The organism is Mesorhizobium sp. M0626, from assembly GCF_040320665.1.
Taxonomy (GTDB): domain Bacteria; phylum Pseudomonadota; class Alphaproteobacteria; order Rhizobiales; family Rhizobiaceae; genus Mesorhizobium.
In genome coordinates this window covers 330,669-387,720 of sequence record NZ_JAMYQD010000001.1, presented here as the reverse complement: position 1 = coordinate 387,720, position 57,052 = coordinate 330,669, and the positions used below count along the sequence as shown (strand labels likewise).

Below are 57,052 nucleotides of genomic sequence, written 5' to 3'. Positions count from 1 at the left end.
GCTTGCGTGCGCCAACAGGTTGACCTTGAACGGCCACCGCTCGGCGCGTCTCAGCAGCAGTCCACCGCTGTGCTCGCCCATGATCTTTCCAAATGGACCGAATGCGGTGACCGTCAGCCCTTTTGGCGCCATTGGCGCTATGATGTCGAGCGCGTCGCAAAGCAGCGTCAGGCCATCGCGGAAGCGCCATCCGGCCAAGACGGCAAGTTCTCCGCCCGTCGACGATCGCGCACCGGCTGGAGCGAGACGATCCTGCAACGGCAACATCGGCGTCACGATCGCCTTCTTCACCTTCCAACCCTTCGACAACATCCAGTGTCGCAAGGCTGCGGACACACAGATCGTCCGGTTCGCCATCTCGGCGCAGTATTTCTCCATAAAGGCGACGGCAATCACCTCGGTGCTGTCGAAGAACGCCTTGTCGGCTTCATGTTCCCATTCTTCCGGAGCGTGAGCGACGACCACGATCGGCGGCGCGGCAAAAGCCGCAGTCTCGACAGCCAGCAGCGTGTAGTAAAGCAGCCCGCCCTCAAGGGGCGCGTAGACCAAATCGTGGCCGGACCGTTCGAGATAATGCAGCACAGCGGCGGACCGGCTCTCGGGTGTCGTCAGCGAAGGAAGCAGCTGATCGGACTTGTCGAGAATCACCAGCCGCACCGATGCCGCCTCCAGCTCGCGGTGGCGCGCGGCCTCCTCCGTTGGAGCATCCCTGCCTGGAACCCATAGCAGGGTGACGTCGTCCCCCTCTTCGGCAAAAAGCCTGGCCAACTCGACCATGGCGCCATCTTCGCCGCCATGGTCGATTGCATTCGTCACGACGCAGACCCGGCGAGGCTTGCCTTCCTTTGACCTCCTCTGCTCCTTGCCACCAACGGCCATCCGACTTCCTCTGATCCAAATCCGCCGATTGCGCTACGCAGCACAGTCATCTGCAATGATGCCTGCGACAGGTTTACTTTTCAGTGATCATGCTTGTGCGTCATTGGTAAACCAAATCGTCAATCAGGTTCTAAAACGACTGCATAATCGATCGACTGATTCAAATTTAGCGACACAGAATATTCAATTTTTACGCCTCCCAGCTAGTCATTGACGGAATAGCAGGAGGCGCAAATGAAAACGACAATGAAGTTTCTCGGTGCGCTCGGTTTGATCGGCGCACTGGTCTCGGCAAGCTCCGCAGGAGAATTGCTGCGTCCGCGCATCAGCCTTGGTACGGCCAACGTCAAGACCATCAGTGGCGATCGCGGCGGCTATGTGATCGACTATGCCATTCGTGCGCTAAAAATGCGTCGCAGTGGCACTTTTGTGCGGTTCAACGGTTCGTGCGACTCGGCCTGCACGCTTTATCTGTCGATGCCCAAGAGCAAGGTGTGCATTACGCAGAGCGCGTCGTTCGGCTTTCACCTGCCGTATGGCGTTTCTGCGCGCGGCAATCAGGTGGCCGCGAATTTCATGATGAAAAACTACCCTGGCTGGGTTCGCGGCTGGATCGCCAAGCGTGGGGGGCTAAAGAGCTCCATCGCGACCATGACATACGCGGATGCGAGCCGCTTTCTGCCGACGTGTCCTTCCCAACAGCAGGGCATGACCGTCGCGAGCCTGAGCCCAACGCGTCTGCGCGGCGGCTGATTGCCTGCGCAGTACTGAAACGTCATGACGGCGGGTGGTCGACGGCACCCGCCGTTCGTCAATTCATATGGCGGGTGCCCAGTTGATGGAACAGCTCACCTGGGAACAACGCCTCGCCGATTATCGCGTGGATTAACCAGTTCTCAAGAGGCGTGGTTAACGCAAGCTCCATTTCATTGACTCTTTTTTAGCGCAAGCCGATTCTGCGGGTGGGGGTTTGAAGGCTGTCGGCCATTATTTGGGGCCGAAGCGCAAACTGGCGGCGGGTAGTTTGTATGAGCATCGGCGGCAGTAGGGGGTCGGCGAGCCGACCTGAGAGCGGCCTTACGCAGTCGACGGCGGGGACCGCTTCGGCGAAGAATGTGCGCTTCCGGAGCAGGAGCCTGCGGGTCATCTGCACGGGCCTGTTGTCGTGGCTGCTTTTGGGTGTCTACCGCGGCGCAATCATTGATCCGCAAACCACGGTATCAGGCCTTTTGGCGGCCGTCCCCAAGGGATTGGCATCGAGCTACTATGACCTGATTGTCGTTACGTCCCTGACTGTGACGACTTTGGTCCTGCTGTTCCTGGCAAAGGCGAGCCGTCTCGGCTCAGCAATCGTCGTCTTGCTCTTCTATGTTGCTATCGTGGTCTCTCTGGGCTGGGGATTTGCCAACATCAATCTCGTCAAAATGCTGGGCGAACCGTTCACGTTCCAGTGGCTGGTCTATGGCGACTTCCTGCAGAATGCCGATGCCAGGAACGCGATGGGCGACGCGCTCAACATCAAGGACTTCGCTACCCTTTCCGGGTCCGTCATCCTGGTGCTCATTCTTGGCTATGCCGCGGCCAGTTTGTGCCAGCGGCTGAGCGCCGCTGGCTACGGGGCCTTCCTGGGCGTGCTCGTTGTGTGTGTCGGCGCTGCCATCGCCGGTAGTGGACACCACGTACGTGCGGAAGCGCTGCCGGCGGCCGAGATCGACAATCCGATCCTGTATTTTGTTAAATCGGCCCTGCTCAATCCAACGCCGGTCGTGCTGACGATGAATGCCAGCACCAATGACCCGGATGTCGCCAGCGTCGGCGAGCGACCGCCGGAAACGTCGACCTTCAAGGCGCCGACGCCGAACCCGATCAAGAACGTGCTGATTTTCATGATGGAGTCGGTGCCATCCAAATACATCGAGACGTTTGGCGGCAAGTATCCGGTCACGCCGAATATGAAGAGGTATGCAAAGGACTCGATACGATTCGACAACATATATGCGCACGCACCGTCCACGCATTACTCGATATTTTCTCTGCTCACCTCGATGTACAACGACATTTCATATTACGGCATGACGGCAAGGTACCCCTATCTGCCGCTGGACTCGATCTCCAACACCTTGTCCAAGAACAATTTCCGCACAGGGTTTTTCTGGAGCGCGGATTCCCGATTCCAACGGGTCGATGAGTTTTTCCTCAACAAGGGACTGGATGTGATCCAGGACTACCGGGGGCAGAAATGCGGCACCCCGACCTTCAAGCTCAGCTCCGAGCAGTGGAAAAACATGGACTACAACAGTGACCTTTGCACGGCGCAGTCGATCATCGACTGGATGAACAAGGACGAGGCAAAACCTTTCTTCGGCATCATGTTCACGGCGATGACCCATTATCCCTACATCACCGACAGCCCGATGTTTTCGAAGATGGCGCCTTCCTCCGATGGCAACACGCTGGTCCACTACTCGGACGACCAGAAATTCAATGCCTATCTCAACGCCCTGAAGGTCGGCGATACGGCCCTTGGCGAGATCCTTGAATCGCTCAAGCAGTCTGGCAAGCTCGATTCGACGCTGGTGGTCATATTGGGCGATCACGGCGAAGCGTTCGGGGAGCATGGCGACTACATTCATGCCAGCGCCATCTACGAGGAAAACATCCACATCCCGCTCATCATGATCAACAAGCATCTCTTTCATGATGAAGTTGCTCACCCGGTCGGCGGCATCGTCGATATCGCCCCGACGATCTTCGACATACTCGGACTTGCGCTGCCCAAGCAGTGGCAGGGGCGCACTTTGTTCAGCGAGCAACGGCCAAACAAGACCTTCTTCTTCAATCCCTGGGCCGGTTTCCTGTTCGGCTATCGCGAAAACGATCGAAAGGTCATCTTCAACGCGACCACCGGCAAGGTGGAGGAATACGACCTCAAGGCCGATTCCGATGAGCGAACCAACCTCTTCACTGATACCGGGGATCGAAACGCGCTGCTGCAGCCCATCGCCGGATGGGTGCAATCGCAGAGAGAGCGCGTGGCCGACCTGGTGGCCGCCGCGGCGAAAGAGACAGGACGTTGCGCCATCACCAGTCTGGAGGTCGACGCTGCCGGCATTAATCTCCGGGGCGCGCCTCGGTTCGATGTCGTGGTCGACGGAAAGACCACAGCCGAGATCGACGTCCCGGGCAAGGAAAGCGTCGCATCGACGCCGGAAGCCGCCATGGCGGAGCTGATGCAGGCGTCAACCCTGGCCAAGCCGTTCCACATCGATCTCAGCAGCGTGCCTAACCCGAAGACGATCGAGCTTCGCTACACCAACGACCTGTGGGGCGGAGACGGCAAGGCAGGTGATCGCAATCTGTTCATCAAGAGCGTCAAGGTGAACGGTCAGTTGGTGCCAAACACCAGACTGCGTGTCGACGAGCAATCGCACGGCTACACCGACGACAACGGGACCGCCATGTACAGCAACGGCTCGCTATGGGTTAGCGGCCCGTTCGTCGAGGGATGTCTATAGCGTGCCGCGTGGCAGACCGTCGTCCTCGATTTGCAGCCCGTGCGCGCCGCGGCAGACACTGACCGTCCTACCGGTTGACATCTTCGAGGGGTACTCACTAGCATGCGAAACACTGACGGTTGCAGCGTGGAGCCACTTGTCAGCGCAGGACGGACCGGGCCCGTTCTTGCGGTATGCTCGGCTGGTCGACGCCCGCTTGGGAAGCGAACATTGAATGCGACCGCTCAGCATGACGAACAGGACCGGATTGCCATTTGAGTCAGCGAGCCGGGCGAGGCGACATCGACTTGCCATCTCGTTTGCGCGCGTCCTGGCCATTTGGTGCCAGATGGCGCTTTGCGGAGCCGCGCACGCAGCTGGTCCCAAAGACAGCGGCCCTGCAGATGCCGTTGCCGTTCCCACGGCTTTCCAACTTCAGCTTGTTTATGCTGACCGCACGTGGATATGGGATAACGGAGCGGCCTATTTCGGACAGAAGGATCGACCGGTCCGGGCCTGGACCTCCGAGCAAGACACGGCTTCTGTCGGCGAAGGCAGATGGCATCTGAGCAACGATGGCAAGATGTGCATGGATCTCGTCTGGCGGTCCAAGACCTACGCCGCAGCGCCGATCCGCACGTGTTTCAGCCACCGCTTCCGGAGTGGGACCCTCGAACAGCGCAAGGATCCGGACGGTGTCTGGTACAGTTTCCGGCACTCTCCGGGAGACCCTTCCGACGAGCAACGAAAGTTCGAGGAAGGCGATACAAAGGGCGCGCAGTTCGACAAGATCCGTACCTCGATCGATTCCAAAAGTTGAGGCTCGCCGAGAAGCTCACCCACCTCAATGAGCCCACGTCCCCGACAACGACAAACAGGGACGACTACAAGCTTTGCGAGCTGGTGATGTCCTCCGATGCATTTGGTATTCCTGGCGAAGTTGACCGGCGGCGCCTCGCTGTCGGCATCGGAATTGTGAACGCGGTGGCCTCCAGCCCGAAGAACGGGGCGGCTGTCCTGACGATGGTATCGATGTCGGAAAGTTCCGGCACGAAGCCCAGGTGTTCGCGCGCTTTGATCGGGTCCGCATAGAGCTCCGCCGGGTCTCCCGGGCGCCCGGGCCGGAAGACAACCGGAACCGATTTGGACGTCATCCGGGTGACCGCCTGGAGAATCTCCTTGATCGAAACCCCGCGCCCGGTGCCGAGATTGACCGACAGGTTTTCGCCACCCGCCTCCAGATGCATGAGAGCCCTCAGATGCGCGCGGGCCAGATCGCTGACATGGATGTAATCGCGCACGCAGGTGCCATCCGACGTGTCGTAGTCTGTGCCGAAAACCTCGATCTCGTCGATTGTGCCTGATGCGGCCATGAGCACGCGCGGGATCAGGTGCGTTTCAGGCGAGTGCCACTCACCGAGCTCGCCGTCGGGATCGGCGCCGCAGGCGTTGAAATAACGCAGGATCGCATATTTCATTCCGTAGGCGCTGGCATAGTCGCTGATGATCTGCTCGCCCATCAGCTTGGTTCGCCCATAGGGGCTGATTGGATTTTGCGCCAAGGTCTCTCGAATGGGCAGTGTTTCGGGAACGCCGTATGTCGCGCAGCTGCTTGAAAAGATAATGTTTTCGATAGAACTCGAGCGTGCCGCGTCAAGCACCGCGATGGTACCCGACACATTGGTCGAATAATACTCTGCGGGCTCGTGAACAGACTCGCCCACATAGGCCAGCGCAGCAAAGTGGATGATCGCTTGCGGCTGGTAGGTGCTGATCGCCTGCTGTAGCGCCTCCCGGTCCCGGATATCGCCGACAACAAGCGGCCCCCAGGCAACGGATCTCTCGTTGCCACGGCTCAGATTGTCAAAAACGACGGGCAGGTAGCCGGCAGCTGACAACAGCTTGCAGGTGTGGCTGCCGATGTAACCGGCCCCACCCGTCACCAGGATTGCCGGGCGGCTCATTACATCGCAGCTTCTTTGACGCGCCGGTTCGGGTAGAGAAGGGCGTCAAAATACGCCGTGGTATGCGCGAGCCCCTGGCTCAGGCTGATCTTTGGCTCCCAGCCAAGATTTTCCCGGGCAAATGAGATGTCCGGCCGACGCTGCTTGGGATCGTCGACTGGCAGCGGCCGATGCACGATCTTCGAACGTGAGTTGGTGTATTCGAGCACCTGTGTCGCCAGTTCCAGAATGGTGAATTCGGCAGGGTTGCCGAGATTGACCGGGTGCTGCGGTGCGCTCGGTGCGTTCATCAACTGGATAAAACCTTCGATGAGGTCGTCCGCGTAGCAGAATGAACGGGTCTGCCGGCCGCTGCCGTAGACGGTCAGGTCGTCACCGTGCAATGCCTGGACGATGAAGTTCGAGACGACGCGGCCATCGTCTGGTTGCATGCGGCGGCCATAGGTGTTGAAGATCCGTGCGACGCGGACATCGAGGCTATACGTTCTCGAATAGTCGAAGAACAGCGTCTCGGCCGAACGCTTGCCCTCATCATAGCAGGATCGCGGACCGTGCGGGTTGACGTTGCCGAAGTAGCCTTCCGGCTGCGGATGTACCAGGGGGTCGCCGTAGACTTCGGACGTCGAAGCCTGAAATATCTTCGCATTGTTCCGCCGCGCGAGTTCGAGCAGGTTCAGCGAACCAAGCACGCTTGTCTTGAACGTATGGATCGGATTCGCCTGGTAATGCGGCGGGGACGCCGGACAGGCGAGATTGTAGATTTCATCGACCTGGAGATCCACGGGCAGAGGGTCGACAATGTCGTGCTCGATGCACGTAAATCGCGGATCGCGCACGAGGGGATTGAGATTGTATCTTTTGCCGGTGTGGAAATTGTCCAGCGCGAGAACGTCGTATCCATCCCGCAAAAGACGCTCGCACAGATGCGAACCCAGAAATCCTGCCCCACCGGCAACCAGCGCGCGACCCTGATTGGAATTCGCGCCCCTTCGGCTGTTCCCGGCCCCGAGTTTCAGAACATTGACAGTTCTACCCATACTCCACCCCTTCGCCCTTACGCTCTGCGCACACTACTGCCGGCCATAGCGTTGCCGGGCGACGTTCCTGAGAACGTCACAAACCTTCCGCTCCCGCGGAATCGTCCACTCCTGATGTCTGTCGATTGCTTTTTGAGTTGCTGGGCGGTGCTACTCGGCTATTAGCTGCCGTTCAGCATCCGATACGCCCCGAAACCGCGGTCACGCGCCTGATGCCACCATCGCCCATTGCTCGCCCAAATTGCACATCCCAACGTTTCGAAAATATACCTGTGCAAAACATAGTCAACTAAATTAGCGAATCGTTAACCGTGTTCATTCGGGAGTGGTTAATCGCAGGGCGGCAGCGCAGCCACATAAATCTGGGGATTGGGCTATAAACTTGAAAGTACCACAGTAATATAAAGACCATTTTTCTGATCTTTCGAGGGGCGATCGCCGGAAAGTTGATCATCAAGACACTCTCACCTCTGCAAAAAATAGGCAGATGTAAGACTAATACTTACGTTAGCAAACTTTATACTAAGAGAGGTGTAGCATTTGAAAATATCGAAAATATTCGTAGATGCGACCTTGTCAATAAAATCTTACAAGCCAATGCGGTTGGTTCCCGAAGCGTGCCGAAATCCCCGCCAGTTCAGCCCTCAACTGCCCGACGAGATCTTGCGCGACGAGCGGGGGTGATCGCGACCGATAGCCCCGGACGCCTACCTCTTTCACCGTCGGCCCGGGATTGACGCACACAACCGCTCTCCGCAGTCGTAGCCTTCGTTGGCAGATGCAGCATACCCCAATAACCCGGTCCATTCTGAAGCGATCCGCGTATGGTTTGCGGATGTCGGAAGCAGAGATCCAGTCGAAGCCGCGCGAAAACGGTCGTCGTCCCTTCTGTCGAACGGCTGTCTCAGGATGACTGTGGCCGGCAGCGAGCGTGGAGATGCCAGGATATGTGCTCTGCCGAGCTTACCGCGGCTGATCCCTATTGATCGCGGCAGCTTGCGGCCCCAAAAGCTGCCTGGCGGGAATGCGCCTCATATCGGCCGATAGGGCGTTCCTATCCGTGCCGATAAGCGGACGTCGATAAACAACCCGCCATGAACGGCTTTCGTCATCAGGGGTCGCCCGAGGCGTTTGTAGCGTTCGGATCGGGCGGGCGGGTTGATATGAGACCCGGCGTCTTGGCGATTTAGAATGGAATCGGCCGCTATGAGCGCCGCAACCGTCTCCCTGTCCTGTTGCCGGCGCTCGCGGGAGTGTAACCCTGTGCCGGGTGTCCTTGCCCGGCGCAGGGTAGGTTTCCACGCCCGCTCAACTGCTTGACGCCGGATTGTTTCAGAGGCCGGCTGGAAACGTGCCGTGCCCACTTTCGATCGTTGCCAATTGACCACTAAGGACTGCACCATTCTTAAGGTCGTGCAGGAGCGCCACCACGCCCGCAGTGACACATTCTCGGATTTACTTGACCGGAAGATTACGAGCGCGATTGTGATGTTTTCGGGAAGACATCCCCGAACGTGGTGACCCTCAGCACCCGCGTCGCCTCTCGGGTAAATGACGGCCCTGCTGAAACCCGTATCGTGGCACATGACGAGATGCGCGGTCTTGTTGGCATGCTTTTCTCGAAGCGCCGCGACAGCAAATACCGCAGCGGCCGGTCGACCGCCTGGCTGAAGATCAAGAGCTATATGGTTGAAGAATACGATTTGCTCGGCGTCGAGCGTGAAGCTGGCAGGCCGGCTTTCGCTCTGATGGCTGAGCGCCGCACCGGCGTTATGTCGGAAGCGCATTCGTCACCTTGAACCGGGAAATGCGCGAGAGGCTATGGAAACGCGTCCAGGAGCACTCAGGCGGCGCCCAAGGGCATCATGAAGCGGCCGGCGACGCAATGGGTAAAGCCGGGCCTCATTGGACGCGTGAAGCACCTGCGCGGCGAGGATGGCCTGCGTCATGCCTCACTGCAGGATTTCGCGAGGAAGATTGAACGCTATATCGGAGCCATGCCAGCAGCAGATCGCCCTACCGTCCGCTTCGCCTATCAACGCGGCTTTCAGGTCCTCGACGGAAGCGCGATCCTCCAGACGTTCGAGAAACAGGACGAGGCGTTCAAGTTCGTGCTCGGCCGAGGTGCTCGCGTTTGGCTGGCATGGTCGCGGACCATCATAGGAGGGCAGACGGCGCCCTTCGATTTCGCCGCAGCGTTCCAGCAGGAAAAGGTCGGCCGCATCATGAAGACGATGCACGGCCCAGCCGCAGGCACTTGGTTCTGGACCTGCCATGACGGCGGCGCGCACGGAACAGTCGAAACGAAAGATGAGGCTGTTGTTGGAGTCGAGCGGCATTCACGCGGCGCATCGCCGGGGCGCAGATCTACGCTAACCGGCCAGCGCGATCCAAAGCCAAAGCCTAGGCCGCTGGTGAGGCCTAGGAACAGCTTGCCGGCCCCAGCATGGTCCCAATTTGGGACGAATATGTTTGGCACCCATATTGCATCCACATCTTTCGCCGGCTGATCCCCGGTCCTGATCGCGTACTCTGATCAGGTGTAGGCTCGCCGGGCTCGAGGTAGTTGGGGTCTTCGCCCGGCGAGTTGTCTAGCAATGTTCAGTCATGTGATGCCATACTCCGAAATGGCGCAGGCACTCCGCAGGTTGTGCATCGCCCGACCAAGGTCCGATCGGTATAGGACTTCAGTCGCGAGAGGGCCGATACGCTGTACGATTCCGAATAGTTGTTACATTTCACACTGTTACAAAGAGCCTCGCGGTCGTTAGTCGCCCATTGCAATGAGCATTTATCTAAAGTTCATTCATTCGAATTAGGAAACACTTATAAGCCGCTCTATAACGAATCGGCGAGGTGGCTATTCGCCGAGGAGGTACCATGACGTCCCGAAAAACGCTGTTGGCAGCGCTTGCCGCGCTTGCGCTAGTGACCGCTCCTGCTTTCGCTGGCGCGGGTGGAAACGGTGGTGGTCACGGCAATGGTGGTGGTCACGGCAATGGTGGTGGTCACGGCAATGGCGGCAAGTCCGGCAACAGCGCTTCGCACGGCAAGTCGGCATCGGCTCACGCCGGAAAGAAGACCTCGGGCGACGACCAGGTCGCCGTCGACGACATTGAGGTCGCCGCGACGCCTAAGGACAAGAACATTCACGCCAAGCTTGGCCGGCTGAACTCGCTGCAGCGCAACATCAACGCCTATATGAACTCCAAGAGCAAAAAATTCGCCGGCATTCAGGCTTATGTGACAGGGTCGGCGGCCGCCAAGGGCGCCCAAGCCGCGGTAGATGCCGCCCAAGCCGAAGTCGACGCGTTGAACGCCAAATTGAACGACCCGAATACTCCGGCCGACCAAGTCCCGACCCAGGAGCAGATCGATGCAGCGCAGGCGGCGCTCGATGCCGCCAATATAGCGGCTACCGATGCTGCTGCCGCCGTCCCATCGCTGGATGACGCGCTCGCCGATATGGCCAACAAGCCGGTAGACGCCGAGGTCACCGAATGGGCCAACGGCGTGCTTGCCGAGAAGATCGACGAGATGGCTGCCAAACAGGCTCCTGAGCCAACACCGTAAGCCGAACGTTCAAGCCGCCGGGTCACACCCCCCCGGCGGCTTTTGGTGGCTCTACGGAACCCCTCAGGGAAAGCGTTACGCAGCGATGAGCCAAGCTCCGTTCACCGGCTTTTTTGTACATAAGCGGAACCTGAAATTTGGGGGCTTGTTGATAGAACGGCAGCGAGTGGGTGTTCGCTGCTGGTCGAGGTCCCGCAAGACTCGGCCGGGCTCGCATCACACCTGCCCCGGTACGGTGCGAGCCCATCGTCGCGCGACCAAGCGAGATCCCATGTGTCGGTCCATATTTGATACTAGGGGACGGCGGTTCATCATCACGATGGTTTATGGCACGTTGTCCGCCATGCCGAGCGCCAGACTCTGTCTTGGCCGTCTGCAGCAAGCGCTGGTCGATAGCGGCGGCCTTGAACGCCGCAAATGCTACGGCCGGACTGCAGCTTCCATCCTTGGCCTCCGCAATTAATCGGCACGCATTTCTATAGGCCGCCGCTTCCTTATTTGGCCACTGCGGGTTGGGACCCAGCCGTAGGGGAATGGCTTCCAAAAATTGTATGGAACCGTGGCGACGACCACACATTTCTACCTAAGCGATCGATTCCTCGGATGTAGCCGTGACGACGGAAACATGCGGCACCTGGAAGAGAGGCTAAGTCGCATGAAAGACCAGTGGATCCGACCACCAGTTCATCGAAGGCGCCCGCCGTAGCCAGCGCTGGGCGGAGAGAGAACTGGAATCCCTACAATCGACCATCCAAGAGACACGCCGCATCCTAGAGGCCTCACGGAAGCTCTTGGAAAAGATTGCCGAGCGCGAACACCCTACCCAGCCGTAGGAATGGCCGGTGCAGTTGGGCAGCTTGTGGGGGCTTAACCGCACCGGCCACTGCGGGAAGATATGAGGCCCCCCGCGCTGCTTAAGATATAGGCATATTAGCAACCGAGCAAATTATCTCGCATTGCCATCTTGAAGGCTCAACCGCGAAGCCAACTTAGTTCGAGAGAATGGGCGGATTGGTGAACGCGATGTCGCACCCCGGTAGCAGTGAGCATCTTTGGGCTTTGGACCTTGCCGACCTGCGCAAGCAGTTTGGAAAGTTCGTTCAAGAGCGCGGAACAGCGCCTCTTGAGTGGGACGAGCACACCAAGCTGTTCCATGAAGAACGAAGGGAGCGCTGCCAGGAAACGGACCCTACCGGGCAGTAGGGGAATCACTCAGACCGTCAACGACGAGATGGAAGCCGAGGTCGACGAAGCCGCCGTCGAGCGCCCCCACGAATAGCCATTTTGCCGTACGAATCCGTACGGTCGTTTTGATTGAAGAAAGGGTCTCGGCGGGCCTATAAAGATGGTGTTTACCATTGCCTTTTTGGGAGGATGCGATGGTTGCAACGCCCATAGATATCGCTCAAGCGGCCACTGCGAATACGGCCACCTTGCTGAAGTGGCAGAAGTCCATGGAGGAACGCGCCACATTTCGCCAGAACATGGATCAATCGCGCAGGGCGATTCAAGTTTCACGCGAACTGCTAGAGCGCCTTCGTCAACGTCATCGCGACGACAATAGCGTCGCGGATGCGCAAAAGGATTAGCCGCCAGGGCAGACGGTGAGACAGGTCCGGGAACCTTATTGCCGCAAACCGGTTCGGGCTGCTCGCCTACGCTCAGATCGAGGTCCCCGGCTAGAAGGCCGCTCGCTTCGTAGCCCAGCGATTTGACCGGAAAAAGAGTGCTGGTGCTCGAGAGCATCAACCGCGGCGCATAACCACTGACGTTGCCTGCTCCCCCTGAGGGCGTTAGTAGCCCGCAACCGGAACATCACATGTGCTGGTGCATTGCTAGTGAACGCCAATTCGACTGGGGCGCAAAATGCATCGCGCGATCACAAATGCATGGGCAATGGTGCGAGAAGCCATCGTTGGGTTCGTCAACGACAATGCTCTCAGCCATGGCGCGGCAATCGCTTTTTATGCCACAACATCGTTGGCGCCAATTCTGCTCATCGTGGTTGCAATTGCGGGTCTCGCATTCGGTCACGAGGCAGCCCAAGCGGCATTGTCCGCCCAAATCACAGGGATGATGGGTACAGAAAGCGCAAATATCCTGCAAACCGCATTGAAGAGCGCATCCGAAAAGCCATCCGGCGGCACCTGGGCGGCGGTGATTGGCATCATCACCTTGCTTGTGAGCGCTTCCGGGGTCTTCGGCGAAATACAGCAGTCTTTGAACATGATATGGAAGGTCGAAGCGCAGGGCAGTTCGTTGTCGCGCCTGGTGCGCGCACGTGCGGTAAGTCTGGGACTGGTCACCGCACTTGGCTTCATGTTGCTCGTCTCTCTAGTCGCGAGCGCGGCGATTTCGGCCCTAGGCAACCTCATCAACGCACAGTTGCCGTTCGGGACACTTGTACTGGCCGTTATCAACGCGATCGTTTCTTTTGTCCTCCTCGCAGCTATTTTCGCCGCTATCTTCAAGATCTTGCCTGATCGAACCCTGGAATGGCGGGATGTCTGGATTGGCGCTGTTGTAACCGCTGCCCTGTTCACGCTCGGGAAATCGCTTATCGGTTGGTATATAGGCTCCAGAGCGGTCGCGGCCTCATATGGGGCCGCCGGTGGGCTGCTCGTCATCCTGCTGTGGGCTTACTACTCGGCGGAAATTTTTCTTTTTGGTGCGGAAATCACTCGCGCCTATTCCATTCGACACGGCAGCAGGTCCGATCTGGACGCTGTGCTTCACAGTGCTTGACTTGCAACATACGCCACTAACGATGAAATCGACTAGGCGCGCGGCGCGCCGGCTGGCTGCCTTCGCGACGCCACCCGCATCATCACCCGTCGGCGCCGACCGCATCACCGAGCAGGGCACGCGAGCTGGATACGATCGACGCCATATGATGAGTGCACGGGTCGCTGGTGGGTCAAACCATCGCGGTCACAGTTTGAGTTGGTTGGGAAGACGCGGTTCAGCGGCGACGCGGACGGCGCTTGCGTATCGGCTTTGATCTCGCGCGCCTGCCGTCCGGCGCCTTCTTGGCGGCAGCGGAGCGGTATAGGTTCATGAGGTCAATCAGGAGCCGAACAATGGCAATTGCAGTTGCAGCATCGAGCCAGCCCGCAATGCTGTTGAGCATCGGGATTGTTCTCCAAGCTTACGACGTGAAAGCGGTCGAAGGACCTTGGCGGCAGTGCAACTCTTCGCCTAGGCAGGGAGTGCCACCTAATCGTTGTGGCACTCAGTTGCCAGCCACCATGACATGAAAAAGGCCTCCGAAGGAGGCCTTTGGATGGTGTGAGCGAGAATCTCCACCAAACAAATTATCCCACATTTTATGCATGCAGCGCAAGCCATTCGGCTTGGCCAAGGCGCGCTTGGCGACCTTGATGCTTGGCACCGTGACCGTCACCCCCGCTCTTCAGCCGCAGCCGATGGTCGCTGTCGGCACTTTCAGCTGCGGCAATGCGATGTCATTGTTGGCGCCATGAAACCAGCGCTTCACGTCGCTTCCGCGAAATGGGATCCTTGCAAGCACCAAGCGCAAGCTCATCAGCCAGAGGGTGTAATGGACTGAGCGGGCGTTCTCATATTGTGAAACGCCGAACAGATCCCGGGTCCCTGGAAGAGCGGCAGCAAACGTCAGAGAGCCGCACTTCCAGGGAGGCTGGATCAATAGTCGTTGTTGTAATAGCGATCATCGCAAGGCGCCGTGTAGATCCGGCCGCGGCGGTCCTGGTAACGGCAAAGCTGTTCGCCGCGGCGCTGCGGCGTGGTCGACTGGCCGATGACGGCGCCGAGCAAGGCGCCGCCGGCGGCACCCACGACCGTGCTTTCGGTGTTGCCGCCCAGTGCCTGGCCGGCGAGGGCGCCGACACCGCCGCCAATGAGTGCGCCTGTGGTTGCCCTCTGCTGCTGTTCGGTCTGGGTCGCGCAGCCTGCAAGTGCTGCAGTCATGAGCACGGCGGCAATGGTTTGTCTGATGATCATCTTGGAACTCCTTTGGAGCCCCAAACGCGGATCGGGGCGAATGGTTGCCAGTTGCTGGCGCATTGCGGCCAAACGGCGGCACGCCCGCTCACGAAATGAGACGTGGTTTCTCGGGCCTTGAAGACAATGGTTGCCAAAGCGGAAACGGCTTTCGCGAACAGGTCGGTAGCGCCTCGGTTTGAATCGCATACCGATCTATCTGGTCGAGGACATCTTCGGGAATGGTGACGTTGACGCGCACCACCTTTGTGGTTCGGCTTTGAGCGCTACCAGGACGGCGACCCGGCTGAGATTGTCATTGTTCGACATGACATCTTCCAGGGATGATGGCTCGGGAATGGCTTCGCCATCCTCGACAAGGCCTTCGAGATGGAAGGCCAGGGCCTCTTCGGCCATGGCGCGGGCGTCGTCGAGGCTGGTGCCGGCGGTGACCACGCCCGGAAAGTCGGGAAAGGATACGCCGAAGTCGCTGTCCGCTTGCTTGTGGATCAATCCGATATAGTGACGCACGGGTCGGTTCCCCCAAGGAGCGGCTTCGAGGCTCGATCAGACTATCGAGCCATTCGACACAAACTGTCGAGGTATTCCTAATGGGACCGTAGGAAGCTGCCTGGTAGGTTGGGCATGCCCCAGGCAGACATTGCCTGGGCAACGGTCGAGAGTGTGGGGAAAGTGCCAAAGTTAGATGGCGGGCACCAGACTGTGCCTAGAGTTCGCGCCGCGCAGTACGTGCGCATGTCGACGGAACACCAGACCTACTCGATCGACAACCAAGCGGATGCCATTCGCGACTATGCCGATATCATGGCTTACGACATTGTCGCCACTTACGAGGACCTCGGTCGCAGCGGTTTAAACCTTGGAGGGCGCCCCGGTCTTCAGAAGCTGTTGGCCGATGTCGAAAGTGGGCGAGCCGATTTTGAGACGGTTGTGGTCTATGATGTAAGCCGGTGGGGGCGTTTTCAGAACATTGATGAAAGCGCAGCCTACGAATACCGATGCCAGATGGCCGGCGTGCGTATCGAATTTTGCGCCGAGCAATTCGCAAACGACGGCAGCATCGGGTCAGACGTCCTCAAAGCAATCAAACGGAGCATGGCTGCCGAGCAGAGCAGAATGCTCTCGCAAAAAGTCTTCATCGGCCAGGCAAGGTTGATCCGGCTGGGCTTCCGGCAGGGCGGGAAGGCCGGCTTTGGCCTGCGGCGCCTGCTTGTCGATCAACACGGCCGCTCAAAATGCATCCTTTCATCCCACGAATACAAGAGCCAGCAGACGGATCGAATAGTTCTGGTGCTCGGCCCGCCTGACGAGATTGCGACAGTGAAGTGGATCTTCAGTCACTTTGTCAGAACACGCAAGACAGAGCTGGAGATGGCAAGACTGCTCAACAAACGCGGCGTGCTCAGCGATTTGGGGCGACCATGGACGCGGGAATCCGTGCACTCGGTGCTGACCAACGAAAATTACATTGGCAACAGCGTCTGGAACAAGCATTCGGCCCGGCTGAGAAGCCATCAAGTCCGTAATCCCCCCGAACAGTGGGTGCGGGTGGAAAACGTCCTGGAGCCGATCGTCGACCGCAAACTGTTCGACCGGGCGCAGATCGTGCTCAAGACCATCTATCGCCACATGACCAACGACGAGATGCTGGCTGCTCTTAGGGCACTTCTGGCTCGCCGTGGCGCCTTGTCGTTGGCCATGATCGACGCCGATCCGGGGTGCCCGCCGGCCCAACGCTACCAGTGGCGTTTTGGAACCATTGTCAAAGCCTATGAACTGATCGGATACGAGCCATCCAAAAACTACCGCTTCATCGGCGTGAACCGGCACCTGGAATCAATGAGGCTGCAGATTATCCGGGATCTTGTGGGCGCGATTGATAAGCAGGGCGGGGTTGCTGCCCATGACATGGCGATGGACCTCCTGCGGATAAACGAGGAGATCACGGTGGCGATTACAATGGGCCGATGCAGGGTTTCCGGCTTCGGCTATCCACGCTGGTTTTCCAAGGCCGATAAACGGCCACTACCCGACATTTTCGTCCTGATCCGTATGAATCCCGGCGACCTGACCGTCCGGGATTATTTGATTGCGCCTGCGCATGAGATCGCTGGCAAATCGGAACTGCATGCCATCAATGGGATACCGCTGGACAGCTATATTTTTCCCACGCTCAATCCCATTCTCAGGCTGGCAGAGCGAGAGCCTGTGGGGGGCGTGGCTTGGTAGTCAAGCGCTTACCCAAGGACGCCGCCTACCGTGCGTTGGAAAAGGGTGGCGACAGACATGCGAGCAATATTGTTGCTGGCGCATTAGGGTCCAAGAAGAGGCTTCGTTCACACGAATTTTTGGCGACCTACGATACGGAATGCAAACGCATGCGCGATTTCGGCACGCAAGCGGCTAAGTCTGAACAGAGCCTAGACCGGATAGTAGCGGCGCTCCACCTGATGATGCGCGACAAGCAATTCTGCGCCACGCTGGTGTCCGAGGGCTTCAGGACAATGCCAAGCCTACTGGCACATAGGTTGCGTGGCGCGACCCGCGAGCCGCAAATGTTCTGCTCTCCCGGAAAACCCGCTCCCGAGACAGGCGAGAACCGGAAAGCCGTTAACGGAATTTGCCCTGATGTCCTCGACCTGCTTCGGGACGCGCCGGTGAAAACAAAAATCTTCGGGTTGCTCCAGAAGGTGCTGCCAGCCAGGCAATTGGAGATTGCCCGGCTGATGGTGGCGATGGACCGGGTCAGGATCACCTACGCGAGACTACTCGTCGCTCTGACACCGCAAGCCCTGCTGGTCGAGGGTTTTAATCTCTCAACGATCACCACACAGGCGGAAGACCAGCGCGGCGCGATGGTGCTCGATGTCGGCGCGCTAAGCCTTGCGGTTCTCAGCGCCGCGGAACGTCATGGCCAGGTGGGCCTGGAGCTTGTCGCAGCCAACCGCTTTTTCGACCGGTTGATGGATAATTCCAGAGTGGTGCGGTATCTCGCCCGGACCTTTCCGGGGCATTTTGAAGAGTTTCACAGCTTCTCGATGCCATGCCTCGAACAGGGGCGCTAGATGGTCGGACGTCAACTCCTATACAAACCGATCGCCGTCGCCGGGATGCAAACAACAGAACCAATGTGACTTCTGTCCAGGCCTCGAAAACCCAAACCCGCCGAGCTTGCCGCAGCCAGAATGCTCGCAAAGCGATTTTCGATCGGCTCTCGGCCGCGCGGAATCGCTGTCATCCCTTCGGCAAGCCGGCTCGGTTCGTCGCTCATAACGGGTTGATCGGCCCGACCAGGCCGGGATGGTCGTTGGGCAACTTGTTGACGGCGCTCGTGTTCACCTCACGTCCAACGCGGTTGAACTGCAGCTGACCGTCGATGTCGTGGCTGAGAATGTCCTTGAGGCTGTCCTTGGGCGTCGCCGGGTCCAGCCAGGCGTCATAGTAGGCCGGGTCGAGAATGAGAGGCTGCCGATCATGCAACTGCTTCATCGGTTCTGCGGCAGGCTCGGTGATGATGGTGCAGCTGGTTATGTCGAGATTGGAATTGTAAGCCCAAAGCCCGGCGAACGAGAAAGGCGCGTGGCCTGGCTGGTAGATGTGCCAAGGGTCTTTCTTGCCGTCGGCAGGCGATATCGTCCACTCGTAGAAGCCATCGGCAGGGATCAGGCAGCGCTTGGACTTGTAGGCGTCGCGGAAGGCGGGCGCTGTATCGATGCCCTCAATCCTGGCATTGAACATAGCCGCCTTGGGCATTTCCTTTGCCCAGAAAGGGACCAGCCACCAGCGCCCTTCACGCAGCCGGTGGTTGCCATCCTCACCGGCAGTGACGAATGGGACATCCTGAGTCGGCGCGATGTTGTACCGGGGCTCGTCGTTGCGGCCCGTCTCCGCCGGCGCAGTCAGGCGGTAGAGCCGGTGGATTTCCGACCACGACAGATATTTGGTGTAACGTCCGCACATCGCTCTGCCTCAGTTGCGCAGGAGTTCAGGCACGCTGAGCGGGCCAAGGTCGGAATTCTCCTATACTCGTCGCTGCGGCGCCAGACGCTGCGTTTCTCGGCGGCGGTGGCCGATTGATTGCCTTAGTAGCCTTGCGGAAGGCTCTGGGCGACCGCAGAGTTCGCCTTGGTGTGCGCTGTGGAGGCAAAAAGGCAAAGCCGACAACGATCATGCCATGTCCCTCTCACTGCCGACTTAGCAAAGGCTCTCGCAAGGAACGCCGTCCTTGTCGCGGTCGAGCTTGCCGCCCCAAGAGCAGTTGGCCAAGTACCAATTAGCCTCATCGCACGAACTGATCTGGGGACAAGTTCGCCGCGGCTGACAAGAATAGCTCTGCGCCACCTGCCCATTGCTCATCATGCCGAGTGGTTGTTTTGCAGACGGCTTGGTGGTGCCGTTCGCATGCTCTGCGCGCCAATCCCATGGTGCCTGAAACGCCCCAGCCCACAGACCGACCTTCGCTGCCTGGGCCTTCGCCTGCTGTCCTGCGTAGGCTCCGTGGCTGTAGCGCGGCCAATCTAGTGCCAAGCCCCGCTCGACAAGCCAGCTCTGGACGTTGCGACCGTCGGCGCGATCGCAATCCCCAACAAGCCGGCCGTACCGGTCTCGGTTAACAAAGCTGCAGTGCAACGGACGCGATGCAGCCAGGAACTCGTGCAAGGCTTGGGCAGCATGGCGCCCGCAGGCGTATTCGAAGCCCTTACCGTCGTCGCAATATTGCTTACTCTCGGGCGCATCGATGCCGTTCAAGCGGATGCGCTGTCCGTGGATCTCGATCGTGTCGCCGTCGATCACAGACGCGACACCGGCGATCGGCGCCGGCTTCGAGCCGAACCAGTTCGATGCATTGATCTCTGGCAAACTTTCGCTGTGCTGGATGGCGGTTTGCGCGACCAGAGCGCCAGCCGCTACCGCAGTCACCAAAATCAGGCGCCGCGGCACATTCGCCCATCGGTGCGCACGGCTATGCTTGGCACCGGCTCGCTTTCGCCAGCGATCAGATCGATTGTCGTATCGGTATTTGTCCACGCCCTCTTCCCCGCAGGGAGGATGCGACTGTTTCAACAAAGAGTCCAGAAGACGAGACGCGCGGAATGCTAGCGCGGAAGCCGATGCGTGCCGACGCCCTCGACTTCGATCTCGGTTAAGCGGGTTCGATGGCCTGTTGGGGTGCATTCGGCTGTCGGGCCTGACCGGCGCGCTCCCGAAGGTGCATTCACGCGGGAAAACCCGCCTTTCTGAAGCCTGACATAAAAAGCTCGAGGGCAACCTGGTCGGCGAACGGGAAACCTGAAAACAACCGGACAGTCAGGTCGTGTTTCCTCGTCAGTGCTTCCTCGACTTCAACGCGCGCCTTCTGCGTCTCGCCCAAATGTGCGTACGCCGCTGCGAGGAACGCATGAATGAAGAATTGGTCGCCGGCCTTCTGGTACGAACTGATGGCCTCCACGTACCTTCCAAGCAGGAAGAGGGAGCTGCCCTTCACCTCCCAGAACCAAATTGGAGGTAACGGGTCGCGCAGGAGCGCAGTTTCGAGCACGTTCAGCGCCATCTCGGCCCGTCCGCCGTAGTTGAGCCAGCTTGCATAGTCCCCCGCTATGTTCATGTCTAGCGGGTTCAACGAGCGCGCTTGCTCGAAATGCACTCCCGCATCGCTGTGCTGGCGCATGTGCGTAAGCACCAGCCCCATGCTCTGGTGACAGACGCCATCGCTCCTGTCGAGAGCGAGCGCCGTTCGTGCCGACTCCCAGGCCTTCTGTAGCGTCCGCGGATCGTTGTCGTACCAAAATCTGCCGACGAGGGCCTGCGCGAGGAAGCCGTGGCCTTGAGCGAACGTCGAATCGAGCTCGACACACCGGACGAATAGGGGCTCGGCCATGTCCAGTTCATACCGGTAGAACTGCGCGCGCCCCTGCAGGTAATAGTCGTATGCATCCCAATCGGCGGGAGGCTTGCGTCTTGTCCGGCTCGTCGAATCGGCCTCCGCCCGGCCTTCGACCATCGAGGCGATGAGAGCCGCAACCTCGTCTTGCAATGCGAAGATGTCGTCGAGGGCCCTGTCGTACCGTTGGGCCCACAGGTGGGTGCCGGTGGCGGCGTCAATCAATTGTGTGGTGATCCGAATGCGATCACCGAGCTTTCGCATGCTGCCTTCGACGAGGTAGCGAACTCCGAGTTTGCGATGGGCTTCGGCAATGTCCAATGCCGGATGGCGAAACTGAAAAGATGAATTGCGCGCGATGACAAGGAGGGAGCGGAACCTGGCCAGCTCCGTAATTATGTCCTCGGTTATGCCATCGCTGAGATACTGCTGGTCCTGATCGCCGCTCAAATTGGCAAAAGGCAGGACCGCAATCGACGGCTTGCCGGACTCTGGTATCGCTCTGCGGGATGCGCTCGCCACCGGCTCGACAGTCCCGGTGAAGCGGTAGCCGACGCGAGGCACCGTGGCGATCCACTCGCCGCCGTTGTCAGCCGGACCGAGTGCCTTTCTCAGTGTCGCTATTTGGACCGTAAGGTTGCCTTCCTCAACGGCGGTTCCCGGCCAGGCAGCGTCCATCAGTTCGGCCTTGGTCAGGATCTCGCCGGGCCGGGCCGTGAGCGCAGCAAGCAGCGTCAGCCCACGATGCCCAACAACGATCGGGATCTGCTCTTTCAGGAGCGTCCCGATGTCGGGATCGAGTACGAACGGACCAAAAGCGATGCGTGTCGCCTGCATCTGGGCATATTAGACGTTCCGGCGGATTTCGGAACAGTGTCGGCACCGCTTTAATCCCCGGGGCGCTTTCGAGGCCTATGCCCAGAACGCGGCCACCTGTCCATCGATCAGAAGATAGCGATCGGGCGCTGGCCGCTGCGCAACAAGGCGGCATTGCCGCGCGGCCATTTCGGGCCATGGGTGGAGAAGCAAGGGTGCCTTTTCAGCAGCATGGCCGAGCTATGCATGCGGCTGGGTGCCAGGCGCCAGTACGCGAGACGGCCAGGACAGCGGGCGGCGAAGCGACTGGACGACGAAATATCGCGACCTGGTTCGGTCATGACTCCCGTTTTCGGTAGTTTCACTCGTCGCAGGTGCCGTTTGGCCACCGCACCCGGTTCAACGGGTACTAGCTTAGCAAAATGGCCAGGCGAGTTATATTCTGCTCGCCAAGCGCACTCGAGATGATTTCTACCAGGCCGCAACCTATTTCAAAGCTAGACCAGCCTCCACCAATCGCCGGAACGCTTCCGATCTGGTGGGAAGATCTGGCTGAGTGCGACGCCATTCGTCTACGCGAGCAAGTAGGTCGGTCGAGAGCCGCAACTCGAAGCGTTCAGTTTTGTTGTCGACAGGATCAGGAACGTTTGACAATAGCGGTGTCCGTAATGTACGGTATGTACGTAATGTGGTTCACTCTTCGTGACCGAACGTCGTGCAACAACACGTCGTTCGGCCTAGCCACAACCCAAGCTGTGTGGAGTTCGGATCGTGGCTGATTCCGACAATACCATGACTTTGTCTCTCGTCACCCGCAGGAGAGCAATTGTGGGAACGACAAATGCAGCTGCGAGACTCAGCCTAAGCGCATTTGCTTACAGCGATCCGGGCGCGAGCCGATCAATTAGTCCTGCAGTAGCGCGCGGTGCGGATGTCGGCAGGCTCATGAACAGACTGGATGGGTGTGCCTTCAGCAGCAGGACCTGAACAGAAACCAGACCGCCAAACTCACTATCAAGCCCGAGGATTTAAGAGCCGGACACCTTCACCTCTCTGCCCTACAGACAAGAATTCGACCCCCGCTTTTGTCAGGGCCGCTTCAATGGCCTGCAAAGTGCTAATCCGGGAATCCACCTTGCCGTTTTCCAACCGGACCAGCGCGTTAAGCGAAACAATAGCCTTGTCAGCGAGTTCCTGCTGAGACCAACCCAGCAAAGCTCGTGCGGCTCGAATCTGTCGTGGACTGACCATGGGTCCACAATTGGCAGGCAGATTTTCTTTGCTACCGATAGGGTTCTTTTACACCCTATAAGGTATACGAAATGGCGATTCGGCTTTCAGATAACGTACCGACAGACTCTCTGTCGGCTGGCTAATGGAGCATCGAAAAGCCTTGTTGAAACCGCAGCGCTTCGTCCTCCTTCGGACAGGGCAGAAGCCAAAGATCGACAGTGATCCTCATCCCGCCGATCAGCATGTCGGCAGGCAGATTGCGACGGTTCGGGTCCAATCGGACGTATCGCAGGCCCAGCTTGCCCGATCGATAGGCATCAGTTTCCAGCAGCTCCAGAAATACGAGAACGCGCGGAATCGCGTGAGCGCGTCGATGCTCTACGAGATCGCCAGCTCGCTCGGCGTTCCTGTCAGCCGCTTCTTCGAAGGGCTGCCGGGAAACGATGAGGCCCGCGTCGAGGCGCGGCCCCTCCCGGTCGATGAGCGCCTGGATTTTATTGCCAGCGCGGAGGGTCGGCGCCTGATTGAAGGGCTAGTGAAACTTCCGCCCCGTGTGCGCGGTCGCGTCTCGTCCCTGATCTCAGCGTTAGGAGAAGAACTGGCCCTGCTAGACACGAAGGCGGAACGCGAGACACCCGGCGAGTCTGCGCCGGCCGAATGCAAGACCGTCTGACAGTCGGTCGGGCCTGTCAGCCAAATTTTCGGGTAGCGGGCAGGGCGATGCGGCCGCAAGCCGAGGACACTTCGATTTCGACGCCGAACGCCCGCGAGCGGGTCGCGAATCCCTCGAGGATGTCTTGCGCCGCGCTTCCCGTGACGGCGACGGGCACCAGCCTGTCCGTTGCTGATCCGGGAGACTGAGTTTCGGCCCCGATCATGACGGGGAGGAGATCTATTTCTGCGAGGTTTCCGCTCGCATCATAGCAGCACGCGGCGACGATGCTTTGCCAGACTTCCGGTGGGTCCCATTCGGTTTCGTCGGGGTGGACGTGGAACAGGAAGTTTCCGAGGCCGTAAAAGATTGGGGAGCCATTGTAGATTTCCACGGCCTGGAGCACCGGAGCGCCGTGGCTGACGAACAGGTTGGCGCCGGCGTCGATGCACATCCTGGCAAAGGTCTGCACCCAGCGCGGCACGTCCTGCCAGCCTGGTTCCCAATGATGGTGGTGCAGATAGGCAATGACGAAATCGCCTTGTGCCGCCGCGTGCCGGATGGCGGACAGATGGACACTCGCGCTCCGCTGATCGACTTCGATCAGACGGCCGAAATCGGCGGCCTGCGCGAATACGGTACCGTAGAAATTGATCTCCTTGCCGGCCGACACCTCTACCGGGTCCTCCGGTTGCGCATAGTTGGCCAGTTCAAAGGGGGAGCTTTGCAAATGCGCGCCGAGCCTTGCCAGTCTGCCGAAATGTCCGTCCGGCACCCCTATCTTGCGGACGGTGTTCAGACGATTGACGCCGGGCCGAGCCGGTCGGAAGGCCGTGCGGTCTTCGGCATACATGTTGGTGGGACCAGGGCCCGCATCCATCGCAAGAAGCGCGACCTTGGGCGCGCCCAGCTGGCGGCGGCCCGGTTTCCTCGCGTCCGTCTCGTTGGCCCCGATGCCGGCGTGCAGGAAACCGCGCGCTTCCACCTCCTCCAGCGTCGACAGGATGCCGCCAGCGCCGAGATCGAAGGCGTGGTTGTTTGCGAGCGCAAGCGCGTTGAAACCGATGGCCTGCAATGCGTCGAGCACTTCAGCCCTGGAATATCCGAAGTATTTGCCCTTGGTCGGCCACCCGCCGTGCTTGCCCAGGATCGTCGACTCGAAGTTGGTGAAGACGATGTCGCCTTGGCGCAGGAAGTTTGTAACCGCGATGAAGCGTTCGTCTTTGACTACGTCACGGATGTCGTGCTTGATCAGGCATTGGCCGGTAACGACCGCGCAGAAATCTTTCATGGTGCTCGCCTTAAAGGAGGGGACGCTGGCGTTCCGGCCAGCGCCACGTCAAATGTCGAAGTCGGTTGCCGCCTATTGGGAGACGGCGGGTGAGATATCGCTCTTGAACCATTTCAGGCTCAGCGCTTTGATCGTCCCATCCTTGGTGGCCGCGTCGATGGCCGCGTTGAACTTGGCGAGCAACTCGGTATCGTCCTTGCGCATGCCGGTGCCGACGCCCGGCCCCCAGAGCCCACCCTTCAGTTCAGGGCCGAAAAACACCACATCCGAGCCGGCAGGCGTCTCCAGAAAATCGCGCCAGGTGAAATAGTCGGCGAGGCCGCCGTCGATGCGACCCGCGGCAAGATCGAGCTTCATGTTGTCCTGGCTGTCATAACTGCGAATGGTCACGACATCGCCCAGCATTTCCTTCACGACTGCTTCCGAATTGGACGAGCGCAAGGCTCCGATCGCCTTGCCGGCGAGTGTCGATCTGAGGCGCTCGATGGTTGCCTTCTCTTTGTCGCCGATGGTCGAAAGGTTGACCTTTTCCTTGGTGTCGCCGGCGTCGAGACCCAGGTCCTTGCGCACCACGAACTGGTTGAAGCCGGTGGCGTAGGGGATCGAGAACGCGATCGACTGCTTGCGTTTTTCCGTGATCGCCATGCCAGACATGATCACGTCGAACTTGCCGACAAGCAGTGCCGGGATGATCCCGTCCCAATCCTGCGGGACGAAGGTACATTTGATCTCGATCCGACGGCACAGCTCCTGCCCAACATCGATATCGTAGCCATAGAGTTGACCGTTCGCGTCGGTGCCGTCCCAGGGCGGCGAGGCGCCTTCAGCGGCAATCGATATGACGCGCTCGCTTTGCGCGCTCGCCGGGACTGCCGACATCAGGGATACGATAGAAACAGCAATAGCCAGGGGTATGCGCATGATGCACCTCTTCGTTGGTTGGATGGAAAGGGGAGCCCAGAACCTAGGCGTCAGGGCAGGGGCGTCGTGATCTCTGGGTCAGGTAGGGCGGGGCGCAATCGCGCCTTTCGTCGGCGAACCGGATGGCCGTCGGTCGACAGCCATCGCTCCAGCAACTGGATCGCTTTCACCGCGATCGAGGTGAGCGATAGGTAGATCGCTCCGGCGACGATGAAGATTTCGTACGGCGCGAACGTGGTCGACACCATCTGTCTCGCCATGCCGGTGATCTCAAGCAGCGTCACGGTGCTCGCGAGCGACGAGCCCTTGATCATCCCGACGATCTCGTTGCCGTAGGCCGGGAGCGATATCCTGAAAGCGATCGGGAAGGTGACCAGGCGAGCGATCTGGAAGCGTTTCAAGCCGAGAGATGTGGCCGCCTCGGTGACACCCTTCGGCACGGACTGGAGACCGCGGCACAGGATCTCGGTGGTGTGTGCCGCGCTGTTCAGCGAAAATGTCAGAAGGGCACACCAGAAGGGGTCGCGCAGGATCACCCAGAAGATGCTTGTTCGCACCGCCTCGATCTGAGCGAGGCCGTAGTAGAGCAGAAAGAGCTGAACCAGCATCGGCGTTCCGCGGATCACATAGGTGTATGCGAGCACCGCGAGCGAGAAGCCGGGACGTCCGAACGCGCGGATGAAGGCCAGCGGCACGGAAAGAAGAAATCCGGCCGTCAGCGACAAGACCGTCAGGGTCAAAGTGAGACCAACGCCCGAAGGCAAGACAACCAGTGCGTCAAATATCAAGCCGAGGTTCATGGGCCTTCCCTCCTACCGGCCGAGAGCCGGATAGCGCCGCTCAGTCAGCCGGATCGACAGCAACGTGACGGTGGTCAGCGAGAGATAGAGAGCGGAGGCCGCAAGGTAGAAAGTCAATGGTGCGCGCAAGGATCCGGCCCCCACATACGCAACGCGCATGATGTCGGTCAGGCCGACGATCGAGACCAGTGCGGTATCCTTGAAGAGCGAAATCCAGAGATTGCCATAGGCAGGCAGCGCCAGCCGCAGCATCTGCGGACCGATGACGAACATCCAGCGCTGCCAGGCGTTCAGCCCAAGCGACTTTGCCGCTTCGGTTTGGCCCGCTGGCACTGCCGCAATCGCGCCGCGAAACACTTCGGTCGCATAACCGCTGAAAATGACCGAGAGCGCGATAACCCCTGCGGTGAATGCGTTCACCTCGACATACCGGCCGGCGATCTTGCTGGCGAGCGTGGTTCCGCCGAAGTAGATGAGCAGGATAACGAGAAGTTCTGGTACACCACGGACGACTGTGGTGTAGGCGGCCACGACCGCGTTGAGGCGCGGCTTTGCCGTGCCCTTCGAAATCGCCAAAAACAGCCCGAATGCCGTACCCAGGCAGCCGCTGACAAGAGCCAGGCTTATGGTCACGGTAAGTGCGACAACAAACTGAGTAGTAAAACCACCCATGGGGCGCTTTCCTCGGCTCGCAATTGCCGCAGGATATGTCGGTCTTTATTGCCGAGACCAAACCATATAACCCAAGGTTGCGAGTTGTTATATTTCTAATGTGGAGTTAACTTGAGATACTGGCCAATTCTAACGCTTGAAATTACACACTCAATCTATAACTTTTATTATTTTATCTATAACGCGTCGTTATATACTGAGGCAGTTCGTTGCTCCCCAGGTTGGCGTTGTCTGCCGCCGGGTGGTTATCAGGGAAAGGCGCGCAGGGAATGGAGTTGTTGCAGAGCGACCTCAAGCTCCGTCAACTGAAGGTCTTCCGGGAAGTGTTGCGGGCCGGTTCGACAAGGCGGGCGGCGGCAGCGCTCGGGATAAGCCAGCCGGCCGTCAGTCAACATGTGAAGCAACTCGAGACCACGCTCGGCATCACACTGTTCAAGCGATCAGCCAACCGCATCGTCCCCTTGCAGGAAGCTTGGGAGCTTCTGCGAAACGTAGAACTTGCCCTGACGTCCCTGGATCGGCTGGAAGCGTCGATCTTCGCGATGAAGAACGAGGAAAAGCAGCGGATCGCGATTGCCGCGCCTTCTGTTTTCGGTTTCGTGACCTTGCCCAAGGTCGTGGCGATTATCCGCTCACAGACCGCTTCGAATGTCCGGTCGATTTCTGGAAGCTACGAGCAGATCGGCGAACACATCCTGGCCGGCCGCGCCGATCTTGGAATTTCGAGACTGCCTCTGGATCCAGGCTTGTTTGAATGGGCGCCGCTTGGGTCGGCACGAAACGTATGCATTTTTCATCCCGACCACCGCTTTTCAAAACAGACCTGTATCGAGGCGCAAGACCTGGCAGGCGAAACGATCGTCGATATCGATCCCCAGTATGCCGCCCACCAGATGAACTTCAATGCCTTGCGCTTCGCCGGCGTTGAGCCGGACATACTGGTGGAATTCGATTGCAACGGTCACGAAGCCGGATACGTTTCGGCTGGCCTGGGCATTTCGATCACAAACGAGATCATCGCACGTGAGTACGCGGCGTTTCAGCTGGGAGTAAGGCCAGTGGAACCGTCCGCGCTCTATCACTACGTAGCGATTTGGCAGAGGGGCAGGACCTTTTCCAACGCCTTGAATGTATCGCTCGAGGCGATAATCACAGCGTTTTCGAAGACGCCGACGAGAGAGCAACAGTTTCTCCAGACGTCGTCCTAGCCGGCCATGGTCTATTTCGGTTGGGACGTGCCGCATAAGGCCCAACCGGGAGGCTTTCTGCGAAGTGACGCGAATGGCTAGCCTGAACGGCCAAACCGATAGCGAGCGCTCCGCGAACGGCTGGATCGACGGCCCCTATCCGGCGCAGATGGTGCCGTTGGCCGTTCCCGAAGCGGTGCAGGAATTGGTGGCTTCCAGTCTAGAAGTCCAGTCTCGCCCAATGGGCGGCCCTACGCCGCCTTCAGCGCAGGCAATTGCGGGATTACGCTCACCAGGCAGGGTGCTGGTCTGGACTGGCACTGGCAATCCGAAAAGCGGACAGACCTCCCAGAGCGCCGGCAGCTTGTTGCAGAGCTTGCGCGCTCCACGCCGTCCTTTCATGGCGCGGCGAAGTTTCTGTGTCGCGCTCGCAGGGCAACAACTCGCCGCTCCCTGGATCCTTGGGGAGCGACGAGCGCGGGTTGCTACCGAACCTTCCGCCGTCGTTGAACTATGCTGGATGAGTCCAGCTACTCCAGATCGATTGCCCGCCGGCTCATGCTGGCGGGCTTTTTGCGTCAGCCGGGAACATTCCCGCTCCAAGGCAGTTCGGTCACACCCGGCTCGTTCTTCAGCGGTCCGGCCGGTGACCAAGATGCGTCCATGGTCGGCCCGCGCAGCCTCGGAAGCAGGCGCGGGCCATCCTCATCACAAAGCCCGCTGATCGGACCGACGGGCTTCTTCAGTTTCACCACGCAAAGAAAGGCCCGGTCGTGAACTGACCCCATAAAGTTGGACGGTTCATTGAGTTGGTAGGATTAATGGCTGGTTCCTGTATTGCACAGGGGCCAGCCCTTTCAAGCCCAGATTCCAATTTCCGGAACCATTCAGCGCCATGGATACACGCTCTGCGGGGTGGCTGATCAAGAGCCGATCTGCGCTCACATCATACTTGACGCATCCTCCCTGGGGGGATACCGGTGGGCATGTCCGAAGGCATCCATAGTTCTCATCCGGCTATCGTGAAGCGCTTAAAGCGCGCACAGGGGCATCTTGCATCCGTGCTTGGCATGTTCGAGGCGCAGCGATCCTGCCTAGACCTGGCGCGCGGTTTGATTCCGTGCCCGCTGACCCTTTTTGTCATGACCTTCGCGATTTCCAGAGGGGTGCCGGGAGCTGGAATTCTGTTCGCAATCACCATGATGGTGGGCGTGGCCCTAACGCTGTCCAGCGTGGCGGTACTGTCGATCTTGTTTCGGGAGCGCCTGGTGCATTTTTTCGACAGCAGGCCACGGCTGTTCGATACCATATCGCGAGCAATCGAAGGCGCAGCGGGCCTTGCCCTCGCCAGCGTAGCGGTCTGGCAACTTACGCCGGATAGAGCCACAGCTGTCCACAGACCCTCTCCTTTCTTAGGAAAAGGCGATGAGAAGCTGCGGCACGCAAGGCTGCTGGATTTCTGGGAGGATGATGGAAATGGCCGTGCCTAAGAAATAGCGCGCCACCTACGCCTGGATGTACGGCGCCCAAGCGCGCAAGGATGGCAAGGAGCGTGAGGCGCCAGCTTACTGGCAGGAACATGCCGATGCGTGGCTGCAGGGCTTTGACGGTGTGGCGATGGCTGGTTTTGGTAAGACCAAGACCGTCAAAGACGAGATGGAAGCCGAGGTCGACGAAGCCGCCGTCGAGCGGCCCGCCGAATAGCCATTTGGCGTATGCCGTATGGTCGTTTTTGATTGAAGAAAGGGCTTCGTTGGGCCTATAGAGATTGCGTTTACCATTGCCTTTTTGGGAGGATGCGATGGTTGCAACGCCCATAGAAATCGCTCAAGCGGCTACTGCGACTACGGCTACCTTGCTGAAGTGGCAGAAGTCCATGGAGGAACGCGCCACGTTTCGCCAGAACATGGATCAATCGCGCAGGGCGATCCAAGCCTCACGCGATCTGCTGAAGCGCCTTCGCCAACGTCATCGCGACGACATGGCGGAAAGTTCGGAAAATGCCAACCCGTCTACTGCGCCGATATCGCAACGCGCCGGCAGCTAGCGGGAGGTGATGGGTAAAGTTTCACTGGCCGTTCCTTGGGTGGGCAGGCAAGTTAAACTTTGTCAACGAGCGGCCTTTTTCGCGCTCGCGGAAGCGCCACGTGGCTTTCGACCAGGCGCACGTGCTCGGCCTCGACAGTCACCAATGGCCGGAGGCTGACGGTTACCTTGTCCCCGTCGATGCGTGTGACAGGGCCGATCAATTTCATATGCTGGCCAATCACAGCCTTCGAAGTCGAATCGACAACAGAATGCGGGAAGTCGTAGGAGGGGATCGTCACGCTTATGCGATCGGGCGTCACGCGGCCGCGCACAATCGCCGTGACTGCGACCTCGTCGCCAACTTTGATACTTCCCCGAGCCATGCCCAAGACTTTGGAGCAGCCGGCGCCAGCGTCAAGATGAGGGGGAGCTAATAAAACCCCTCCGCGCCGCGATGCAACATCCAGCGCTAATGCGGATTCCACCTGAAAGATCGATTCCCCAGGTCTTATAATCCGTAATTAGCCTGTTGGAGGTGGAGGGAACTGCGATGGGCGGCACAGTTCAGAACACAAACTCAGACAGTGTGGAGTGGCCGAAGCCTGCTGAGAACGGCTGGTCCGCGTTATAGAGAAGGGCAAGGAAGACAGCCGATCGAGCTCGAATCTTATGCCATGGCCTCTGAGGAAGGCCAACGGATCCGTCTAATCTCGAGAAGTTCGGTCGCGAGGCTTTGCCGGTCCTGTCCCATTCCACTGGATGAACTGCGCGTTCTGGCCGGTGATACGAGCCTTTGAGCTACGGCCGAGTATGGTGAGGCCACGGAGACGATCCGGATCGAAGGGCAAGGAACAGCTTGCCTGCCCCCTTCAGCATTTGGACTTAGGTCTGATTGCTCCGCGTAAATGGCCGAAGCGGAAACATTTCTCCTTCTACTTTGTTGCAGTGGCCGTGCCGCTGAGGAGAACATGCACAGCGCCTCTATCAAATGAACTGCGCGACGTACCTTTAGAATTCCAATGCCCCTCCTGTTCACGCCGTATGGTGAGAAGGGGATCCTGGCTGAAAACGATTGCCGGTTTCAAATGCGATAGTTGCAGGTCCAGAGTGCGGATCGGCTACGAAGAGAAGCTGGCCATATTCGAGCGGCACCTTAGAAAGGTGAGCGCCAGCACAAAGTCAGTGAACAACCGCCCTTGTTAGCGGCCGCTTTAGAGATCGGGTGCAGTGGGTACACGGGCTTTTCCCCGCTATCCTTTTTTCTCCCGGCCCCGCCACCGTCTATTATCGGCGGCTAGGCCGCTATCACCTTCTGAGCGGGCTAGCGATGGAGTGCCTTGGACGGTGAAAACGATTCCGGCATCCTCAAACGCTTTGCGGATGGCGGCGATGTTGTGGGGCCGCGGTTTCCTGTATCCGTTCTCAAGATCGCTGATCACCATCTCGCTAAGATTGGCCTTGGCGGCAAGTCGCACACGCGGCCAGTTCAGTAGGGCTCGTGCTGCTCTGACTTGATCTGCTGAGAGTACGGTTCGGCTGTCCATAGCCAGTCGAACATTTAGTATCGCTAAACTGTTCCCCTTGACCTTATGCGATTTCTAACGGTGTGAGGCCGGCCTGTCGCAAGCCGTCATCGATTGTGGCTGCAACCTTTCGGACGGTTGTTACCTCGGCACCAACAAGACGTGCTGCCTGCATTCTTGCTTGGAGATCAGCCAAGCGGGCAACCAGGGCTTGCGTCCTCTCGAGTTCAGGGTTCGTCATGTTCATTGTCCAGCTGAGTGGCAATTTGAGTTGTCCGGCTGAGTAGCGTTTGAATGCACACACTCGCCACCCAAGGGTGGCGAGCGTGGGTTCGTTCGAAATCTCAGTCGTAAACTTTCACGATCTTGCGGGTGCCCGGATCTACCAGGACCGTGCGGTTGTCGACCACCACGTAACGGTATTTGACGTTCGGGACCTCGTGGATCTCCACAGTTTCCGGCAGAGCTGTCCCGACGTTCAATTCCACGCCGGGAAGGTTCACCGAAGCCAAGGGCTGCTTCTTGACATACTCACGGATGACCGTGTCCTGTTCCGGCTGGATGATAATGTCGTCAGCGGCGGCGGAGCCGATCCCCGCCAAGAGCAACATGGCTGCGGCGGTGTTCACAAAGTGCATCTTCATATCTTCTCTCCTGCAAGGACCGGCACACGACGACCATCGTCCCGCACTGCCCGGCAACCAACTTTGAACCGGGGTAAACGTTCCCGCCTACGCACCTTTGTCTAATCCGATTGGTCTAAAGTCCGACCGTACAACGCAATGGTCTTACCTTTGGACTAGGCGGAACGGATTAGGGCTTCAGCCAGTTGGTTCTCCACAACGGGAGAGAACAAATGGATCAAAGTGTTGGCCAGGCGCGATGGTTGCTCGCACCGATTTTTGCAACAGCCGTTACCTTTCTGGTAATGGCGGTCGTCCTTAGCTGACATGTCTTGGATCGGCGCAGCCAGGTCCCTTCCTGCGCTGATAGGATTCGCGAGTTGCTTGAGCGGCTGGCGAATCCTCTATTTTACCGTGCGCTGGGCCTGCTCCTTCAGCAGGCGGGGCGCTTCGTTCAGCTCATGTAACTTGGGAGGTTTACTATGGATCGGCGATCCTTTTTGACAGCGATATTTGGCGTTGCAGGGGCAGCAGCCTTTGCAAGCGCGGTCCGGCCTATCAACGCATTGGCCGGTGTTCCAGCGGCAAAAAGCGGCATTCTCGAAGAACTCGACGCGCCAGACGCCTTCGACAACGAAGGTACTCACGCGGAAGTGGAGCCGGTCAACCATCGGCGCTACTACGACCAAGATTACGACCAAGATTACGACCCAGACTACGACCCAGATTACTACCACCGGCGCCGCCGCCGCCGGCGCGGCTGGAGAAGAGTCTGCCGTAGTTACTGGCGACACGGGCGCCGTCGGGTCCGGTGCTATCGCCGACGTGGTCCTTCGGTCGTCTTGCGATTTTAGCCAGTTGGCTGCTTCTGCCCATGGCCCGTTCCGGCTGATGTGCTGAGAACGGGCCGGTACGATTCCTTTTTCGTGGCAAACGCAATCCATCTGTCCAAGGGCACTCATCAGCAGGGCCGATGGACCTGACTTACAGCTTGGTGGTGTCGCTGTGGTGCGCCAGGAGCGGTCTGACGATCCCTCTTCTGCAGCCCTTCGGCTGCCGCCAGCCTGGGAAAGCTTTTCGGAACGTTTGGTTCTGGCCGTTAGGCCACGGGGCCAAGCTCAGTCATCAGGACACCCCGCAAGCGATGAGCAGCGGGGCCTGGCAAGGCCCGGCGACCTCCTTTTGACATACGGGGAGAAACCAAGAAGGGCGCCGAGCCTAACCGGCGCTGCTTTCAGGGAGACGACGTCGGACGAGATGAGAGTAGGCGATAATGCTAATCTCTGCGAACCATGCGAATGAAGGAAAGCCGTGTGCGATTCTTCGCTATCCAGCCACGAACCTCTGCCTTTCGGACATGGCGGTCCGTCGCTCGATCGAAGATGAAGAACGCCTGATGTAGCTGCTCGACTTCGTAGAGCCCGACCCGGATCTCGAACCCTGTCTGGCCGGTGGCATCGAAGTCAACGGGACCGATGACAGGGAAGGCGACGACGATGGCGAAGCGGACGACGAGCGCGAAGCCATCGATGCCGAGTATGGCTTCATAGAGGGAGGGCAAGGCCTATAATTGTCCGGTCGAGAATGAATAGCCCGCTGCCTCACGGTGGCTGGCTTCAGTTTTTGTGTGGCACGATGTAGCGACTGCTCACCGCACCCGCCCCTGTGCCCCGCGTGACGACAATCGTGCTATACCCGGCTGGAACGGAACCTGTAGCGGAGGGATCAATCGAACTGCATCGCCCCACGATCTCCCCGTTGGGAGCGCCCTCGAGCCTCACGGCTAACGCCAACTCGCATGTCTCAAGGGATCCGAACATGGACGGTGATGTATCGAGTGGCTTGCAGACTCCCTGGGCGGGACTGCAAGAAAGCAAAATCATCACAGCTGCAGTTGCCGGATCCATTCGTGAAGCTCCGTTGTTCGACGAGCCTCAACGCGGAATAGCGAGCTTTGTTTCGCAGGTGCTAAAATATGAGTTTTCTGGTCTGGCTCACGGTGGCGGACTTTTCATTGTCACAGCTTTCGAGTTCAGCAGCGTTGTGGAAGCAGTCCGCTGCGCGCGTCAAAACGCTATTGCTAAGCACAGTGCCGGGGTGCCCGATATCGTCGCATTGAGTTCCGGATTGGCATTCACCTGGGTGACGTCGTGCAGGAGCACGATGGCGACCTGATGGGTAGTGGCGTCAACATCGCCGAGGGTATCCGGGTTGCCCGGGCGTAGCGGCTTTGAAGCCGCCGATTATAAGTATTCTCGCCCTGTGGCCGCCGATTCTGCGAATTAAGGATTGGACGAATAGGCATGGGGGAAAAAGGCCGTTATTCTAAGTTCTCATTCACCCTCGATGCAGGAATAACGAGATCACGGAGTAGGAAAATCGCATGCTGTGCGGCGGAGGTGCTGACACGGGCGAAATTCACACCCGCTCAACGACAAGCGCCCATCCGCTGTCCCGATGGACGGTGGATAGAGTTTTGGTGCCATGAGCCAAACCCACACATTACAACCGTCATCTATCCGCTTCCCGGTACAGCCGCGGCTCGTGCCGGCGGTCAAGGCGGCGCGTTATCTCCACCTGACGCTGCGGGAATTCATGGAATTGCTGCCCGCGTTGCAGGATCAAGGCTTTCCCAAGGCCTGCCCAATCACCGGCAACTACGACATGGTTGCGATCGACTCCTGGCTCGATCGACGCTCGGGTCTTGCAGGATCGGGATCCGGCGGGCAGTCTAGCATTGACATTGCAAGAGCGAGGCTGGCGACGCTTGGGTAAGATCAAGTTGAAGCACTACGTCATCCGTAAGGGCAGGTACGGCTACTGGCTGCCGACGCCGAAGATGGTCGAAGCTGGCTTCAGATGCATTTCCTGTGGAATCGACGGGCCTGAGGCTTGGACGATAGCCAGGGAGTGGGAAGACCGCTGGCAGGAACTCCGCAAGGGCAAGGAGCCGTCGCGCCTGCATGTATGGCCAAAGGATTCCATCGGAGACGCCTTTGCACGCTATCGCCGCATGGATGCATGGAAGCGCAAGCCACCGCGCACCCGCGAGGATTGGGAACGCGGCTGGACCTTCATCGAGCCGTACTTCGCCGACCTGCCGCCAGCCGACATCACCCTCGAGCTGCTCGACGACTGGTATGGCCGTCTGCTCCGGGTCAAAGGTGTCGACATCGCCTACCGTGCCGTAAAGACGTGGCGTTCGCTCTATAATGTCATGGCCGGCATGAAGCTATGCCCGCCCGGCTCCGACCCATCGCAGGCGATCCGCCGCCAGACGCCACCACCGCGCCACCAGACCTGGACGGCAGGCGAGGCGGTGCGCATGGTCAAGGGCGCCTGGCGCGCCGGCTACCGCGGACTGGCCTGCATCATCGCCGTTGCGTGGGACACGAGCTTCTCACCCGTCGACGTGCGCACGCTCACACCGGCGCAGGCAATGCAGACAGCACAGGAATGGGGTTTTCTGATTGCACGCAGCAAGAGTGGCGAGGCGGCTTTCGGCACGCTGTCGTCACGCACGCAGCGCCTGGTGCTGGCCTATGTCGAATCACTAGGCGTCACCCTGCTTGACGATGCGCCGATCTTTCGCTCGCGCGGTTTCGCGCCGGGCCCGAAGGGCGGCCGGCCGCGCGCCGGCGTGCCTTACACCAAGGATTCTCTGGTCGACGACTTTGCCGATCTGCGCACGCTGGTGTTCGGGACATCGGAGAAGCGGCGGCTGATGGACATGCGGCGTTCCGGCGCGGTCGAGGCAAATGCCGGAGGCGCGTCGGTCGAGGCAATCTCGGCCAAGATGGGCAATTCGATCGACGGGAACAAGGCGCTGCAGAAGACCTATATGCCGGTCAATCTGGCCGCCGTCCGCTCAGCTGACGCCAGCCGCCGCAAGGGCAGAAAGCTGCTTGGCCTGGAACGGAACGAATACAGAAAGTTGAAACTCTCCGCAGAATGAGAGTTGAAACTTTTCAAGGGGCGGTAGCTAACCCCTTGAAATTAATGGCGCGAGTGACGGGGCTCGAACCCGCGACCTCCGGCGTGACAGGCCGGCACTCTAACCAACTGAGCTACACCCGCGCATTGGACGAGCACGTATCAGCCGTGTTCGTCGTTGGGGCGGTGGATAAGGGGTTCGCCACCGGGTGTCAAGCGCAGCTGGACAGCATAGACGCAAACAGGAGAAGGTTTTTTGACAGGCGGCACTTTGCCCGCGAAAACCACTGTGCGGCTAAGCTCGCAGCTGTTCATTTGGCCTTGCGAAGCCGGTTGCGACCGCTTAAAGGTCCGGCCGGAGCGGGCGATTAGCTCAGTTGGTAGAGCGCTTCGTTTACACCGAAGATGTCGGCGGTTCGAGCCCGTCATCGCCCACCAAGATCCCGGATTCCGGGCGCGGCCTCAAAGCCGCACCCCCTTTCATGCCGGCACCAGTCTACTTCCTGATGTAGCAGGTCTTCTTCGCACGGGGAGCGGGATTCTCGTCAAAGGCATCGTTGCCGCAGCGCACGCCGTTCCTGAAAACGCCTTGCGTGAACCGACCGCGCGCTCCGTATCTGACCACTTGGCGGCCACGGAAATCACAGAACTGATTCTCCCGGGCGCAGGCCACCCATCTGCCGCGGCCCTGGCCGTAATCATCATCGCCGTAATTGTCGCCGTCGTCATCATTGTCGCCATAGTCGTTACCGCCGCCGCGCCTCACGATGTAGCAAGCCTTGTCGCGGCCAGGCGCCGGGTCGCCAAAGACGCGATTCGTACACGGCACGGCACGACGATCGATGAAGCGCGAAGTGGTCTGGCCGCGCGCGCCGTAGACCACTTCCGAGGGGTAGGGCAGGCGGCACGTGCCGCCTTCATCGGCGCATTTCTGCATGCGCTGGGCCGACGCGGTGGCGGGGAAAAGGATAGAAACTGACGAGGCCAGGCCGACCAGGCAAATGAATGTAAACGTCATCCGGATCAAAGCAGTGAAGGTTTTTGACATGATTTTGTCTCCCGTTCGATTCGACCAGCATGGTACAGCTGCCTTGTTAAATGCACGATGAATGAAAGCCCTCGCGGAGGCAGCACAATGATCGACCATCCACGGCGGCTGATGTTACAGCTGCTATTGGCATTGGCAATCTCTGGTATTGGGCGCTTCGCCTATGCGGGGAATGTGGGCGACGGCGTCGACCAGCCCGCCGCCAAGGCAGCCTTGCTCAAGGCCTATCCCGGCCTTTTCACCATTTCGGGCAATGTCCTGACCTGGACCGACGGCACCACCATGGTGTGGAACGACGGCAAGGCGCGCGACGCCGACGCGCTGCTGGAGAGCCCCGACATCGAAGACATGTTTCGCTACGTCTATCCCGGAGCAGCGGAGGGCGCCCCGGTCCCGGCGGAGGATTTCGACCCCGGCCGCATCCGCAATGAACCTTTCTTCGAGAAGCTCTACGGGGCAAGTGCCGCCGAGGTGGGCAAGCACATCGCCAACGTCAAATGGTTGCCGAAGCTCGGCAAGCTGGGCAAGGTCTCCGCTGCGCTTGAGGCGATGCCCGCGGAGCTGAGCCGTTACGGGCTCAAGCCCGGCGGCGGCTTTGTCTGGCGGCCGATCGCCGGCACCGACCGGTTGAGCGTTCACTCGTTCGGAGCGGCCTTCGATATCAATGTCGGCTTCTCCGACTATTGGTACAACAACAGGAACAAAACCAACCCGAAGGCCCACATTCCCTTCAAGAACCGGATTCCGCTGGAAATCGTGAAATTGTTCGAGAAAAACGGCTTCATCTGGGGCGGGCGCTGGTATCACTACGACACCATGCACTTCGAGTACCGGCCTGAGTTGCTGCTGTACAAGAAATCCGGCTGATCACGGCGGCAGCAGCCGGAAATCCTTGCCTTCGGGCAGCAACTGGCCGCCGTCGACGACGATGGTGGTGCCGGTGATGTAGCTGGCATCGTCGGAGGCGAGGAACAGGAAGGCGTTGGCGACGTCGCGCGGACTGCCGAGGCGTCCGAGCGGGATCGAATCCTCCATGTTCTTGATGTAGGCGGCGCCGCGATGCAGCTCGATCGCTTCGGTCAGGATGTTGCCGGGCTCGACGCCGTTGACGGTGATGCCGTAGCCCGAAAATTCCAGCGCCGCCGAGCGGATGAAGCCGTTGATGCCGGCCTTGCTGGCGGCATAGTGGCCGTGGCCGGGGCTGGTGACGTGCGGACCGGTGATCGACGAGGTGTAGAGCATGCGCCCGTAACCTTGCACCTTCATCGGCGCCAGCGCCGCCAGCGTGGCATTGAAGGTGCCGCGCAGATTGACCGCCATCACCCGGTCCCAGTCGTCCGGGCTGGTGTTTTCGATCAGCTGCCAGGGGTAGATGCCGGCATTCTGCACGACGATGTCGAGGCGGCCATGGCGGCTCAGCGCCAGCGCCACCGCAGCTTCTGCATCGGCCATTTGCGAGATGTCGGTGCGAATGAAATCCGCGCCGTCGAGCTCGTCCGCGGTCGCCTGGCCGGCTTCGGCATCGCTGTCGGCCAGGACCAGCCTTGCGCCTTCCTCGGCAAAGCGCAGCGCAATGCCCTTGCCGATGCCGCGCGCGCTGCCGACGATAAGCGCGACCTTGTCTTGCAGCCGTCCGGTCATGTGAGCTGTCCTGTCATGCGAGTCTTTGGCGAATGGTTTGCTTGAAGGCGTCGAGCAGCACGGCGGCGAGCACCAAAAGGCCGTGGATCACCTGGGTGAAATTGGCCGGCAGGCCCATCAGATTGATCGCCGTGTTGATGGAGGAGAGCAAAAGCACGCCGGCATAGACGCCGGGCAAGGTGCCGACACCGCCTTTCAGGCTGACGCCGCCGATGACGACGGCGGCAAAGGCGTTGAACAACAGCCCGGTCCCGAGATTGGCGGTGGCGCCCGAGGTGCGGATGGCGAGCAGCCAGCCGGCGAGGCCGGCAATGGCGCCGGCAAGTACGAAGGCGATGATCAGATTGCGGTTGACGCGGATGCCGGCGCGGAAGGTCGCGGTCTCGTTGCCGCCGATCATCACGAGGTGGCGGCCGAACGGCGTCTTGGCCATGATCAGCGAGAACAGGACGAAACAGGCGACGGCGATCCAGGCGGTCAGCGGCAGGCCCGCCAGCCGCTGGATGCCGAACCAGCGGATGGCCGGCGCCAGATCCTGTGCCGAGCGGCCGCCGGAAATCACCAGAACCAGGCCGCGCACCCAGATGTAGGACGCCAGCGTGATGATGAAGGCGCTCATCTTCACCTTGACCACGAGATAGCCGTTGAAGGCGCCGATGAGGCCGCCGACGGCGAGCGCAACCAGCAGCGAAACCGGAACCATCAGCCACTGCGGATTGAGCTGTATGCCCATGCCGATGCCCGACGAGCAGAACAGGATGCCGACCGCCATGGCGCTGAGTGCGGCCACCGATTCCACCGACAGGTCCATATGGCCGGCAATGATGACCAGCGACAGGCCGATCGACATCACGCCGAGAACGCTCGAGGCCTCGATGATGTTGGCGAAGATGCCGAGCTGGAAGTAGTTGGGGACGAAGATGGAAAAGACAACCAGCACAAAGATCAGCATGAACCAGACGAGGTTGTCGAGGACGAACTCCAGGGCTTTGCGGCTGCGCGGGTTCATGGGCTGATCCGGTTGGCGCCCCTCGAGAAAATCAGGCTGAGAAATCAACTCGATTTCGTCGGGTTCAGGCGCGGGTTTAGGTTCGCCACGGCGTCCTGGGTCGCGGCGTCGTGAAAGGGCAGGCTCCGGGCCGCAACGACCCGGAGCGCTTCGCTAAGCGACTATTCGACAGACTTGATCGTGTCCGTCGGCGGCTTCTGGTTGCCCCAGAAGGCCGGATTGTCGACGTTTTCCTTGGTGATGGCGGCGCCCGGGATCTTGATGTTGGGGCCCCAGCTCTCCTTGGTCACGGTCGACTTCAAGCCGAGCACGTCATACTCGCCAGGCTTGATTTCCTGCTTGCCGGCGATCTTGTCCATGAACATGGCGACGGCTGCGGCCTGCGCGTAGAGCGGTTGCTCGACTTCGACATTGAGCCAGCCCTTGCGGATCAGGTCGAGACCGACCGGAGCGCCGTTCGAGCTCATCAGCATGACGTCGCCCGGCTTCTTGCCGGCGGCCTCGAGCGAGGCGACGGCTGCGACCGACAGGTGCGCGGCATGGCTGAAGATCAGGTCGATGTCGGGGTTGGCGAGCATCTGGTCGGCAACGATCGTGCCGGCGTTGCTGGCTTCCCATTGCATGGCCGGCAGCGAGATGATCTTGACGTCAGGAAACGCCTTCAACTTCTCCTCGAAACCCTTCTGGATGTCGAGCGTGTAGGGATCGCCGGGATCGCCGAGCACCTGCAGGATCTTGCCCTTCACAGAACCGTTCTTGGCGGTCAGAAGCTTTTGCGCCTGCTCGGCGGCGACGTAGCCGATCTCGACCGTGCCCGCCACCGAGGTGAAATCGGACGGGGTCGAGGTGATCTGGCGGTCGAACTCGACCACCGGGATGCCGGCCGCACGCGCCGCTTCGATGGACGGCTTCAGCGCGTTGAAATCGACGGCGGCCAGGATGATCGCCGCCGGCTTCAGCGCAATGACGTCGTTCATCTGCGATTGCTGCGCGTCGGTCTTGTTGTCGGCGTTGAGTGTTTTCACCTCATAGCCGACCTGCTTGAGGAACAGCTCCAGCGCGCTCACCGAGCCGGTCTGGAATTCATCGAGCAGGGTCGGGACCATATAATAGACGGTGCCCTTGGTCTGGGACATTGCCGGCGTGAGCGAGGCAAGAGCCAGTGCCAGGATACCGAAGACAAGAACCAGTATTCGCTTCATGTCGTTCGCTCCTCTTTTATACCGGACCCCTCTTTTGTCCCTCAACTTGCCGGTCCGGCACCGGCAAGCGTCTCACCGGTGATCATGTTGATCACCGCATCGGGACTTGTTTTGTTGCGTGCGACATCGCCGGCCACGACGCCTTGCCGGATCACCACGATCCGGTCGGCAACCTGGAAGGCCTGTTGCATGATGTGGGTGATGATCACGACGCCGATGCCCTGGTTGGCCACCTGGCGGATCATCTCGAGACCGCGCCTGGTCTGCTCGACGCCGAGTGCCGCGAACGGCTCGTCCAGCAGCACCAGCTTGCCGCCCCAATGGACGAAGCGGTTGAGCTCGATGGCCTGGCGCTGGCCACCCGAGAGGTGCTCGACATTGGTGCGCAGCGACGGGATGCGGGTGCCGGCACTTGCCAGCGCCTTGCCGACCACCGCCTCCATGGCGCGTTCGTCGAGGATCGGAATGCCGAGAACCTTGCGGGTGATCTCGCGGCCCATGAAGAAATTGGCGACGACGTCGACATTGGTGCACAGCGACAGGTCCTGGTAGACGGTCTCGATACCGGCAGCCTTCGCCTCGGCCGGCGTCTTCGCCAGGAATTCCTTGCCCTCGAACAGCATGCGGCCGGAGCTCGGCTCGAGGCCGCCGGCGATGATCTTGACCAGCGTCGACTTGCCGGCGCCATTGTCGCCGAGCAGCGCCACGACCTCGCCCTTGCCGATCGAGAAGCTGATGCCTCTCAGCGCATGGATGGCGCCATAATTCTTGGTGACGTTTTCGAGTACCAGCAGCGGTTCGGTCATGCTGCCACTCCCTTGCTGTGCATGAGGTCTGACCGGCGCTCGCGCTCGGCGATGAACATCTGGCCGAAGCGCGGCGAGAGCACGCCGGAAACGGCCAATGCGGCAGCGCCGCGCAGCACCGAATGCTGGCCTCCGGTCGCAACCATCACGCGCGGTGTCTTGCGGTCGCGCCGCGCCGAGATCGAATTGGGAAGCTGTGCCGCCGCGCTGACCAGTCTTTCCAGCAGGTCCGTGGGCGCAAGCCCGCCGAGGATGACGGTTTCAGGGTCGAATATATTCTCGATGGTGACGATGGCGTTGCGGAAGATCGGCGCGACTTCGGCCACCCAGGCGGCGTCGCTGATGTTGCGGCGGCGACGTGCTTCGAGCGAGAGATACCGTTCGAGGCAGCCGCTGTTACCGCATGGGCAAGGCTCGCCACCGGGAACGGCAGGGATGTGTCCGATTTCGCCGGCATTGCCCCAGGCGCCGCGCATCACCGCGCCGTCATGCACGATGACGCCGCCGAGGCCGACGCCGAAATAGAGGTAGTAGTATTCGGAATAACCGGAGCCGAGACCATAAAGCCGTTCGCCCATGGCCGCCGCCGCCATGTCGGTTTCGAAGAAGGCCGGCAGCCCGGTCGACGCCGCCAGCCGTTCCGGCAGCGCGACATCCTTCCAGCCGGCCATGGTCGTCGGGCCGACGAAGCTCATCGACTCCACGCCGAACGGTCCAGGCAGCGCCATGCCGATGCCGAGCACGCGTCCGCCGGGCCGCAGCGCGGTCAGCTCGGGCACCATCGCGCCGATCAGCTCGAAGGCATGGTCGGGCGTCGCATGCGGCGCCTCGCGATGCATGCTCTCGATGACATCGCCGCTGAGATTGATGAGCGCCGCGTCGATCCCCAGCGGGGTGAGGTGGACGCCGACGGCATAGCCGCCCTCGGGGTTGATCCTGAGCGTCGCCGGCGGCAACCCGCGTCCGCGCGGCTCTTCGCGCAGCGACAGCACATAGCCATGCTCTTCGAGTTCGCGAACGATGGTCGATACGGTCTGGACGGTGAGGCCAACGCGGCCGGCAATGTCGCCGCGAGCTATGGGACCGTGAAGGCGGATGGACTCCAGCACGATGCGCCGGTTGTAAGGCCGCCCGAACTCCTGATTGGTTCCCCGCAGTGCCATGTCCCGCGCCCTTTAGGAAGGCTAAGACTTGCACAGGCAATTTATTCAGTCAAATGGAATTCAAAAATAATTCGGAATGGTTCCCAGACGCGGTGCAGGACCTGTCCCATGCGCCGCGCTGGCCGATTGCAGCCGGGCTGAAACCACCGCAATGGTGAATGACGTCAGGCGGGCGCGGGGCTCGCCCGACCAGTGATCCAGCAGGAAAACCGATGATCGAATTGCCTTTTGCGCGCGATGAGTACCAGCGGCGGCTCAAGAAGATCCGCGCCGAGATGGCGGCGCGTGGGCTGGAACTGCTGGTCGTCAACGATGTCGCCAACCAGCATTACATCACCGGCTATGACGGCTGGTCGTTCTACACGCCGCAGATCGTGCTTGTCCCGATCGAAAACGAGGCCGAGCCGGTCTGGATCGGCCGCGCCATGGATGCGGCAGGCGGCTTGCTGACGGCCTGGATGAAGCCGGAGAATGTGGTCGGCTTCCCCGAGGACCACGTGCAGCGCGCCGATCGCCATCCGATGGACTGGATAGCGGCCTGCATCGTCGCCAAGGGCTGGGGCGCGAGACATATCGGCATCGAGCTCGAAGCCTATTATTTCTCGCCGAAGGCGCATGCCCGGCTCGTCGCCGGCCTGCCCAATGCGAAATGGCACGACGCCGATCTGCTGGTGAACTGGATCCGCGCCGTCAAATCCGCGCCCGAAATTGCTTATCTGCGCAAGGCGTCGACACTTGCCGAATCGGCGGTTTCGCGGGCCTTCGAAGTCATCGCGCCAGGCGTGCGCGAATGCGATGCGATTGCCGCGATCCAGGCGGCGCAGATTGCCGGCAGTCCAGACTTCGCCGGCGACATCACGGCACTGCCGCCGACCATCCTCGGCGGCGAGAATGCATCGGCTCCGCACATCATGTGGAGCGATCGGCGCTTCGGCAAGGACGAAACGATTGCGCTCGAACTTGCCGGTGTCTGCCGCCGCTATGCCGCAGGCCTCGCCCGAACGATGCAGCTCGGCAAGACGCCGGCCCGTGTCGCCGACACCGCAAAGGCGGTGATCGAAGGCATGGATGCGGTGCTCGACGCGGTCAGGCCGGGGACCACAGCCGAAGCGGTCGAGGCCGCATGGCGCAAGGTTATCCAGCGCTACGGGCTGAAGAAGGAATCGCGCATCGGCTACTCCATCGGCGTCGCTTATCCCCCGGATTGGGGCGAGCACACGATCAGCCTGCGGCCCGGCGACAAGACCGCGCTGCAACCCGGCAACGTCCTGCACTCCATTCTTGGCATGTGGATGGATGGCTGGGGCATCGAGATCAGCGAGACCATTCTGGTGACCGAGACCGGCCATGAGACGCTGACCAAATTCCCGCGAGACATCCATGTCAAATCCTGACCGGTCGGCAGCACCGGGCGGTGCCGCGCCCCCGCATCGATGCCGGAATTCTCGATCGGATGGTCGAGATCCGCCGTCATCTGCACCGCCATCCCGAATTATCGAACCGAAAGATTGGGACGGGAGCTTATCTCAGGCCGATGCTGGCCGGGCACGGGATATCAGACACTCCGCGACGTCGCCCGCTACGGCCTGGCCGTCGATATCGTCGGCTCCGCGAGGCCGTCAATCGCAATGTGGCGATAAGGTGATGCATGCCTGCGGCCATGACGCCCATGGCTCGATGGGCTTCGCAGTGGCCGTGCATCTGCCTCAGCCCAGGGACAGTTTTGTCGGCACGGGTCCGCGCTTGGTGCGACCCTGGATCGCGGAACCAGCGGGCAGGGCGCGGCGAAGTTGGGCAGCAACCAGCCTGGCTTGACCCTACAGATACTGCTCGACCTTCTTGCCGACGGTCAGGAAGCGCAGCGGGTCGATGGCCTCGCCATTGTGGCGGACTTCGTAGTGCAGGTGCGGGCCGGTCGAACGGCCGCTGCTGCCGGTTTTGCCAATGATGTCGCCGGCTGCGAGTTTTTGGCCGACGGCAACGTCGATCTCGCTCAGATGGCCGTAGCGCGTGGCAAAGCCGTTGCCGTGATCGACCTCGACCATGCGGCCATAGCCGCCGTTCCAGCCGGCCTTGGTAACGATTCCGGCCGCCGTGACCTTGGCTGCCATGCCGACCGGCGCGCGGAAATCCATGCCCGAGTGCAGGGCAGCGGTGCCGAGGATGGGGTCAGTGCGCACGCCGAACGGGCTGGTGACGGAGTGGCCCGGCGCCGGGTTGGCGAGCGGCAGCCGCCGCGCCTCTTTCTTCAACTGGTCGAGCGTATCCAGCGCCTCGTCCAGTTCCTTGACCTTGCTGTCGAACATCATCGAGCTGTCAAGCGGGATCAGCGGTCCGCCGACATCGCTTTCGTTTTTGCCGAAATCACTGTCGACCGGCAGACCGGCCGCTTCCAGCGCCTGGGTGATGGCATCGGCGTTCTTGTAGGCGTTGTCGGCCAGGGTTTCGATGCGGGTGAGTTGCTGGCTTTCGATAGCCTTCAGTGAATCATTGATCGAGACGAACAATTTGTCGGCACGGTCCGCAGCCGTTTCGCTGGGCAGCGGGTCGGAGCGTGTCGACCACAGCGAGAATGGCCTGGTGTCGCCCGAACCGAGGCTGGCGACCGAATAGGCGAGTGGCTCGCCGCCAGTCAGTTCGGCATGTTCGTCGGGTTTTGTTGTCGCTGCGGCATCAGCGGTTGGCAGCGTGCCGACCTCGTTTTCAGCCCGCTCGAGAATCGGGCCGAGGCGGCCATGGCGCTGACTGAGCTGGCTCTGCCGCTCGATCAATTCGCTGACCTTGGTTTCCATCAGTTTTTGGTCGAGAAGCTGGCGGCTGGTGATGCGGTCGACCTGCGCGCGCAATGCGGAAATGCGATCTTCATAGGCCTGCTGCATGCGCGCCTGCCGGGCCGTGGTGGCGCCGATCAGATCGTCGCGCAGTACGAGATAGGAGGTCGCCAAGAGATAGCCGGTGGCGATCGCCGCCAGTGCCGAGCCGAGAAAGGCGACGAGCCACGGCCGGATGGTGAAATGCCGTATTTCATTGCCCCGCGCAATGATGACCGTATGCGGCTCCTTGCGCCTGCCGAAGACCGCTGACTGACCGGTTAGGTTCACGGGACCAAGCTTTCGTTACGACACCAACGAAGCCCGATTACACATTATTAGGGTTAACAAAGTTTTGCCGTCGCGGGCGCGCTAGTGACCAACGGTGTCAGCCAACCGCATATATGTCTTATGCCCCTAATGCACTGCGCGGCGTTGGCCAGATCGGTGGCGCCTCAGAGCGCGCGGACCGCCTCCAGCACTGCTTCGGCATGGCCTTTCACCCGGACCTTGCGCCAGATCCCGGCGATCCGCCCGTCCTTGCCGATCAGGAACGTCGCCCGCTCGACGCCCATATAGTTGCGGCCATACATCGTCTTTTCGACCCACAGATTGTAAGCCTCGATCACCTTGCGCTCCTCGTCGGCAACCAGGTCGACGGTGAGATCGTATTTGGTTTTGAACTTGTCGTGCTTCTTCACGCTGTCCGGCGACAGGCCGATCACCACGGCGCCGGCCTTTTCGAACTCCGGCTTCAGCTGCGAAAAGCTGATCGCCTCATTGGTACAACTTGTGGTGTCGTCCTGCGGATAGAAATAAAGTACAACGGGCTTCCCCCGCATCGAGGCAAGGCTGATCGAGCCGCCGCCGTCGCGCGGAAGATCGAATTGCGGCGCAACGTCGCCAACGTCGAGATCAGCCATATCGATGCCCTTGTTTGAGGTTACGCGGCCCTAAATCAAAGAGATAGAGCATGATGTCTGGACAAACGGAAACCGTTTGTCCGAGAAAACCGCCTCACACTTTTCGGCATCATGCTCTAGCCTGCGTCGTTATAGTGTCGGGCGGGGATTCGTCCACGATCGAATTCGCACAACGGAAAATTGCGTGGATCAGGAAGAACCGCAGCACGAGAAAATCCGGTTCAGGCGTGACGAGATCACCGACCTGGGGGCTTTCCCGTCCGCTTGCCGCGTGCCGCCGCTCGGCAAGGCACGGATCGGCCGCGGCTTTCGCATCCTTGCCCGGCTGTTTGCCGGCATTGGAGCCCTTGTGCTGCTGGCGGCGGCCGCCGTCTACGTCATCGGCGCCACCGGCATCGGCAGCGAACGGCTGCGGTTGGAAGCCGAAACGGCGATCGAGAAACTGGCCGGTTTCGACGTCAAAGTCGCCGTCGGTCCTGCCAGCCTGACACTTGACGGATCGAGCTTCATTGCGCTGCAGGTCAAGGATGTCAGCGTCGAGACGGCCGACGGCAAGCCGATGGCCGATGCCGGGCGCGTCCGCTTCGGCATCCGGCTGGTCCCGCTGCTTTCGGGCGAGGTTCGGCTGACCAGCGCCAGGATTTCCGACGCCCATATCGTCACCGCGGCAATGCCGTCGGGTGGTGACTGGACAGCGCGCCTGCGCAATCAAGACGGTCTCATCGATCCGGAAAAACTGGCCGCCGTCGTCTTCAGTGACGTCAATCGTGCACTCGATGCCGTGCGCGAGGATTCGATGCGCCGCATCGATCTTAGAAATGTCGCGTTCGAGCTGCCCGAGGCCGGATCGGTCAAGCTGGTCACGATCGCCAACGCCACGGTGCTGCAGTCAGGCCCCGGCAGCATGGAGTTCTCGTCCGAGGCGGATGTCGATGGCCGCGCGCTCACCGTCACGGCCACCGCCACCCGCGATACGAGCTCGATGCGCGTCACCGCCTTGAACGCCGCCATCGACATGGCGGATGTCGCGGAGACAACGCCGGCGGCCGGCGGGCGAACCGGCGCGATGGCTTTGAAGCTCACGGGATTCGAAGGCTCGGGCGAGACCGATTCGCGGCTGACGGGCTCGCTGTCGCTAACCGGCTCGGTGCTCGACCTCGGCACACGCGGGCTGTTGCCGGCCGATGTCGATGTCGACGCCGCCCTTGTCTCCGGCTCCAACAAGATCGATGTCGGCAGGCTGGTTCTAAAGACCGGGCGCTCGGCGTTCAATTTCGCCGGCTCGATCGGGCCAAAGCCGTCGACCGGCGCGGCCGGCGAGGAGCCTTCCTATCGTTACGACCTGACCAGCGACGGCTCGACGCTGGCGCCTTCGGAATCGCCCGAGCCGGCGCTGAATTTCTTCGCCCGCATCGCCGGCGTCTATCAGATCAAGAGCCGCAAGCTTGTCGCCGACCAGATCGGCATCAGGTCGGGATCGGGGAGCGAAGTGCTGGGAACCGCTGCGGTTTCCTTCATCGACAACGGACCGCCGGGTATCTCGGTGTCGCTCAACGTCCACGACATGGCGGTCTCGCACGTCAAGCAATTGTGGCCCTGGTTCTCGGCCAAGAACGCGCGGCTGTGGGTGCTGCAGAACCTGTTTGGCGGCCGCGTCGTCGATGCCAGCCTGCAGTTCCAGGTCGTGCCGGGGCGTCTCGGCAACGGCGTGCCGCTTTCGGCCGACGAGGTGTTCGGCCGCTTCCAGGTCGAGGGCTCGCGTTTCGACACCGCCGGCCGCATCCCGCCGATACGCGATGCCGTCGGCGTCGTTTCCTTCCACGGCAACGATGTCGACGTCGCGCTGTCGTCGGGCAGCGTCTATATGCCGAGCGGCCGCACCGTGGCGGCAAGCAATGGCACACTGTCGGTAAAGGCGGCAAACCACCCGCCGGTGATCGGCGCGCTCGACATCGACGTCGCCGGCGAGGCGCCGGCCATCGCCGAACTTGCCTCCTACGAACCGATCAACGCCATGCGCCATGTCGGCATCTTGCCGGACGACCTGTCGGGCACGGTGACCGGCCACGTCAAGGCCGACATTCCGTTGCAATCCGGCGTCGACACGTCGAAGCTCGATTGGCTGGTATCGCTCGACTACAAGGACCTGTCGCTCGCCAAGCCGTTCGAAGGCCAGATGGTGACCGATGCCGACGGCTCGATCGAAGTCGGGCCCGGCAAGGCGGTGATCTCTGCCAAGGCGCGGCTGAACGGCATTCCAGCCGAGCTCGATCTGGTTGAGCCGCTCAGGGATGGCGGGCCGCCGCGCAGCCGCAAGGTGGCGCTTGTGCTCGACGACAAGACGCGCGCCATCGCCATGCCTGGCCTGTCGCCGCTGATTTCCGGCACCATCAAGGTGGCAATCGACAAGAGCGGCGAAGGCGGCAGCCAGAACGTCGACGTCGACCTGACGAGCGCCAGGCTGGACATTCCCTGGGCAGGCTGGAGCAAGGGGCCGGGCATTCCCGCCAATGCCACTTTTACCATGAGCAAGTCCGGCGATACCACGACGCTGTCCGACTTCGACCTCGACGGAAAGAGCTTTTCGGTCGAAGGCGATGTCGTCCTGGTCAAGGGCGCGCTGTCTTCGGCCCGCTTCAGCAAAGTCGCCTTGAACCGGGGCGACGATGTCGCCGTGACGGTGAAGCGGTCGGGCAAGGGCTTCGCAGTCGATGTCAGCGGCAACGCGCTCGATGCCCGCTCGCTGATCAAGCAGTTCACCTCCGATGTCGATACCGCCACCAAAACCACCGGCACGGACGCGGTTTCGGTCAGCGCCGACGTCAATTCGCTAACCGGGTTCCATGACGAGGTCCTGTCCAATTTGAAGCTCGACTACAGTGCCGCCGGCGCCAGGGTGAACAGGCTCAAGGTCAGCGCCGCGGCAAGTTCCGGCGCCGCCATCACCATCAGCAATACGGCAGGCAATGGTGCTCGCGCGCTCACCATGAAGTCGGCCGACGCAGGCGCCATATTGCGCTTCCTCAACATCTACGAGCATATGGAAGGCGGATCGATCACGCTGGCGCTCAGCGGCGCAGCCGACGGCCCGATGCGTGGACAGGTCGATTCGAGCAACTTCTTCATCGTCAATGAACCGAAGCTCGCCTCGATCGTCTCGACCACGCCAACCGGCGACAGCCGCAGCCTGAACGAAGCGGTCAAGGGCAAGATCGACACTTCGCGGGTAAAGTTCGAGCGCGGCTTTACCGAGATCGACAAGGGCAGCGGTTACCTGAAGCTGGCCAACGGCGTGCTGCGCGGCCCGCGCATCGGCACCACCTTCCAAGGCACGCTCTACGACCAGAACAACAATATGGACATGACCGGCACCTTCATGCCGGCCTATGGCCTCAACCGCATCTTTGGCGAACTGCCGCTGGTCGGCGCGCTGCTCGGCAATGGCCGCGACCGCGGGCTGATCGGCGTCACCTACCGGCTTAAGGGCAACGCCAACAAGCCGGTGCTGGACATCAACCCGCTATCGGTAATCGCGCCGGGCATTTTCCGGTCGATCTTCGAGTATCGCTGAGGATCCCAGAAGACGGCTCAGGCAGGCCGCACAAGCACGTGCTTTTTCTTGCCCACTGAAAGCTTTGCGACGTTTTCCGGACTCAAATCCTGAGGCGTCACCATCCGCCGGTCGTCCGCCACCGGCTGGTCGTTGAGGCGCACGGCGCCACCCTGTATGTGACGCCTTGCCTCGCCGTTGGACCCGGCAAGGCCCCCGCTGACCAGCAGCGACAGGATGCCGATGCCGGCTTCCAGCGCGGCGCCGTCCACTTCCACGGTCGGCAGCGTTTCGGCCGTCACGCCTTCCTCGAAGGTCTTGCGCGCGGTCTCCTCGGCTTGTTGCGCCGCCTCGCGGCCGTGCACGATGGCCGTGGTTTCGGTGGCCAGCACCTTCTTGGCCTCGTTGATCTCCGAGCCGCCAAGGGCGGCCAGCCGCGTGATCTCCGACAGCGGCAGCCGGGTGAAGATCTTCAGGAAGCGCTCGACGTCGGCATCCTCGGTGTTGCGCCAGTACTGCCAGAAATCATAGGGCGAGAAGAGGTCGCCGTTCAGCCACACCGCCCCCTTGGCCGATTTGCCCATCTTGGCGCCCGACGATGTCGTCAGCAGCGGCGTGGTCAGCGCATAAAGCTGCGGCGTGCCCATGCGGTGGCCGAGATCGACGCCGTTGATGATGTTGCCCCACTGGTCCGAACCGCCCATCTGCAGCCGGCAGTCGTGGCGGCGGCTGAGCTCGACGAAATCATAGCCCTGCAGGATCATGTAGTTGAATTCGAGGAAGGACAGCGACTGTTCGCGCTCGAGCCGCAGCCTGACGCTGTCGAAGGTCAGCATCCGGTTGACCGAAAAGTGGCGGCCGACATCGCGCAGGAACTCGACATAGTTGAGCTTCATCAGCCAGTCGGCATTGTTGACCATGATGGCGTCATTGCCAGTGTCGCCGAAGCGCAGGATGCGGCCAAAAATTCGCTTGATGCCTTCGATGTTGGTGGCGATCGCCTCGGGCGTCAAAAGGCTGCGCTGGTCGTCACGGAAGGACGGGTCGCCGATCATCGAGGTGCCGCCGCCCATCAGTGCGATCGGCCGGTGGCCGGTCTCCTGCATCCAGTAGAGCATGGTCGCCGATATCAGATTGCCGATGTGCAGGCTGGTCGCCGTGGCGTCGTAGCCGACATAGGCGGTCACCGTTTCCTTCGCGAAAAGTTGATCCAGCCCGGTCTCATCCGAAATCTGGTGGATGAAGCCGCGCTCGCTCATAACGCGCAGGAAATCGGACTTGAAGGCGGGCATTGTTTCTTCCTGAAAGCGCCGGGTCCGAACGGCCCGGCATGGCCTGAACGCGGGCGTTTAGCATCCAAGCGCGTCAAGCAAAAGTGGTTTCCGATTTTGCGCCGGCATGGACAGCCTATTCTGCACTGCCGCGCATGCTTGCTTCATCCTGTCGGCTGGCGTAATGAGGCGCCGCGCCAACGGGTTCGATCCGCTGGAACGGCACCGCACGGCATCCACCGAATGCCATATCTTGTGACAGAGCCCGACGCGATATGCCGGACGCATTGATATCCATCGTCATTCCCTGCCGCAACGAGGCGGCGAACCTGCCGCTGCTGATCGACGAGATCGAGGCGGCGATGACCGGGCGCGACTTCGAAATCATCGTTGTCAATGACGGTTCGACTGACGACACCGCTTCGGTGCTTGCCGCTGAAGCCGCCAAACGGCCGTTTCCGCTTCGCCAGCTTCGGCACGAAAAATCCGCCGGCCAGTCGCTTTCGGTGCGCTCGGGCGCCTGGGCGGCGCGCGGCTCGATAATCGCCACCATCGACGGCGACGGCCAGAACGACCCGCAATATATCCCCGTGCTGGTCGATGCGCTGCGTCGGGCAGGGCCCGATTTCGGCGCCGCGCAGGGGCAGCGGTTGAAGCGCCGCGACAGCAAGATCAAGCAATTGGCATCGCGTTTCGCCAACTGGCTGCGCGGCGCGATCCTGCATGACGACACCCGCGACACTGGCTGCGGCTTAAAGGCGATCCACACCGATATCTTGCGCAAACTGCCGTTTTTCGACGGTACGCATCGTTTCGTTCCGGCGCTTGTCATCCAGGAAGGCTACCGCGTCGTCCATTGCGACGTCGTCGACCGCTCCCGCCGCCACGGCAAGTCGAATTACGGCATCTTCGATCGCGGCCTGCAGGGCGCGCTCGATCTCGCCGGCGTCTGGTGGCTTCGGCGCCGGCGCCGCAAAATGCCAAAGGTAGAGGAAATCACGCATGGCTAACGTGTTTCAGGAATTGGCGACCTGGCTGCACCAGGTTTTCGTCAAGCAGTTCGACGCCTGGGTTCTGCTCGGCTTCGTTGCCCAGTTCTTCTTCACCATGCGCTTCCTGGTGCAGTGGATCGCTTCGGAAAAGGCCAAGCGCAGCGTCGTGCCGATCGCTTTCTGGTTCTTCTCGCTGTTCGGCGGCGGGCTGCTGCTGGTCTACGCCATCCAGCGTGAGGATCCGGTGTTCATCGCCGGCCAGGCCATGGGCATGGTGATCTATGTCAGAAATTTATGGCTCATCGCCAATGAGCGCAAGGCGGCGATGACCAAGGTCGACTGAGCCACCAGTCCCGCCAAATCCAGTCTGTCCGGTGTCGAAATGAGCAGGAACTACATCTTTCTCTTCCTGTTCAGCCTGATGATGACGGCGTCGGGACTGGCCTCTTTGCCGCCGCTCGACCGCGACGAGCCGCGCTTCGTCCAGGCGACCAAGCAGATGAGGGAGACCGGCGACTATGTCGACATCCGCTTCCAGGACGCGTCGCGCTACCAAAAGCCGATCGGCATCTACTGGCTGCAATCGGCGGCGGTGACGCTGAGCGGCGAGGGGGCACAGGCGCCGATCTGGATCTACCGGCTGATCTCGGCGCTGGGCATCGCCATCGCCGTCGTCGCAATCGCCTGGACCGGGGCCAATCTGTTCGGCGCCAATGCCGGTCTTGCCGCCGGCCTGGTCATGGCGGCGATTTTCGCCACCGCCTTCGAAGGCCGCGACGCCAAGACCGACGCGATGCTGCTTGCCTGCTGCGTTCTGGCGCAAGGCGCGCTGGCGCAGATTTATCTGGCATCGCGCCGCGACGAGCCGGTCGCCGGCCATCTGCCGTGGATTTTCTGGGCGGCGCAGGGGGCGGCGATCCTCATCAAGGGGCCGATTGCACCGCTGCTGTCGGCGCTGACGGTGCTCACGCTGGTTGCCTTCGAGCGCGATTGGTGCTGGCTGACAAAGCTGAAAGCGGCGCGAGGGCTGGCTCTGGTTCTGCTCATCGTGCTGCCTTGGCTCGCCCTCATCACCTGGAAGAGCAACGGCGCCTTCCTGCAGCAGGCCGTCGGCAAGGATATGCTCGGCAAGGTCGCGCAAGGCGAGGAGTCGCACGGCGTTCCGCCGGGCTTCTACGTGCTGACCTATTGCCTGTTCATGTGGCCGTTCGGCCTTGTGGCGCTCGGCGCTGGACTGCAGGCGCTCAACCGATTGCGCGACGATCCGCGCCTGCGTTTCTGCCTCGCCTGGTACGTTCCGTTCTGGCTCGTCTTCGAATTGATCCCGACGAAACTGCCGCATTATGTGCTGCCGGCCTATCCCGGCATGGCCCTGCTCATCGGCTGGCTTTTGACGCTGACGCCGCAAGAGGCAAATGCGCCGCTCAGGCGCTGGCAGACATGGCTGTGGTGGGCGACCGCATTCGGCACCGTTCTGGTGACAGTCGGTCTCGCCGTGCTTTGCGTCGGTGCGCCGATCTATCTCATGAAGACATTTTTATGGTGGAGCGTTCCGGCCGCCGCGGCAGCATTGGGCGCCGGCTACCTCGCTGTTTCGCGCCAGACGCTGGTGCCGCTGGTCCGCATCGGCGGGGCTGCGGTTTGCGCCGGCATAACCTACGCCCTGCTGTTCGGTGTCATCGTGCCGTCACTGAAACCGATTTGGATGAGCCGGGAAATCGAGGCGGCGGTTCGCGCCGATCGTCCCTGTGAGATGAGCGTGCTCGCCTCCGCGCAATATCACGAACCGAGCCTGGTATTTCTGGTGGGCACAAAGACGGTACTGACCGATGTCGACGGGGTTGCGCAACATCTGCTTGGCGATCCGGCCTGCGCGCTGGGCCTGGCGCCGGTCGGCGATGAAAAACGGCTGGATGACCTGCTGGCAGGGCAAGGCAAGAAGGCCAGCCGCGTCGCCGAGATCGACGGCATCAACTATTCGTCAGGTGATAAATTGTCGCTCGGCCTGTACCGTGTGGCGAACTGATAGCTCTTCAATGATCGCGCCGAGCTCCGCATGTTGATGAAGTCGCCATCGCCGGCGCGTGCCGCTTTGCCTGCCATGCTCCGGCAGTCTGTCGCTAATTTCCGCGATACTTTCGGGATTGTACGGCATCGCCTGGCGACGCGCCCGGCGCGCTACCCGAAAATCCTGTGGTCGGTCTGGGTTGTGGCCTGGCTTTTGCTGACGATCGCGGTGTCGCTCCGTTTCGACCATCTTGCAGGGACCATGGCGAGGGAGTGGGCTTCAGGCTCGACCAATGTCTTCCGCATCGCCGCGTTTTTTACCTTCTTCGGCCTAGGCGGCTGGTATCTTGTCCCGTCGGTATTGGTGCTGATTGCCGCGAATCTGACGGATTGGCGCAGCCTTTCCCGGCGCGCGCGGATGACCTTCTACAACTGGACCTGCTTTGCTTTCATGGTGCTGGGTTCGATCGCACTCTCGGCCATGGTCGTCAACGTGCTGAAATATGGCGTGGGCAGAGCCAGGCCGATGAATTTCGACAAGCTCGGCGATCTGTCGCTGCATCCTTTTTCCTTGGAGGCGCGCTTTGCCAGCTTCCCGTCCGGCCATGCCACGACCATGGGCGTCATTTTCGGCATTGCACTGCTGTTGTTGCCCCAGCGCAGATGGGTGCTGCTGGCAGCAACCTTGTCGGTCGCATCGACCCGGATCTTTATCGGCGCGCACTACCCGAGCGACACTGTCGCCGGATTCGGCCTTGGCTGTGCTGTTGCCATCGTCTGCGCGATGGTGCTTGGCCGGCTGGGATGTATCTTCCGCTACACGGCGTCGGGGTTGCCGGTGGCAAAAACTACGTTCCGCCTATTCCGTCGGGCTCGCAAACCAAACCAAAACGATGCGCCGAGACAAGACGAATTTCCGCATTGGAGCAGCGCCGGCAAGCAACTGAATTGCTGACGCCTTTGGAACCATCTAAGACCACCCCAGCTAGCTGTCGATGCCACCCCAGCTCCGCACCAGCCGAGCCATGTCAGGCGCGCCGGCGGCGTCCTTCTCCAGCCCTTCGGCGACACCGACGCGGTCGGCGACAGGCCGGTTCTGGCTGACTTTCCACTTGCCGCTGATTTCGGCGATCTCGATCTCAAGCCCGACAATGCCCTTGATTTGCGACTGGATGAAGGTCGGCGGCGCATCGGTCACCGCCCAGGGTGCCTCGCGGGCGCCTTCCTGCGACAGCGTCAGCTCGGTGATCTGCTGTGCGATCCAGGCGGAATCCTCGATCACTCTGACGGTTCCTCGCACCTGGACAATGGCGTAGTTCCAGGTCGGCACGACCTTGCCGGTCTCGCGCTTGGTCTCGTACCAGGACGGCGTCACATAGGCGTCGGCGCCCTGGAAGACGACCAGCACCGGCGATGTCGGATTGTCGGCCAGCTGACGCCATTGCGGGTTGGCCCTGGCCAGATGGGCGCGCAGCCGGCCATTCGGCCCAACCTCTGCATCAAGCAGGAAAGGAATGGCATTGGCGACCGGGCCATCGGTGCCGTTGGAGATCAGCAACCCCAGCGGATGCGTCCGGATCAGCCCGTGCAGGACGTCCGGCCGCGTTTCCTGGAAATGGGGAGGCTGGTACATGATCGGTCATGCCTTCTTGCGCTGGCTGAACCGGCATTGTGCACCGTTCAGCCGAGCCGCGCCACATGTCAGGCTGGCTTCACCGTTTGGATCAGCCGAAATGGCATTGTCGCGCCCATGATGGGCACGACTGTGACGGCATCGGACCGGGAGTTTTTGTTTTGACGCAATTCCGGACGGAAAACCCGTTTGCACTTTTCCTGGAATTGCTCTTAGCGCAGCCGCTTCGGCCGCGGATCGGACAATTCGCCGGCCAGCCGTCGGTCGAGATAGTCGGCGCATTCCTCGAGCAGCAGATCGGCGTCGTTGGCGAAGAAGTGGTTGGCGCCGGGCAAGGTCTTCTGCGTGATGGTGATGCCCTTTTGCGTGTGCAGCTTGTCGACCAGGCCCTGCACATCCTTGGGCGGCGCCACCTTGTCGGCATCGCCATGGATGATCAGACCCGATGACGGGCAGGGCGCCAGGAACGAGAAATCATAGGTGTTGGGCTGCGGCGCGATCGAGATGAA

Annotated in this window: 50 protein-coding genes, 2 tRNA genes and 3 pseudogenes (2 of these 55 only partly in view); 25 read left to right on the top strand and 30 right to left on the bottom strand. The window is 60.7% G+C overall.

Annotated elements, in window-relative coordinates; translation table 11 throughout:
- Window positions 1-777, bottom strand: partial view of a DUF6212 domain-containing protein gene (locus NKI37_RS02010; RefSeq protein WP_196814113.1) — the start only. It extends 1,788 nt beyond the left edge of the window; only the first 777 of its 2,565 coding nucleotides appear in the window; its start codon is at window positions 775-777; its stop codon lies off the left edge, out of view.
- A gap of 336 nt (window positions 778-1,113) precedes the next feature.
- On the opposite strand from NKI37_RS02010, the gene NKI37_RS02005 reads away from it, so the two are divergent.
- From NKI37_RS02005 to NKI37_RS01995, 3 genes are all read left to right on the top strand, one after another.
- On the top strand, window positions 1,114-1,632 hold the full coding sequence (locus NKI37_RS02005) for a hypothetical protein (protein ID WP_023746383.1): 519 nt from the start codon (window positions 1,114-1,116) through the stop codon (window positions 1,630-1,632).
- 275 nt (window positions 1,633-1,907) lie between these two features.
- Window positions 1,908-4,394, top strand: a complete 2,487-nt coding sequence (locus tag NKI37_RS02000) for a sulfatase-like hydrolase/transferase (RefSeq protein WP_081725501.1) — start codon at window positions 1,908-1,910, stop codon at window positions 4,392-4,394.
- A 214-nt stretch (window positions 4,395-4,608) separates the two neighbouring features.
- The gene (locus NKI37_RS01995) at window positions 4,609-5,193 is read left to right on the top strand and encodes a DUF995 domain-containing protein (protein ID WP_023807745.1); all 585 of its coding nucleotides are present in this window, start codon (window positions 4,609-4,611) and stop codon (window positions 5,191-5,193) included.
- Between the two features lie 64 nt (window positions 5,194-5,257).
- Here the strand turns inward: NKI37_RS01995 and galE are convergent, their stop codons facing one another.
- Together galE and NKI37_RS01985 are read right to left on the bottom strand one after the other, a co-directional pair.
- A complete protein-coding gene (gene galE / locus NKI37_RS01990) occupies window positions 5,258-6,337 on the bottom strand; it encodes a UDP-glucose 4-epimerase GalE (protein WP_023670637.1) in 1,080 nt (359 codons plus the stop codon).
- Complete coding sequence (locus NKI37_RS01985; RefSeq protein ID WP_023670638.1) at window positions 6,337-7,374, bottom strand: UDP-glucuronic acid decarboxylase family protein; 1,038 nt, start codon at window positions 7,372-7,374, stop codon at window positions 6,337-6,339. Before NKI37_RS01985 ends, galE begins: the two co-directional genes overlap by 1 nt.
- A gap of 1,592 nt (window positions 7,375-8,966) precedes the next feature.
- Here NKI37_RS01985 and NKI37_RS01980 point away from each other — a divergent pair.
- Window positions 8,967-9,173, top strand: coding sequence for an ATP-dependent DNA ligase (locus NKI37_RS01980; protein WP_023693726.1), 207 nt, complete (start codon window positions 8,967-8,969; stop codon window positions 9,171-9,173).
- 153 nt (window positions 9,174-9,326) lie between these two features.
- Here NKI37_RS01980 and NKI37_RS01975 read toward each other — a convergent pair whose 3' ends face one another.
- On the bottom strand, window positions 9,327-9,713 hold the full coding sequence (locus NKI37_RS01975; RefSeq protein WP_023807744.1) for a hypothetical protein: 387 nt from the start codon (window positions 9,711-9,713) through the stop codon (window positions 9,327-9,329).
- 541 nt (window positions 9,714-10,254) lie between these two features.
- On the opposite strand from NKI37_RS01975, the gene NKI37_RS01970 reads away from it, so the two are divergent.
- On the top strand, window positions 10,255-10,947 hold the full coding sequence (locus NKI37_RS01970) for a hypothetical protein (RefSeq protein WP_352788217.1): 693 nt from the start codon (window positions 10,255-10,257) through the stop codon (window positions 10,945-10,947).
- 22 nt (window positions 10,948-10,969) lie between these two features.
- Here the strand turns inward: NKI37_RS01970 and NKI37_RS31915 are convergent, their stop codons facing one another.
- Window positions 10,970-11,524, bottom strand: coding sequence for a DUF982 domain-containing protein (locus NKI37_RS31915; RefSeq protein WP_156940630.1), 555 nt, complete (start codon window positions 11,522-11,524; stop codon window positions 10,970-10,972).
- An 802-nt stretch (window positions 11,525-12,326) separates the two neighbouring features.
- On the opposite strand from NKI37_RS31915, the gene NKI37_RS01965 reads away from it, so the two are divergent.
- The gene (locus tag NKI37_RS01965; protein WP_023669236.1) at window positions 12,327-12,536 is read left to right on the top strand and encodes a hypothetical protein; all 210 of its coding nucleotides are present in this window, start codon (window positions 12,327-12,329) and stop codon (window positions 12,534-12,536) included.
- Between the two features lie 277 nt (window positions 12,537-12,813).
- A complete protein-coding gene (locus NKI37_RS01960; protein WP_352628667.1) occupies window positions 12,814-13,692 on the top strand; it encodes a YihY/virulence factor BrkB family protein in 879 nt (292 codons plus the stop codon).
- Between the two features lie 918 nt (window positions 13,693-14,610).
- Here NKI37_RS01960 and NKI37_RS01955 read toward each other — a convergent pair.
- Window positions 14,611-14,928, bottom strand: a complete 318-nt coding sequence (locus tag NKI37_RS01955; protein WP_023690487.1) for a YMGG-like glycine zipper-containing protein — start codon at window positions 14,926-14,928, stop codon at window positions 14,611-14,613.
- Between the two features lie 184 nt (window positions 14,929-15,112).
- Window positions 15,113-15,438, bottom strand: a pseudogene (locus tag NKI37_RS01950) (type II toxin-antitoxin system HicB family antitoxin); the annotation flags it as partial.
- A gap of 114 nt (window positions 15,439-15,552) precedes the next feature.
- On the opposite strand from NKI37_RS01950, the gene NKI37_RS01945 reads away from it, so the two are divergent.
- Both NKI37_RS01945 and NKI37_RS01940 read left to right on the top strand, forming a co-directional pair.
- Window positions 15,553-17,157, top strand: a complete 1,605-nt coding sequence (locus tag NKI37_RS01945) for a recombinase family protein (RefSeq protein WP_084634068.1) — start codon at window positions 15,553-15,555, stop codon at window positions 17,155-17,157.
- Window positions 17,151-17,993: a plasmid partitioning protein RepB C-terminal domain-containing protein gene (locus NKI37_RS01940; RefSeq protein ID WP_245263171.1), complete on the top strand. Its 843-nt coding sequence runs from the start codon at window positions 17,151-17,153 to the stop codon at window positions 17,991-17,993. Before NKI37_RS01945 ends, NKI37_RS01940 begins: the two co-directional genes overlap by 7 nt.
- 202 nt (window positions 17,994-18,195) lie before the next feature.
- Here the strand turns inward: NKI37_RS01940 and NKI37_RS01935 are convergent, their stop codons facing one another.
- From NKI37_RS01935 to NKI37_RS01920, 4 genes are all read right to left on the bottom strand, one after another.
- Complete coding sequence (locus NKI37_RS01935; RefSeq protein ID WP_023827732.1) at window positions 18,196-18,888, bottom strand: SOS response-associated peptidase; 693 nt, start codon at window positions 18,886-18,888, stop codon at window positions 18,196-18,198.
- 234 nt (window positions 18,889-19,122) lie between these two features.
- A complete protein-coding gene (locus tag NKI37_RS01930; RefSeq protein WP_245260658.1) occupies window positions 19,123-19,956 on the bottom strand; it encodes a thermonuclease family protein in 834 nt (277 codons plus the stop codon).
- Window positions 19,957-20,143: 187 nt separating this feature from the next.
- Complete coding sequence (locus NKI37_RS01925) at window positions 20,144-21,646, bottom strand: winged helix-turn-helix domain-containing tetratricopeptide repeat protein (RefSeq protein WP_023685736.1); 1,503 nt, start codon at window positions 21,644-21,646, stop codon at window positions 20,144-20,146.
- Window positions 21,647-22,639: 993 nt separating this feature from the next.
- A complete protein-coding gene (locus tag NKI37_RS01920) occupies window positions 22,640-22,876 on the bottom strand; it encodes a helix-turn-helix domain-containing protein (RefSeq protein ID WP_023694075.1) in 237 nt (78 codons plus the stop codon).
- 142 nt (window positions 22,877-23,018) lie between these two features.
- On the opposite strand from NKI37_RS01920, the gene NKI37_RS01915 reads away from it, so the two are divergent.
- Window positions 23,019-23,531, top strand: a complete 513-nt coding sequence (locus NKI37_RS01915) for a helix-turn-helix domain-containing protein (protein WP_352788222.1) — start codon at window positions 23,019-23,021, stop codon at window positions 23,529-23,531.
- 16 nt (window positions 23,532-23,547) lie between these two features.
- On the opposite strand, the gene NKI37_RS01910 is transcribed toward NKI37_RS01915, so the two are convergent.
- From NKI37_RS01910 to NKI37_RS01895, 4 genes are all read right to left on the bottom strand, one after another.
- Window positions 23,548-24,801, bottom strand: a complete 1,254-nt coding sequence (locus NKI37_RS01910; protein WP_352458985.1) for a CapA family protein — start codon at window positions 24,799-24,801, stop codon at window positions 23,548-23,550.
- Window positions 24,802-24,873: 72 nt separating this feature from the next.
- Window positions 24,874-25,722, bottom strand: a complete 849-nt coding sequence (locus NKI37_RS01905; RefSeq protein WP_352788225.1) for a transporter substrate-binding domain-containing protein — start codon at window positions 25,720-25,722, stop codon at window positions 24,874-24,876.
- Between the two features lie 50 nt (window positions 25,723-25,772).
- Entirely contained in the window at window positions 25,773-26,522 is a 750-nt protein-coding gene (locus NKI37_RS01900; protein ID WP_023694078.1) for an ABC transporter permease, read from the bottom strand.
- A 12-nt stretch (window positions 26,523-26,534) separates the two neighbouring features.
- The gene (locus NKI37_RS01895) at window positions 26,535-27,194 is read right to left on the bottom strand and encodes an ABC transporter permease (RefSeq protein WP_023683618.1); all 660 of its coding nucleotides are present in this window, start codon (window positions 27,192-27,194) and stop codon (window positions 26,535-26,537) included.
- Between the two features lie 269 nt (window positions 27,195-27,463).
- Here NKI37_RS01895 and NKI37_RS01890 point away from each other — a divergent pair, with 269 nt between their 5' ends.
- The 4 genes and pseudogenes from NKI37_RS01890 (at window position 27,464) to NKI37_RS01875 (ending at window position 30,428) form a co-directional block, all read left to right on the top strand.
- Complete coding sequence (locus NKI37_RS01890) at window positions 27,464-28,402, top strand: LysR family transcriptional regulator (protein ID WP_352788227.1); 939 nt, start codon at window positions 27,464-27,466, stop codon at window positions 28,400-28,402.
- A gap of 965 nt (window positions 28,403-29,367) precedes the next feature.
- A pseudogene (locus NKI37_RS01885) lies at window positions 29,368-29,496 on the top strand (metal-sensing transcriptional repressor); the annotation flags it as partial.
- A gap of 400 nt (window positions 29,497-29,896) precedes the next feature.
- Window positions 29,897-30,085, top strand: coding sequence for a hypothetical protein (locus NKI37_RS01880; RefSeq protein ID WP_023699951.1), 189 nt, complete (start codon window positions 29,897-29,899; stop codon window positions 30,083-30,085).
- Window positions 30,086-30,182: 97 nt separating this feature from the next.
- Window positions 30,183-30,428 carry a hypothetical protein gene (locus NKI37_RS01875; protein ID WP_023723634.1) on the top strand — a complete coding sequence of 82 codons (246 nt, stop codon included), beginning with the start codon at window positions 30,183-30,185 and terminating at the stop codon, window positions 30,426-30,428.
- Window positions 30,429-31,659: 1,231 nt separating this feature from the next.
- Here NKI37_RS01875 and NKI37_RS01870 read toward each other — a convergent pair.
- From NKI37_RS01870 to NKI37_RS01860, 3 genes are all read right to left on the bottom strand, one after another.
- Complete coding sequence (locus NKI37_RS01870) at window positions 31,660-31,953, bottom strand: helix-turn-helix domain-containing protein (protein WP_081725558.1); 294 nt, start codon at window positions 31,951-31,953, stop codon at window positions 31,660-31,662.
- Window positions 31,954-32,276: 323 nt separating this feature from the next.
- Complete coding sequence (locus NKI37_RS01865; protein WP_023669226.1) at window positions 32,277-32,576, bottom strand: DUF1236 domain-containing protein; 300 nt, start codon at window positions 32,574-32,576, stop codon at window positions 32,277-32,279.
- A 1,255-nt stretch (window positions 32,577-33,831) separates the two neighbouring features.
- The gene (locus NKI37_RS01860) at window positions 33,832-34,116 is read right to left on the bottom strand and encodes a hypothetical protein (RefSeq protein ID WP_023694089.1); all 285 of its coding nucleotides are present in this window, start codon (window positions 34,114-34,116) and stop codon (window positions 33,832-33,834) included.
- A 467-nt stretch (window positions 34,117-34,583) separates the two neighbouring features.
- Between NKI37_RS01860 and NKI37_RS01855 the strand changes: the two are divergent.
- The 3 genes and pseudogenes from NKI37_RS01855 to NKI37_RS01845 form a co-directional block, all read left to right on the top strand.
- Window positions 34,584-34,777 (top strand): annotated as a pseudogene (locus NKI37_RS01855) (adenylate/guanylate cyclase domain-containing protein); the annotation flags it as partial.
- A gap of 262 nt (window positions 34,778-35,039) precedes the next feature.
- The gene (locus NKI37_RS01850) at window positions 35,040-35,330 is read left to right on the top strand and encodes a hypothetical protein (protein WP_023690232.1); all 291 of its coding nucleotides are present in this window, start codon (window positions 35,040-35,042) and stop codon (window positions 35,328-35,330) included.
- Complete coding sequence (locus NKI37_RS01845) at window positions 35,323-36,510, top strand: site-specific integrase (protein ID WP_352788231.1); 1,188 nt, start codon at window positions 35,323-35,325, stop codon at window positions 36,508-36,510. Before NKI37_RS01850 ends, NKI37_RS01845 begins: the two co-directional genes overlap by 8 nt.
- Window positions 36,511-36,555: 45 nt before the next feature.
- Here NKI37_RS01845 and NKI37_RS01840 read toward each other — a convergent pair.
- A tRNA-Asp gene (locus NKI37_RS01840) sits at window positions 36,556-36,632 on the bottom strand.
- Between the two features lie 218 nt (window positions 36,633-36,850).
- Here NKI37_RS01840 and NKI37_RS01835 point away from each other — a divergent pair.
- Window positions 36,851-36,926, top strand: a tRNA-Val gene (locus tag NKI37_RS01835).
- Window positions 36,927-36,984: 58 nt separating this feature from the next.
- On the opposite strand, the gene NKI37_RS01830 is transcribed toward NKI37_RS01835, so the two are convergent.
- Complete coding sequence (locus tag NKI37_RS01830; RefSeq protein WP_352788235.1) at window positions 36,985-37,536, bottom strand: hypothetical protein; 552 nt, start codon at window positions 37,534-37,536, stop codon at window positions 36,985-36,987.
- Between the two features lie 87 nt (window positions 37,537-37,623).
- Between NKI37_RS01830 and NKI37_RS01825 the strand changes: the two genes are divergently transcribed.
- Window positions 37,624-38,403: a M15 family metallopeptidase gene (locus NKI37_RS01825; protein WP_352788238.1), complete on the top strand. Its 780-nt coding sequence runs from the start codon at window positions 37,624-37,626 to the stop codon at window positions 38,401-38,403.
- Here NKI37_RS01825 and NKI37_RS01820 read toward each other — a convergent pair whose 3' ends face one another.
- The 5 genes from NKI37_RS01820 to NKI37_RS01800 all read right to left on the bottom strand — a co-directional run bounded on the left by NKI37_RS01820 (window position 38,404) and on the right by NKI37_RS01800 (window position 43,357).
- Window positions 38,404-39,177, bottom strand: a complete 774-nt coding sequence (locus NKI37_RS01820) for an SDR family NAD(P)-dependent oxidoreductase (protein ID WP_352788240.1) — start codon at window positions 39,175-39,177, stop codon at window positions 38,404-38,406. It abuts the gene before it with no gap.
- Between the two features lie 13 nt (window positions 39,178-39,190).
- The gene (locus NKI37_RS01815) at window positions 39,191-40,186 is read right to left on the bottom strand and encodes an ABC transporter permease (RefSeq protein WP_023829973.1); all 996 of its coding nucleotides are present in this window, start codon (window positions 40,184-40,186) and stop codon (window positions 39,191-39,193) included.
- A 161-nt stretch (window positions 40,187-40,347) separates the two neighbouring features.
- On the bottom strand, window positions 40,348-41,388 hold the full coding sequence (locus NKI37_RS01810; RefSeq protein WP_023684845.1) for a sugar ABC transporter substrate-binding protein: 1,041 nt from the start codon (window positions 41,386-41,388) through the stop codon (window positions 40,348-40,350).
- A gap of 41 nt (window positions 41,389-41,429) precedes the next feature.
- On the bottom strand, window positions 41,430-42,194 hold the full coding sequence (locus tag NKI37_RS01805; protein ID WP_023726942.1) for an ATP-binding cassette domain-containing protein: 765 nt from the start codon (window positions 42,192-42,194) through the stop codon (window positions 41,430-41,432).
- On the bottom strand, window positions 42,191-43,357 hold the full coding sequence (locus NKI37_RS01800) for an ROK family transcriptional regulator (RefSeq protein WP_023726941.1): 1,167 nt from the start codon (window positions 43,355-43,357) through the stop codon (window positions 42,191-42,193). Before NKI37_RS01800 ends, NKI37_RS01805 begins: the two co-directional genes overlap by 4 nt.
- Window positions 43,358-43,569: 212 nt before the next feature.
- On the opposite strand from NKI37_RS01800, the gene NKI37_RS01795 reads away from it, so the two are divergent.
- Window positions 43,570-44,751: a M24 family metallopeptidase gene (locus tag NKI37_RS01795; protein ID WP_023815071.1), complete on the top strand. Its 1,182-nt coding sequence runs from the start codon at window positions 43,570-43,572 to the stop codon at window positions 44,749-44,751.
- Window positions 44,752-45,174: 423 nt separating this feature from the next.
- On the opposite strand, the gene NKI37_RS01790 is transcribed toward NKI37_RS01795, so the two are convergent.
- The gene (locus tag NKI37_RS01790) at window positions 45,175-46,458 is read right to left on the bottom strand and encodes a M23 family metallopeptidase (RefSeq protein WP_352788243.1); all 1,284 of its coding nucleotides are present in this window, start codon (window positions 46,456-46,458) and stop codon (window positions 45,175-45,177) included.
- A 164-nt stretch (window positions 46,459-46,622) separates the two neighbouring features.
- The gene (locus NKI37_RS01785; protein WP_023706427.1) at window positions 46,623-47,090 is read right to left on the bottom strand and encodes a peroxiredoxin; all 468 of its coding nucleotides are present in this window, start codon (window positions 47,088-47,090) and stop codon (window positions 46,623-46,625) included.
- 184 nt (window positions 47,091-47,274) lie between these two features.
- On the opposite strand from NKI37_RS01785, the gene NKI37_RS01780 reads away from it, so the two are divergent.
- Complete coding sequence (locus NKI37_RS01780; RefSeq protein WP_352788246.1) at window positions 47,275-50,661, top strand: hypothetical protein; 3,387 nt, start codon at window positions 47,275-47,277, stop codon at window positions 50,659-50,661.
- 17 nt (window positions 50,662-50,678) lie between these two features.
- Here NKI37_RS01780 and tyrS read toward each other — a convergent pair whose 3' ends face one another.
- Window positions 50,679-51,932 carry a tyrosine--tRNA ligase gene (gene tyrS / locus NKI37_RS01775; protein ID WP_023829968.1) on the bottom strand — a complete coding sequence of 418 codons (1,254 nt, stop codon included), beginning with the start codon at window positions 51,930-51,932 and terminating at the stop codon, window positions 50,679-50,681.
- Window positions 51,933-52,186: 254 nt separating this feature from the next.
- Between tyrS and NKI37_RS01770 the strand changes: the two genes are divergently transcribed.
- The 4 genes from NKI37_RS01770 to NKI37_RS01755 are packed head-to-tail and all read left to right on the top strand — an operon-like array spanning window position 52,187 to window position 55,865.
- Entirely contained in the window at window positions 52,187-52,921 is a 735-nt protein-coding gene (locus NKI37_RS01770; protein ID WP_352788249.1) for a glycosyltransferase family 2 protein, read from the top strand.
- Entirely contained in the window at window positions 52,914-53,246 is a 333-nt protein-coding gene (locus NKI37_RS01765) for a lipid-A-disaccharide synthase N-terminal domain-containing protein (RefSeq protein ID WP_023669132.1), read from the top strand. Before NKI37_RS01770 ends, NKI37_RS01765 begins: the two co-directional genes overlap by 8 nt.
- A 39-nt stretch (window positions 53,247-53,285) precedes the next feature.
- Complete coding sequence (locus NKI37_RS01760; protein ID WP_352788252.1) at window positions 53,286-54,929, top strand: ArnT family glycosyltransferase; 1,644 nt, start codon at window positions 53,286-53,288, stop codon at window positions 54,927-54,929.
- Between the two features lie 30 nt (window positions 54,930-54,959).
- The gene (locus NKI37_RS01755; RefSeq protein WP_352712459.1) at window positions 54,960-55,865 is read left to right on the top strand and encodes a phosphatase PAP2 family protein; all 906 of its coding nucleotides are present in this window, start codon (window positions 54,960-54,962) and stop codon (window positions 55,863-55,865) included.
- A 30-nt stretch (window positions 55,866-55,895) separates the two neighbouring features.
- Here NKI37_RS01755 and NKI37_RS01750 read toward each other — a convergent pair whose 3' ends face one another.
- The gene (locus tag NKI37_RS01750) at window positions 55,896-56,543 is read right to left on the bottom strand and encodes an FMN-binding negative transcriptional regulator (RefSeq protein WP_023700865.1); all 648 of its coding nucleotides are present in this window, start codon (window positions 56,541-56,543) and stop codon (window positions 55,896-55,898) included.
- Window positions 56,544-56,755: 212 nt separating this feature from the next.
- Window positions 56,756-57,052: the final stretch of an alpha/beta hydrolase gene (locus NKI37_RS01745; protein ID WP_023669128.1), read on the bottom strand. 378 nt of this gene lie beyond the right edge of the window; 297 of the gene's 675 nt are visible here — the last part of the coding sequence; its start codon lies off the right edge, out of view; the stop codon is at window positions 56,756-56,758.

Coding starts and splice junctions, on each gene's coding strand:
- NKI37_RS01970 (WP_352788217.1), top strand. CDS start 10,255: ATGACGTCCCGAAAAACGCTGTTGGCAGCGCTTGCCGCGCTTGCGCTA.
- NKI37_RS01890 (WP_352788227.1), top strand. CDS start 27,464: ATGGAGTTGTTGCAGAGCGACCTCAAGCTCCGTCAACTGAAGGTCTTC.
- NKI37_RS01865 (WP_023669226.1), bottom strand. CDS start 32,576: ATGAAGATGCACTTTGTGAACACCGCCGCAGCCATGTTGCTCTTGGCG.
- NKI37_RS01955 (WP_023690487.1), bottom strand. CDS start 14,928: ATGATCATCAGACAAACCATTGCCGCCGTGCTCATGACTGCAGCACTT.
- NKI37_RS01910 (WP_352458985.1), bottom strand. CDS start 24,801: ATGAAAGATTTCTGCGCGGTCGTTACCGGCCAATGCCTGATCAAGCAC.
- NKI37_RS01985 (WP_023670638.1), bottom strand. CDS start 7,374: ATGGGTAGAACTGTCAATGTTCTGAAACTCGGGGCCGGGAACAGCCGA.
- NKI37_RS01875 (WP_023723634.1), top strand. CDS start 30,183: ATGGTTGCAACGCCCATAGAAATCGCTCAAGCGGCTACTGCGACTACG.
- NKI37_RS02005 (WP_023746383.1), top strand. CDS start 1,114: ATGAAAACGACAATGAAGTTTCTCGGTGCGCTCGGTTTGATCGGCGCA.
- NKI37_RS01755 (WP_352712459.1), top strand. CDS start 54,960: ATGTTGATGAAGTCGCCATCGCCGGCGCGTGCCGCTTTGCCTGCCATG.
- NKI37_RS01925 (WP_023685736.1), bottom strand. CDS start 21,646: ATGCAGGCGACACGCATCGCTTTTGGTCCGTTCGTACTCGATCCCGAC.
- NKI37_RS01820 (WP_352788240.1), bottom strand. CDS start 39,177: ATGACCGGACGGCTGCAAGACAAGGTCGCGCTTATCGTCGGCAGCGCG.
- NKI37_RS01825 (WP_352788238.1), top strand. CDS start 37,624: ATGATCGACCATCCACGGCGGCTGATGTTACAGCTGCTATTGGCATTG.
- NKI37_RS01880 (WP_023699951.1), top strand. CDS start 29,897: ATGTACGGCGCCCAAGCGCGCAAGGATGGCAAGGAGCGTGAGGCGCCA.
- NKI37_RS01980 (WP_023693726.1), top strand. CDS start 8,967: ATGCGCGGTCTTGTTGGCATGCTTTTCTCGAAGCGCCGCGACAGCAAA.
- NKI37_RS01785 (WP_023706427.1), bottom strand. CDS start 47,090: ATGGCTGATCTCGACGTTGGCGACGTTGCGCCGCAATTCGATCTTCCG.
- NKI37_RS01770 (WP_352788249.1), top strand. CDS start 52,187: ATGCCGGACGCATTGATATCCATCGTCATTCCCTGCCGCAACGAGGCG.
- NKI37_RS01935 (WP_023827732.1), bottom strand. CDS start 18,888: ATGTGCGGACGTTACACCAAATATCTGTCGTGGTCGGAAATCCACCGG.
- NKI37_RS01870 (WP_081725558.1), bottom strand. CDS start 31,953: ATGGACAGCCGAACCGTACTCTCAGCAGATCAAGTCAGAGCAGCACGA.
- NKI37_RS01850 (WP_023690232.1), top strand. CDS start 35,040: ATGAGCCAAACCCACACATTACAACCGTCATCTATCCGCTTCCCGGTA.
- NKI37_RS01815 (WP_023829973.1), bottom strand. CDS start 40,186: ATGAACCCGCGCAGCCGCAAAGCCCTGGAGTTCGTCCTCGACAACCTC.
- NKI37_RS01760 (WP_352788252.1), top strand. CDS start 53,286: ATGAGCAGGAACTACATCTTTCTCTTCCTGTTCAGCCTGATGATGACG.
- NKI37_RS31915 (WP_156940630.1), bottom strand. CDS start 11,524: ATGTGTGGTCGTCGCCACGGTTCCATACAATTTTTGGAAGCCATTCCC.
- NKI37_RS01800 (WP_023726941.1), bottom strand. CDS start 43,357: ATGGCACTGCGGGGAACCAATCAGGAGTTCGGGCGGCCTTACAACCGG.
- NKI37_RS02000 (WP_081725501.1), top strand. CDS start 1,908: ATGAGCATCGGCGGCAGTAGGGGGTCGGCGAGCCGACCTGAGAGCGGC.
- galE (WP_023670637.1), bottom strand. CDS start 6,337: ATGAGCCGCCCGGCAATCCTGGTGACGGGTGGGGCCGGTTACATCGGC.
- NKI37_RS01765 (WP_023669132.1), top strand. CDS start 52,914: ATGGCTAACGTGTTTCAGGAATTGGCGACCTGGCTGCACCAGGTTTTC.
- NKI37_RS01965 (WP_023669236.1), top strand. CDS start 12,327: ATGGTTGCAACGCCCATAGATATCGCTCAAGCGGCCACTGCGAATACG.
- NKI37_RS01945 (WP_084634068.1), top strand. CDS start 15,553: ATGCCCCAGGCAGACATTGCCTGGGCAACGGTCGAGAGTGTGGGGAAA.
- NKI37_RS01750 (WP_023700865.1), bottom strand. CDS start 56,543: ATGTACCAGCCTCCCCATTTCCAGGAAACGCGGCCGGACGTCCTGCAC.
- NKI37_RS01810 (WP_023684845.1), bottom strand. CDS start 41,388: ATGAAGCGAATACTGGTTCTTGTCTTCGGTATCCTGGCACTGGCTCTT.
- NKI37_RS01920 (WP_023694075.1), bottom strand. CDS start 22,876: ATGGTCAGTCCACGACAGATTCGAGCCGCACGAGCTTTGCTGGGTTGG.
- NKI37_RS01795 (WP_023815071.1), top strand. CDS start 43,570: ATGATCGAATTGCCTTTTGCGCGCGATGAGTACCAGCGGCGGCTCAAG.
- NKI37_RS01995 (WP_023807745.1), top strand. CDS start 4,609: ATGCGACCGCTCAGCATGACGAACAGGACCGGATTGCCATTTGAGTCA.
- NKI37_RS01895 (WP_023683618.1), bottom strand. CDS start 27,194: ATGGGTGGTTTTACTACTCAGTTTGTTGTCGCACTTACCGTGACCATA.
- tyrS (WP_023829968.1), bottom strand. CDS start 51,932: ATGCCCGCCTTCAAGTCCGATTTCCTGCGCGTTATGAGCGAGCGCGGC.
- NKI37_RS01900 (WP_023694078.1), bottom strand. CDS start 26,522: ATGAACCTCGGCTTGATATTTGACGCACTGGTTGTCTTGCCTTCGGGC.
- NKI37_RS01960 (WP_352628667.1), top strand. CDS start 12,814: ATGCATCGCGCGATCACAAATGCATGGGCAATGGTGCGAGAAGCCATC.
- NKI37_RS01830 (WP_352788235.1), bottom strand. CDS start 37,536: ATGTCAAAAACCTTCACTGCTTTGATCCGGATGACGTTTACATTCATT.
- NKI37_RS01975 (WP_023807744.1), bottom strand. CDS start 9,713: ATGCCGCTCGACTCCAACAACAGCCTCATCTTTCGTTTCGACTGTTCC.
- NKI37_RS01805 (WP_023726942.1), bottom strand. CDS start 42,194: ATGACCGAACCGCTGCTGGTACTCGAAAACGTCACCAAGAATTATGGC.
- NKI37_RS01905 (WP_352788225.1), bottom strand. CDS start 25,722: ATGCGCATACCCCTGGCTATTGCTGTTTCTATCGTATCCCTGATGTCG.